This is a genomic window from Pseudothauera rhizosphaerae, assembly GCF_004801305.1.
GTDB lineage: Bacteria > Pseudomonadota > Gammaproteobacteria > Burkholderiales > Rhodocyclaceae > Pseudothauera > Pseudothauera rhizosphaerae.
This window is the reverse complement of the sequence record NZ_SSOD01000020.1, coordinates 55,512-97,805: the sequence shown is the minus strand read 5'-3', so window position 1 is coordinate 97,805 and position 42,294 is coordinate 55,512. Positions and strand designations below refer to the sequence as shown.

Annotated in this window: 35 protein-coding genes (1 of these 35 cut by a window edge); 22 read left to right on the top strand and 13 right to left on the bottom strand. The window is 67.0% G+C overall.

The window, feature by feature from the left end:
* Positions 1-129: 129 nt before the first annotated feature.
* Positions 130-555 carry a hypothetical protein gene (locus tag E6O51_RS19410; protein ID WP_136386678.1) on the bottom strand — a complete coding sequence of 142 codons (426 nt, stop codon included), beginning with the start codon at positions 553-555 and terminating at the stop codon, positions 130-132.
* Positions 556-1,151: 596 nt separating this feature from the next.
* On the opposite strand from E6O51_RS19410, the gene trmB reads away from it, so the two are divergent.
* The 4 genes from trmB (at position 1,152) to E6O51_RS19390 (ending at position 3,421) form a co-directional block, all read left to right on the top strand.
* Positions 1,152-1,871, top strand: coding sequence for a tRNA (guanine(46)-N(7))-methyltransferase TrmB (gene trmB / locus E6O51_RS19405; RefSeq protein ID WP_136386677.1), 720 nt, complete (start codon positions 1,152-1,154; stop codon positions 1,869-1,871).
* The gene (locus E6O51_RS19400; RefSeq protein ID WP_136386676.1) at positions 1,868-2,578 is read left to right on the top strand and encodes a UPF0149 family protein; all 711 of its coding nucleotides are present in this window, start codon (positions 1,868-1,870) and stop codon (positions 2,576-2,578) included. The genes trmB and E6O51_RS19400 overlap by 4 nt, the downstream gene beginning before the upstream one ends.
* Positions 2,575-2,916, top strand: a complete 342-nt coding sequence (locus E6O51_RS19395; RefSeq protein ID WP_136386675.1) for a YkgJ family cysteine cluster protein — start codon at positions 2,575-2,577, stop codon at positions 2,914-2,916. Before E6O51_RS19400 ends, E6O51_RS19395 begins: the two co-directional genes overlap by 4 nt.
* Before the next feature lie 142 nt (positions 2,917-3,058).
* Positions 3,059-3,421 (top strand): YkgJ family cysteine cluster protein, encoded by a 363-nt coding sequence (locus E6O51_RS19390; protein WP_136386674.1) that lies wholly within the window; start codon positions 3,059-3,061, stop codon positions 3,419-3,421.
* A gap of 103 nt (positions 3,422-3,524) precedes the next feature.
* On the opposite strand, the gene E6O51_RS19385 is transcribed toward E6O51_RS19390, so the two are convergent.
* Positions 3,525-4,421, bottom strand: coding sequence for an ATP adenylyltransferase family protein (locus E6O51_RS19385; RefSeq protein ID WP_136386673.1), 897 nt, complete (start codon positions 4,419-4,421; stop codon positions 3,525-3,527).
* A gap of 102 nt (positions 4,422-4,523) precedes the next feature.
* Here E6O51_RS19385 and E6O51_RS19380 point away from each other — a divergent pair, with 102 nt between their 5' ends.
* Positions 4,524-4,757 (top strand): RNA-binding S4 domain-containing protein, encoded by a 234-nt coding sequence (locus E6O51_RS19380; RefSeq protein ID WP_136386672.1) that lies wholly within the window; start codon positions 4,524-4,526, stop codon positions 4,755-4,757.
* A gap of 5 nt (positions 4,758-4,762) precedes the next feature.
* Here the strand turns inward: E6O51_RS19380 and E6O51_RS19375 are convergent, their stop codons facing one another.
* From E6O51_RS19375 to acnA, 4 genes are all read right to left on the bottom strand, one after another.
* On the bottom strand, positions 4,763-6,502 hold the full coding sequence (locus E6O51_RS19375; protein WP_136386671.1) for a potassium channel protein: 1,740 nt from the start codon (positions 6,500-6,502) through the stop codon (positions 4,763-4,765).
* Positions 6,503-6,519: 17 nt separating this feature from the next.
* On the bottom strand, positions 6,520-6,903 hold the full coding sequence (locus E6O51_RS19370; protein WP_136386670.1) for a DUF6394 family protein: 384 nt from the start codon (positions 6,901-6,903) through the stop codon (positions 6,520-6,522).
* Positions 6,904-6,952: 49 nt separating this feature from the next.
* Entirely contained in the window at positions 6,953-7,363 is a 411-nt protein-coding gene (locus E6O51_RS19365) for a YchJ family protein (RefSeq protein WP_136386669.1), read from the bottom strand.
* A gap of 127 nt (positions 7,364-7,490) precedes the next feature.
* Complete coding sequence (gene acnA, locus E6O51_RS19360) at positions 7,491-10,199, bottom strand: aconitate hydratase AcnA (RefSeq protein ID WP_136386668.1); 2,709 nt, start codon at positions 10,197-10,199, stop codon at positions 7,491-7,493.
* A gap of 361 nt (positions 10,200-10,560) precedes the next feature.
* On the opposite strand from acnA, the gene acnB reads away from it, so the two are divergent.
* Both acnB and E6O51_RS19350 read left to right on the top strand, forming a co-directional pair.
* On the top strand, positions 10,561-13,158 hold the full coding sequence (gene acnB, locus E6O51_RS19355) for a bifunctional aconitate hydratase 2/2-methylisocitrate dehydratase (protein WP_136386667.1): 2,598 nt from the start codon (positions 10,561-10,563) through the stop codon (positions 13,156-13,158).
* Between the two features lie 167 nt (positions 13,159-13,325).
* Positions 13,326-14,183: a DUF3014 domain-containing protein gene (locus E6O51_RS19350; RefSeq protein WP_136386666.1), complete on the top strand. Its 858-nt coding sequence runs from the start codon at positions 13,326-13,328 to the stop codon at positions 14,181-14,183.
* A 22-nt stretch (positions 14,184-14,205) separates the two neighbouring features.
* On the opposite strand, the gene E6O51_RS19345 is transcribed toward E6O51_RS19350, so the two are convergent.
* Both E6O51_RS19345 and E6O51_RS19340 read right to left on the bottom strand, forming a co-directional pair.
* On the bottom strand, positions 14,206-15,465 hold the full coding sequence (locus E6O51_RS19345; protein WP_136386665.1) for a putative Na+/H+ antiporter: 1,260 nt from the start codon (positions 15,463-15,465) through the stop codon (positions 14,206-14,208).
* Between the two features lie 244 nt (positions 15,466-15,709).
* The gene (locus E6O51_RS19340) at positions 15,710-18,241 is read right to left on the bottom strand and encodes an EAL domain-containing protein (protein ID WP_136386664.1); all 2,532 of its coding nucleotides are present in this window, start codon (positions 18,239-18,241) and stop codon (positions 15,710-15,712) included.
* Between the two features lie 85 nt (positions 18,242-18,326).
* Here E6O51_RS19340 and E6O51_RS19335 point away from each other — a divergent pair, with 85 nt between their 5' ends.
* Positions 18,327-19,364: a hypothetical protein gene (locus E6O51_RS19335; protein WP_136386663.1), complete on the top strand. Its 1,038-nt coding sequence runs from the start codon at positions 18,327-18,329 to the stop codon at positions 19,362-19,364.
* Here E6O51_RS19335 and E6O51_RS19330 read toward each other — a convergent pair.
* Positions 19,361-20,356, bottom strand: coding sequence for an HpcH/HpaI aldolase/citrate lyase family protein (locus E6O51_RS19330; RefSeq protein ID WP_136386662.1), 996 nt, complete (start codon positions 20,354-20,356; stop codon positions 19,361-19,363). The genes E6O51_RS19335 and E6O51_RS19330 overlap by 4 nt on opposite strands.
* Before the next feature lie 101 nt (positions 20,357-20,457).
* Positions 20,458-21,450, bottom strand: a complete 993-nt coding sequence (locus tag E6O51_RS19325; protein ID WP_136386661.1) for a malate dehydrogenase — start codon at positions 21,448-21,450, stop codon at positions 20,458-20,460.
* Positions 21,451-21,665: 215 nt separating this feature from the next.
* On the opposite strand from E6O51_RS19325, the gene E6O51_RS19320 reads away from it, so the two are divergent.
* From E6O51_RS19320 to lpdA, 10 genes are all read left to right on the top strand, one after another.
* Complete coding sequence (locus E6O51_RS19320; RefSeq protein WP_136386660.1) at positions 21,666-22,394, top strand: GntR family transcriptional regulator; 729 nt, start codon at positions 21,666-21,668, stop codon at positions 22,392-22,394.
* A gap of 109 nt (positions 22,395-22,503) precedes the next feature.
* A complete protein-coding gene (sdhC, locus tag E6O51_RS19315; RefSeq protein ID WP_136386659.1) occupies positions 22,504-22,890 on the top strand; it encodes a succinate dehydrogenase, cytochrome b556 subunit in 387 nt (128 codons plus the stop codon).
* Positions 22,884-23,231, top strand: coding sequence for a succinate dehydrogenase, hydrophobic membrane anchor protein (sdhD, locus tag E6O51_RS19310; RefSeq protein ID WP_136386658.1), 348 nt, complete (start codon positions 22,884-22,886; stop codon positions 23,229-23,231). Before sdhC ends, sdhD begins: the two co-directional genes overlap by 7 nt.
* A 2-nt stretch (positions 23,232-23,233) precedes the next feature.
* Entirely contained in the window at positions 23,234-25,027 is a 1,794-nt protein-coding gene (sdhA, locus tag E6O51_RS19305; RefSeq protein WP_136386657.1) for a succinate dehydrogenase flavoprotein subunit, read from the top strand.
* 19 nt (positions 25,028-25,046) lie between these two features.
* Positions 25,047-25,757, top strand: a complete 711-nt coding sequence (locus E6O51_RS19300; RefSeq protein ID WP_136386656.1) for a succinate dehydrogenase iron-sulfur subunit — start codon at positions 25,047-25,049, stop codon at positions 25,755-25,757.
* Entirely contained in the window at positions 25,754-25,990 is a 237-nt protein-coding gene (locus tag E6O51_RS19295; RefSeq protein ID WP_136386655.1) for an FAD assembly factor SdhE, read from the top strand. The genes E6O51_RS19300 and E6O51_RS19295 overlap by 4 nt, the downstream gene beginning before the upstream one ends.
* A gap of 95 nt (positions 25,991-26,085) precedes the next feature.
* Positions 26,086-27,381 carry a citrate synthase gene (gene gltA, locus E6O51_RS19290; protein ID WP_136386654.1) on the top strand — a complete coding sequence of 432 codons (1,296 nt, stop codon included), beginning with the start codon at positions 26,086-26,088 and terminating at the stop codon, positions 27,379-27,381.
* Between the two features lie 164 nt (positions 27,382-27,545).
* On the top strand, positions 27,546-30,401 hold the full coding sequence (locus E6O51_RS19285) for a 2-oxoglutarate dehydrogenase E1 component (RefSeq protein WP_136386653.1): 2,856 nt from the start codon (positions 27,546-27,548) through the stop codon (positions 30,399-30,401).
* Positions 30,402-30,425: 24 nt separating this feature from the next.
* Positions 30,426-31,628 carry a 2-oxoglutarate dehydrogenase complex dihydrolipoyllysine-residue succinyltransferase gene (odhB, locus tag E6O51_RS19280; protein WP_136386652.1) on the top strand — a complete coding sequence of 401 codons (1,203 nt, stop codon included), beginning with the start codon at positions 30,426-30,428 and terminating at the stop codon, positions 31,626-31,628.
* A gap of 82 nt (positions 31,629-31,710) precedes the next feature.
* Positions 31,711-33,135, top strand: coding sequence for a dihydrolipoyl dehydrogenase (gene lpdA, locus E6O51_RS19275; RefSeq protein WP_136386651.1), 1,425 nt, complete (start codon positions 31,711-31,713; stop codon positions 33,133-33,135).
* Positions 33,136-33,275: 140 nt separating this feature from the next.
* Here the strand turns inward: lpdA and E6O51_RS19270 are convergent, their stop codons facing one another.
* Entirely contained in the window at positions 33,276-35,588 is a 2,313-nt protein-coding gene (locus E6O51_RS19270; RefSeq protein WP_136386650.1) for a DUF3141 domain-containing protein, read from the bottom strand.
* Between the two features lie 145 nt (positions 35,589-35,733).
* Here E6O51_RS19270 and zapE point away from each other — a divergent pair, with 145 nt between their 5' ends.
* Positions 35,734-36,846: a cell division protein ZapE gene (gene zapE, locus E6O51_RS19265; RefSeq protein ID WP_136386649.1), complete on the top strand. Its 1,113-nt coding sequence runs from the start codon at positions 35,734-35,736 to the stop codon at positions 36,844-36,846.
* Here zapE and E6O51_RS19260 read toward each other — a convergent pair whose 3' ends face one another.
* Positions 36,847-37,041, bottom strand: a complete 195-nt coding sequence (locus E6O51_RS19260; RefSeq protein ID WP_136386648.1) for a YjfB family protein — start codon at positions 37,039-37,041, stop codon at positions 36,847-36,849.
* Between the two features lie 85 nt (positions 37,042-37,126).
* On the opposite strand from E6O51_RS19260, the gene E6O51_RS19255 reads away from it, so the two are divergent.
* Positions 37,127-37,945 (top strand): hypothetical protein, encoded by an 819-nt coding sequence (locus E6O51_RS19255; RefSeq protein WP_136386647.1) that lies wholly within the window; start codon positions 37,127-37,129, stop codon positions 37,943-37,945.
* A gap of 5 nt (positions 37,946-37,950) precedes the next feature.
* Here E6O51_RS19255 and E6O51_RS19250 read toward each other — a convergent pair whose 3' ends face one another.
* Positions 37,951-39,582 carry a methyl-accepting chemotaxis protein gene (locus E6O51_RS19250; protein WP_136386646.1) on the bottom strand — a complete coding sequence of 544 codons (1,632 nt, stop codon included), beginning with the start codon at positions 39,580-39,582 and terminating at the stop codon, positions 37,951-37,953.
* A 208-nt stretch (positions 39,583-39,790) separates the two neighbouring features.
* Here E6O51_RS19250 and E6O51_RS19245 point away from each other — a divergent pair, with 208 nt between their 5' ends.
* Both E6O51_RS19245 and E6O51_RS19240 read left to right on the top strand, forming a co-directional pair.
* Complete coding sequence (locus E6O51_RS19245) at positions 39,791-41,758, top strand: ATP-dependent DNA helicase (protein ID WP_136386645.1); 1,968 nt, start codon at positions 39,791-39,793, stop codon at positions 41,756-41,758.
* A 15-nt stretch (positions 41,759-41,773) separates the two neighbouring features.
* Positions 41,774-42,294: the 5' portion of a DUF2238 domain-containing protein gene (locus E6O51_RS19240; protein WP_136386644.1), read on the top strand. The gene runs 94 nt beyond the window's last position; only the first 521 of its 615 coding nucleotides appear in the window; the start codon lies at positions 41,774-41,776; the stop codon falls past the right edge of the window.

Here is a 42,294-nt window from a genome sequence, read left to right as displayed (position 1 = left end):
GCAAAAACGGAGGGCAACAGCCCGAGGACGACCCGATCGGAAGCGAAAAACGCCATCAAAGTCGAAAGCCCGTCACTGATACGCGCTCGAAATCGGTCCGCGGGCATTTGTTCAGCACTTCCTTAGCGCTCACGATTTTGGCGGAGGCGCAAATATGTGTAGGCCCCAACAGAGTGCCCCCAAATGCCAGAAGATATTGACGGAACCGATTGCAGTTGGCTGGGCGAGCTGACCGATACCGAGCGCACCGAACGACAGCAGACTGAAACCAACGAAGAAAGAAATTTTTGGAAAAGGGAATACGAGAAATTGGTTGATTAGTTCGTATGCAACCAGAACCAGACCGACACCAGCGATAAAGGCGACGGTTCTAGCGAGAAACTTGACCCAAGGAATAGGCGAGGAAAAGAGCGAAAGAATACAAGGGGTGCTCTCGAAGTTCATTACCCAGAAGCCAAAATCTACGAACAAAGCAGCCCCAAGAAATGGAACCACCATGAGGACAGCGAGCTTGCTCAAGCTCTCAATATCTTTAGGGGCGAAAGACTCTGACATATTTCGTGTTCCTGTGAGCGCTAACGTGTTGTACATCAAATCTGATGGATATTCCGGGAGGTGCTGTGTAAACCACCACCTATTCCGTTGATATTTGTCAATTAGATCATTGTCTTGCAAGCTATTCCGGTCTGGTGGTCCTACGCTGCTACACCCCAAACCCTGCATCGTGCTGGAGACGCCCGGAACCTTGCGTGGGGGCACGAGTACAGATGCCACTTCGAAACCCTATGGCGTATGAGTTTAGGGGATGTGGGTACGCGAAGGAAGCGTAGGGGGCGCAGTTGATGCTGCGTCCGCTATCGAGTCGTCCTGTTTAGCCGCAGGGGGCAGAGCAGAAATGCGCGCTCCCGCACGTTCAAACCTGCGCGACGGCTCCGGGCGGATGTGGTTTCCCCTTCGGCAAGCTCAGGACGAACGGGTCTGTCGAAGGATGAACGGGCTTGTTCGGAGATTCCCCTGTTCCGGCCGTGTCGGTGGTCCGACCGTTCCCACCGGCGACCAGTCCCTTGGCAGCAAGCCGATCCCCGAAGCAGTGCGGTATCCTTGCCGGTCCTGATCGTCCGGCGGTTCCGTCCGCCCGAGTTTCCGCCCCCGTGAGCTACGCCAATTCCCGCATTCCCTCCAGCGCCCAGCAGGGTGTGCACGAGAACCTCGCCCGCCTCGTGGAGCGCCACCTGCGGGAGCCCTTCCGCAAGCCTTACGCCGATTACAACCGTGCCGCCTTCGAGGCCAGCCTGGCAGGCTGGGACGGTCGCGCACCGCTGATCCTGGATGCGGGCTGCGGGGTGGGGCACAGCACCATTCAGATTGCGCGGGCGTTTCCCGACCACTGGGTGATCGGCGTGGATCAGTCGGCCGACCGCCTCGAACGGCGCAAGCCGTACCCGGATGCGCTGCTGCCGCGGAACATGGTGTTCGTGCGTGCGGACCTGGTGGATTACTGGCGGCTGCTGCACGATGCTGGGCTGCGCCTGGCGCGCCATTACATCCTGTATCCCAATCCCTGGCCCAAGATCGGCCATCTGGCGCGGCGCTGGCATGCCCATCCGGTATTCCCGTGGCTGGCGAAGCTCGGCGGTGTGCTTGAATGTCGCAGCAACTGGCAGGTCTATATTGAAGAATTCGCCCTTGCACTCGGCATGGCGGCCGGCCGGCCGGTGGCTTGGGAGCGCTTCGAGGCCGAGGTGCCGCTGACGCCGTTCGAGCGCAAGTACCGGGATTCCGGCCAGGCGCTCTTCCGCGTGGGGTGCGACCTGGGCGGCGGCGAAGCGGCGGGGCAGGCATCCCATTCAACCAGCGGAGTGCAGCAATGAACCAGGACGAGATCGAAGCCCACATCCTCAGCGACGACGAGTTCGAGGCGCTGGAGGAACTGCTGACCTCCGACGTGGTGCCCGAGGACTGCATGGACCTGGAGATGCTCGACGGCTTCCTCGCCGGTGTCGTCGCCAGCCCGCAGCCCATCGTACCGGCCGGCTGGCTGCCGGCGGTGTGGACCGCGCACGCGGAGGAGGTGTCCTTCGGTTCCGGGCGGCAGATGCAGGAGGCCATCCGCCTGGTGCTGCGCTACCACAACGAGCTGGTGGCGACGATAGGCGCCGAGGAGAGCTGGGAGCCGTTCTGCTTCGCGACCGGGGAGGGCGACACGCTGGCGATCGGCGAGGAATGGATGGCCGGCTTCACCCTGGGCCTGGAGCTGTGGCCGGAAGACTGGGAGGACATCGTGCCGGACGAGGATGCCGCCGCGGTGCATGAGGAAATCGCCCGGCTCGCCGCCACCTGGGGCAGCCCGGCGGCGGCCACGGCCGACGACGAGACCCGTCTGCTGTGGCTGGAGGAGGCGGGCCAGGCGGTGGCGCGCATCCGCGCGCGCTGGGAGGCCGCGGGCCTGGCCGGGCCGCAGCCGGTGCAGGTGGACGTGCCGTCCGCGGCCGCGCCCGGTGGGCCGGGGCGCAACGACCCCTGCCCCTGCGGCAGCGGCAAGAAGTACAAGAAGTGCTGCGGGGCCGATCCGGCGTGAGTGACGCTGGCGGCAGCGATCCGTGCACGCGTTGTGGCTCGTGCTGCGCGGCCTTCCGCGTGGATTTCCATCCGTCCTGTCTTGAAAGCCGCGAGGCGGGCGGGGTGCCGGACGCGCTCACCGTACCGCTCACCACCCAGCTCGTGCGCATGCGCGGCACCGACGCGGCCGCGCCGCGCTGCGTGGCGCTGCGGGGGGAGATCGGCATGGCAGTCGGCTGCAGCATCTACGCCCGGCGTCCGCCGCCGTGCCGCGACTTCGCGCCCTACGCGCCGCTGGGCATCGGCGACGACGGCTGTGCGCGGGCGCGGCGGCGGCACGGGCTGGCGCCGCTGTGAGCCATCCGGCGAGCGGATTCCGGCAAACAACATTCCTGCAAAAGTTGTTTTGATTCAGCCGCTTAATGCCCGTTGCGATGCTTGATTTCGGCTGCCGAACGGCTAGAATCCGCGCGCCGATTTCGACGCTTCAAGACAGGTCTTGGAAACCTTCAACCCCTGCATCGCCTGCGGCATCTGCTGCACGCATTTCCGCATCTCCTTCTACTGGGCCGAGGCCGACGATGCGCCCGGCGGCTTCGTGCCGGCGGAGATGACCGAAAAGCTCACCCACCACATGCGCTGCATGAAGGGCAGCAACGACCTGCCGCGGCGCTGCAGCGCCCTTGCCGGCACGGTGGGCGAGGCGGTGCTGTGCACGATCTACGAGAACCGCCCCACGCCCTGCCGCGAATTCCCGGTGTATTTCGACGACGGCACGCCCAACCCCAAGTGCGACGAGCTGCGTGCCACCATCGGCCTGCCGCCGCTGCCGCCTTTCTTCCCGCTGCCGCGGGCGGCTTGAGTTTCGATCGACAAACCGTTCGCCCTGAGCTTGTCGAAGGGCGTTGCACAGAGCGGGCTTCGACAAGCTCAGCCCGAACGGTGGTCCGGTATTTCGTTGCCGGTTAATAGTCCGCCGGCTCGGCAACCTCGGCCAGCAGCCTGAGCGGCCCGGCGGTGCGGATCAGCTCGATCTGCGCCGGGCGGCGCACGAAGAGCGAACCGGCGAAGCCCAGGGCGTTCACCGAGATGTCCTCCCAGTGTTCCCGCCGGCGCGGCACCAGCAGCATCCAGTCGCGGTCGAGCAGCAGGTTGTAGGGCGGCATGGGATCTGCCGCGGCGGGTACGTCCAGGGCGGCGCACAGGCGGACGAAGGCGGCGTGCAGGCGTTCGCCGGCGGCCTGCGGGCGGTCCCATTCCACTGTATTCAGCCGGACGAAGGCATGGCGGTAGGGCAGTTCCGCCAGCGTGTGCACAGCCGTGTCGCCGGCCTGGGCGGTCAGGCGGGCGGTCTGGGGCGCGAGGGAAGCCTCGCCGGCCGCGGCGGGAATCCACTGCAGGTGCTTGTGGCGCTGGCTGGCGCCGGCCGCCGCGCCGCCGTTGTAGAAGCCCAGCCCGCCGTGGGGCCCCATGACGAAGGCGAGCGCGGCGAAATCGGCTGCGGTCAGCGGTGCGGTCTGGTCTTCGAAGGCGCGGGTGATCACCAGCAGGTGGCGGTCGATGACCGGGAACTTGTTCAGCACCGCCAGATGCGCCTCGCCCAGCGGGCCGACGGTGAGGGCGGGTTCGGGCGGCAGGAAGGGGTTGAAGTCCCCGTCGCGCCGTCCAGCGGCCTGTTCCCGCGCCGCGTGCTTGTGTTCGAGGCTGGAAATCCAGCGCACGCTGAATGGCAGGGCGCCGTTCTCCAGCGTGGCCCGTTCGGTGAGGATGGGCTGCAGTGAGCCGCTTTCCAGGGCGCGGTTGCGGGTCAGTTCGATGCGGGCGAGCAGGCCGCTCGGGGCGGCTGGGGCGGTCTGGGCCATGGCGGCGGGCGGCGTTGTCGGCGACAATTCGGGACGTGGCGGGGCGGCCCGCCGGTTTCCACGGATTCTACGCGCTGCCGGCCGGCAGCGCCGGAGCAGGGCATGCCATCACCGAAGACGCAGCGCTTCGCCGTACGCGGCGATCACATCCAGCTCGACCAGTTGCTGAAGACCCTCGGCCTGGTGGAGTCGGGCGGGGCCGCCCATGCGGCGGTGGAGGCCGGCCAGGTGCGGGTCGATGGCGCGGTGGAGACGCGCAAGCGCGCCAAGCTGCGCCCGGGGCAGCGGGTGAGCTTCGCCGGCGAGACCATCGAGCTGGTGGCGGCGGAGGGCTGAAGGGTTCAGCCCGGCAGGCGCAGCCGCACTTCGTTCTTGCGCCGGCCGCCTAGCCTTTCCCATATCCGGCCGCCGGGCATGTCTTCGCCGGTGAGTACGTAGCCGAGGGCGTGTTCGTTGGACAGGCACAGGTCGAGGTCGCTGCGCGCATCGGGGCGGCCGACCAGCAGCAACTCGTCGCCGGCACGGATCGGCGTGTCGCCCAGCGGCATCACCAGGTGATCGTCATCATCGCGCACGAGGTGGACTACCTCGCACTGCAGGTATTCGGCGCGGTTTTGCGGCGAACGCAGCAGTTCGTCCAGGGTGACGTCCTCGCCGTCCATCAGGCGGCGGTAGAGGGCGGGCGCGCGGGACAGGTTGATGCGCTCGCTCCACACCGTGGGCACCTCCCAGCCGAAGCGGCCGGTGAGGCGCTTGCACAGCCAGGCGCACCATTCCTCGTCGCGCTGCTTCACCTCTTCCAGGAAGGGCACCAGCAGCGGCGTGTTGAGGATGGCCAGGCATTCGTGGGCGATGATCTCGCTCGGCACCATATTGAAATCCGCGTCGAAGGCGTCGAAGAGCGCGCCGTTGCTGTAGTGGTTCTGGCGGATGACGACGAACAGGTTCCGGTTCAGTTCCCGCGCGGTGACGGCGATGGACAGGTTGTCCACGTCCGAACTGGTGCCGGCCACGATGCCGACCGCCTCGCGCACGCCGGCCGCCTCCAGCGCGGCGGCGCCGGTGCCGTCGCCCTGCACCCAGCGGTGGTCGAGGTCTTCGGGCGGATGGCGGTCGATGATGGTGACGGGCACCGACTTGCTGTCCAGCGCCCGTGCCATGACGCGGCCGAAGCGGCCATGCCCGCACAGGATCCACTTGCCGCGGGGCGGCTCGCGGTAGCGTTCCACGGTGGTGCCGGGCAGGCCGGTCAGCCAGGCCAGCAACTGCCAGGCGGTGGGCGACTGCAGGGCGAGGCCCAGGTAGTCGCCGAACTTCTCGAAGGGGTTGATGATGTGCCGCGTGCCGAAGGAGGCCATGTTGGCCGCGGTCTCGGCGGATTCGGCACGGCACAGGGCGGGGGTCCTGGGCGCCAGCAGGCGGGCGGCGATGGCGATGGCCAGGTTGGCGCGGTCGTCGTTGGTGAGGGCGATGACGCCGACGCAGTACGGGCTGGCAAGCCCCGCCAGGCGCAGGGTTTCCGGGTTGGAGGCATCGGCGACGAGGGCCGGCACGTCGGCCGCGTAGCCGTGCAGGTCGATCTCGCCCACCTTGTCCTCGTCCACTTCGAGGACCACGGCGCGGTAGCGCAGGCGGTCCAGGGCGCCGCAGATGAGCCGGCCGGTCTCGCCGTAGCCGCACACCAGGTAGAAGGGGTCGCGCAGGCGTCGCACCGCCCGCGTGAAGCGCTGGGTGAGGATGGCCTGGCGCAGGCTGCGGTCGCCGAGCAGGGCGAACAGGGTGGCCAGCGTGTAGGCCCAGCCGATCACCGACAGGTAGATGCATACCGTCACCCACAGGCGCTGCTGGTTGGAGAACTCGTGGGGGATCTCGCCGAAGCCTATGGTGGTGGCGGTGTAGCTGATGAAGTAGAAGGCATGGAAGAAGCTCAGGTACTGGACCTGGCCGTTCTCGTCCATCCCGGGGGCGAGGGTGAGGCCGAGCACCGATATGGCGAGAATGGTGATCAGCAGGATCAGCGGCGCGCGCAGGCGCCGCATGATGAGCAGGAAGATGCTGTGGTGGCGCGACAGGGGCGTCATGGCGCGCTCGGGGCGGTTCAGCGGCGCTGCATGATGGTTTCGGCGATCAGGATGACCACCGAGATGCCGTTGGCCAGCAGCGCGCCGCCCGAGAGCGAAACCACCTTGGCGGTCATGTCGGGCGTCAGTCCTCCGGCCGACACGTGGGCCGCGTAGCCCCACACCATGGCCGCGGCGATCAACTGCAGGTCCGCCACCAGGCTGGTGGACAGATGCACCGCGCCGATCTGCGTGCGGTCGCCGAACTTGAGCACGGTGGCGATCAGGCTCACCACGATGGCGGCGAAGAGCTCGTAGATGTCGTGGTGGATGGGATCGTCGATGTCGCCGATGAAGAAGCCGAAGTTCAACGTGGCGGCGAGGACGATGAAGAAGCCGAAGATGACTTTTTCGAGATTCACGGCGGCATCCGCTCAGACTATGGTGGAGCGATTATAGGGGGACATGCCGTCAGCCTTCGTGCAGATCGCCGTCCACGTAGTACCAGCGGCCGTCCTCGCGCACGAAGCGGCTGGTTTCGTGCAGCCGGCCGGCACGCCCGCCGACGCGGTAGCGGGCGACGAATTCCACGACGGCATGGTCCGCGTCCATGGCTTCGTGGCGCCGCACCTGCAGGCCTATCCACTTGGCGGCCGGGGTCTCGTCGAGGGCGAGCGCCGGCGGGCGGGTGGAGGCGTGCCAGGTGGCGAGCAGCCAGTCCTCCAGCCCCAGGGCGAAGGCGCTGTAGCGGGAGCGCATCAGCGCCTCGGCGGTGGCGGGCCACTGTGTGCCGGCGTGGGCCGGGCCGCAGCAGTCCGCGTAGCCGCGGCCGGAGCCGCAGGGGCAGGGGAGAGGGGATGAAGGCTTGCGCCTGGCGGACATGGGGGGCCTGCGAGAACGATGAAGGCACGCATCATAACTGTAGGAGCGGGCTTGCCCGCGATGCGGCGGTCATGAGCACCTGGAACCGCCGCATCGCGGCCAAGGCCGCTCCTACACGCCGCCTTTCCTAGGCGAGAATCCCCCGCAGCACGAAGGGCAGGATGCCGCCGTGGCGGTAGTAATCCACCTCGATGGGCGTGTCGATGCGGCACAGCACGGCCACCTCGCGCCGGCTGCCGTCGGCGCCGTGGATCACCAGGGTTAGATCCTGCTGCGGCTGCAGGTCGGTGGAGACGCCCACCACGTCGAAGGTCTCCTCGCCGGTCAGACCCAGGGCCTGCCAACTGTCCTTGCCCTTGAACTGCAACGGCAGCACACCCATGCCGACGAGATTCGAGCGGTGGATGCGCTCGAAGCTCTTCGCCACCACGGCCCTGACCCCCAGCAGCGCCGTGCCCTTGGCCGCCCAGTCGCGGCTGGAACCGGTGCCGTACTCCTCGCCGGCGAACACGATGGTCGGCACGCCGCGCTTCTGCCAGGCCATGGCGGCCTCGTACACCGTGGTCTGCTTGCCGTCCAGCAGCGTGTAGCCGCCTTCCACGCGGGAGCCGTCCTCCTTCGGCGGCAGCATCAGGTTCTTGACCCGCACGTTGGCAAAGGTGCCGCGCACCATCACGTCGTGGTGGCCGCGCCGCGAGCCGTAGGAGTTGAAGTCCTTGCGCTCCACGCCGTGGGACTTCAGCCACTGGCCGGCGGGCGTGGTCTCGGCGAAGGAGCCGGCCGGGGAGATGTGGTCGGTGGTCACCGAATCGCCGAGCAGGAGCAGGGTGCGCGCACCGGCGATGTCGCCGATGGCGCCGGGGCGGGGCGCGAAGTCGTCGAAGAAGGGCGGGCGAGCGATGTAGGTGGATTTGGGCCAGTCGTACACCTGGCCGCCCGGGGCGGAGATGGCGTTCCACAGGTCGTGGTCGCGGGTGAAGTCCGCGTACAAGCGGCGGAAGGTGGCCGGGTCCATGGCATAGGGCATGACCGCGTTGATTTCCTCCGAACTGGGCCAGATGTCGCGCAGGTAGACGTGATGGCCGTCGGCGCCGGTGCCCAGCGGTTCGTCGATCAGGTCCGCGTTCATCCGGCCCGCGATGGCGAAGGCCACTACCAGCGGCGGCGAGGCGAGGAAGTTGGCGCGGATGTTGGGGTGGATGCGCGCCTCGAAGTTGCGGTTGCCGGAGAGCACGGCGGCCGCGACGACCTTGTTGTCGTTGATCGCCTCGTTGAGTTCCGGCGCCAGGTCGCCCGCGTTGCCGATGCAGGTGGTGCAGCCGTAGCCGGCGAGCGCGAAGCCCAGTTTGGCCAGCGGCTCCAGCAGGCCGGCCTTTTCCAGGTAGTCGGTGACCACGCGCGAACCGGGCGCGAGGGAGGTCTTGATGTGCGGCGCCACCACCAAGCCGTGCTCCACCGCCTTCTTCGCCAGCAGGCCGGCGGCGATCAGCACCGCCGGGTTGCTGGTGTTGGTACATGAGGTGATGGCGGCGATCAGCACGTCGCCGTGGCCCAGGGTGACCCCCGGCAGGCCGGTGGGGAAGCGCGTGCCGAGCGCGGCCTCGGGTACGCCGAAGCCGCCGTCCACTTCGGGCGTGCCGAGCAGGCGGTCGAGTTCGTGTTCCATGTCCTGCAGCGTGATGCGGTCCTGCGGGCGCTTCGGTCCGGCCAGGGAAGGCACGATGTCGGTCAGGTCCAGTGTCAGCACGCGGGTGTAGTCGATGTCGCCCGCGCGCGGCACGCCGAACAGGCCCTGGGCGCGGAACCAGGCTTCGAACAGCTCGCATTCCTCTTCGCTGCGGCCGGTGCCGCGCATGTAGGCCACGGTTTTCTCATCGACGGGGAAGAAGCCCATGGTGGCGCCGTACTCGGGGGCCATGTTGGCGATGGTGGCGCGGTCGGGCACGGCGAGGCTGGCCGTGCCCTCGCCGAAGAATTCGACGAACTTGCCCACCACCTTCTCGCGCCGCAGCATCTCGGTGACGGTGAGCACCAGGTCGGTGGCGGTGATGCCCTCGCGCAATGCGCCCCTGAGCTCCACGCCGATCACGTCCGGGGTGAGGAAATACACCGGTTGGCCCAGCATGGCCGCCTCGGCCTCGATGCCGCCCACGCCCCAGCCGACCACGCCCACGCCGTTGATCATGGTGGTGTGGGAGTCGGTGCCCACGAGGGTGTCGGGGTAGTAGAGCGGGCCGTCCGGCGTGTCCTGCCGGCGCACGCCACGGAACAGGTATTCCAGGTTCACCTGGTGCACGATACCGATGCCCGGCGGCACCACCTTGAAGGTGTCGAAGGCCTGCATGCCCCATTTCATGAACTGGTAGCGCTCGCGGTTGCGCTGGAACTCCAGCTCCATGTTCTGCCGCAGCGCGAGCGGGGTGCCGTAGTGATCCACCTGCACCGAGTGGTCCACCACCAGGTCCACCGGCACCAGCGGCTCGATCTTCTTCGGATTCTGGCCTGTGCGCGCGGCCACGTTGCGCATGGCCGCCAGGTCGGCGAGCAGCGGCACGCCGGTGAAGTCCTGCAGCACCACGCGCGCGACCACGAAGGGGATCTCCTCGGTGCGCGGGGCTTCCGGCTGCCAGGCGGCGAGCTGGCGGATGTGGCCCTCGGTGATCTTGCGCCCGTCGCAGTGGCGCAGTACCGCTTCGAGCACGATGCGGATGGACACCGGCAGGCGCGACACCGCCCCCAGGCCGGCCTGTTCGAGCGCGGCGAGTTCGTGGAACAGGCCCTGGCGGCCGGAGGGCGTGGCGAAGGACTGCAGCGAAGCGAAGGTGTTTGCTGGCATGGTCGATCTCCCTGGCAATGGGCGGCGTGCCGCCGGACACAGAAGGTCCGACCCGCGTGCCGCGGACGTGTTCCCGCGTGTTCCATGCACCGTCTGGCCGGGTTTCCGCAGCCGCAGTGCCTAACTCACTTGTAGCCCAGTACCGGGATTCCCGCGACTTTCCGCACGCCGTGGCGTGCTCCGCGGCGCCCGCAGGAAGCTGGTGCACGGCGTGGCGCCGAAGGGTAGAATCCGGCCGGACGCGTTTCGATGCTGCGTTGCACCGCAAGTCTTATAAAAGACATATAATCTGCGCGAGCCGCTTCCGGGTGACCCCCCGGAAATCCCCTAGCCACCGTCACGAACAAGGAAGGAAGTCGCCGTGCTTGAAGCCTACCGTGCCCATGCCGCCGAGCGTGCCGCCCTCGGCATCCCCGCCCTGCCGCTGAACAAGCAGCAGACCATCGACTTGGTCGCCCTGCTGAAGAACCCGCCCGCCGGCGAGGAGGCCTTCCTGGTCGAACTGCTCACCTACCGTGTGCCGGCCGGCGTGGATGACGCCGCCAAGGTCAAGGCCGAGTTCCTGGCCCGCGTCGCCAAGGGCGAGGAAACCTGTGCGCTGGTGTCGCGCGCCAAGGCCACCGAACTGCTGGGCACCATGCTGGGCGGCTTCAACATCAAGCCGCTGATCGACCTGCTGGGCGATTCCGAAGTGGGCAAGATTGCCGCCGAGGGCCTGAAGAAGACCCTGCTGGTGTTCGACTACTTCCACGACGTCAAGGAACTGGCCTCCGCCGGCAACGCCAACGCCAAGGCGGTGCTGCAGTCCTGGGCCGACGCCGAATGGTTCACCAGCCGCCCGGAAGTGCCGGCCTCGCAGAAGCTCACCGTGTTCAAGGTCACCGGCGAAACCAACACCGACGACCTCTCGCCCGCACCGGACGCCTGGTCGCGCCCCGACATCCCGCTACACGCGCTGGCCATGCTGAAGAACCCGCGTCCGGGCATCACCCCGGAAGAGGCGGGCGTGCGCGGGCCGGTCAAGTTCCTCGAAGAGCTCAAGGCCAAGGGCAACCTGGTCGCCTACGTCGGCGACGTGGTCGGCACCGGCTCCTCGCGCAAGTCCGCCACCAACTCGGTACTGTGGTTCACCGGCGAGGACATCCCCTTCGTGCCGAACAAGCGCTTCGGCGGCGTGTGTCTGGGCTCCAAGATCGCCCCGATCTTCTTCAACACCATGGAAGACGCCGGCGCGCTGCCGATCGAGATCGACGCCGGCCAGATGGACATGGGCGACGAGATCGAGCTGAAGGTCGACCAGGCCAGCGGCAAGGTCACCGCGCTGAAGAACGGCGCGGTGATCGCCGAATCGCAGCTCAAGACCCTGGTGATCCTCGACGAAGTGCGCGCCGGCGGCCGTATTCCGCTGATCATCGGCCGCGGCCTCACCGCCAAGGCGCGCGAGGCCCTGGGCCTGCCGCCCTCCACCCTGTTCCGCCTGCCGCAGGCCCCGGTCGATAGCGGCAAGGGCTTCTCCCTGGCGCAGAAGATGGTCGGCCGCGCCTGCGGCCTGCCGGAAGGCCAGGGCATCCGTCCGGGCACCTACTGCGAACCGAAGATGACCACCGTCGGCTCGCAGGACACCACCGGCCCGATGACCCGCGACGAACTCAAGGACCTCGCCTGCTTGGGCTTCTCCGCCGACATGGTGATGCAGTCCTTCTGCCACACCGCCGCCTATCCCAAGCTGGTGGACGTGCGCATGCACCGCGAGCTGCCGAGCTTCATCAGCACCCGCGGCGGCGTGGCGCTGCGTCCGGGCGACGGCGTGATCCACTCCTGGCTCAACCGCCTGCTGCTGCCGGACACCGTCGGCACCGGCGGCGACAGCCACACCCGCTTCCCCATCGGCATCTCCTTCCCGGCGGGCTCCGGCCTGGTGGCTTTCGCCGCCGCCACCGGCGTGATGCCGCTGGACATGCCGGAATCCGTGCTGGTGCGCTTCAAGGGCACGCTGCAGCCGGGCGTGACGCTGCGCGACCTGGTCAATGCCATTCCGCTGTACGCGATCCGCCAGGGCCTGCTGACCGTCGAGAAGAAGGGCAAGAAGAACATCTTCTCCGGCCGCATCCTCGAAATCGAAGGCCTGCCGGACCTGAAGGTGGAACAGGCCTTCGAACTCACCGACGCTTCGGCCGAGCGCTCCGCCGCCGGCTGCACCGTCCATCTGAACAAGGCGCCGATCGTCGAGTACATGAACTCGAACATCACGCTGATGAAGTGGATGATCGCCAACGGCTACCAGGATGCCCGCACCCTCAAGCGCCGCATCAAGGCGATGGAAGAGTGGATCGCCAATGGTGAACTGCTCAAGGGCGACGCCGACGCCGAATACGCCGCGGTGATCGAGATCGACCTGGCCGACATCAAGGAGCCCATCGTCGCCTGCCCGAACGACCCGGACGACGTGAAGCTGCTGTCCGAAGTCGCCGGCGACAAGATCGACGAAGTCTTCATCGGCTCGTGCATGACCAACATCGGCCACTTCCGCGCCGCGGGCAAGGTGCTGGACGGCAAGTCCGACATCCCGACCCGCCTGTGGATCGCCCCGCCGACCAAGATGGACGCGATGATCCTCAACGAGGAAGGCTATTACGGCGTGCTCGGCAAGTCCGGCGCCCGCATGGAGATGCCGGGCTGCTCCCTGTGCATGGGCAACCAGGCGCAGGTCCGCAAGGGCAGCACTGCGATGTCCACCTCCACGCGCAACTTCCCGAACCGCCTGGGCATCGACACCCGTGTCTATCTCGGCTCGGCCGAACTGGCCGCGGTATGTGCGCTGCTGGGCCGGATTCCGACCGTGGCCGAGTATCTGGCCCAGGTCGAGGTGGTGAACCAGAAGGCCGGCGACATCTACCGCTACATGAACTTCGACCAGATCGAAGAGTTCAAGAGCGTGGCCGACACCGTTGAAGTGTGAGGTAGGGAGGCGGAGCGGGGCGCCCATGTAGCGCCGCCGCCCGTCCGGTAGAGACGCCCCTGTCCGGGAAACCGGCAGGGGCGTTTCCCTTTGCGGTTTGCTGGTGCCGGAACGCGGCGGCGCCTGAAGCACTCCTACCCGCGTGCCGAATTGACGAGGAGTACGACATGAGGACGAACGAAGGCGAGCGCAGCGGCAGGAAACTGCTGCCCTACCTGGGTCTGGTGCTGGTGGCGGCCGTGATCGGCGCCGTGGTGGCCTGGCTGTGGCGGCAGGAGACATCCGTGCCGGAGGTGGTCCAGCCGGCGCCGCAACCACCCGCCGTTGCGCCCGCACCCGACCTGCAGCCCGGCATCGGGATGCCCGGCGCCATCCAGCCCGAACGCCACTTTCCGCCGCCGGTCGCCGAGCCGGAAGAGGGGGCCCCGCCGCTGCCGCCGCTGGACGACAGCGATGCCGCCTTCGGCGAGGTCCTGTCCGGGCTGGCGGGCGACAGTGCCGGCCTGCTCATCGTGAATCACCTCGTGCGCCGCATCGTGGTGACGGTGGACAACCTGCCCGGAAACACATTGCCGGTGGCCCGTGCGCCGCTGCGCCAGGCGGAGGGCGCCTTCCGCGTGAGCGGGGCGCCGGACGCGCTGGTCATCGCACCGGACAACGCGGCGCGGTATTCGCCCTACGTGCGGCTTGCCGAGGCCGTCCCCGCCGATCGCCTGGTGGCGCTCTACGCGCGCTTCTATCCGCTGTTCCAGGCGGCCTGGGAGGAACTCGGCTACCCCGGCGGGACGCAGTTCAACGACCGGCTGATGGCGGTGATCGACCAGTTGATCGCCACGCCGGAGGTCCGCGATCCCATCCCCCTGGTCCAGCCCAGGGTGCGCTACCGTTTCGCCGACGAGCGCCTGGAAGCCCTGCCGGCCGGGCAGAAGATCATGATCCGCATGGGTGCCGACAACGCCGTGCGGATCAAGGCCAAGTTGCGCGAGATCCGTGTGCTGCTGGCCGGCGCGGGGCGGCGCGGCTGAGCGCCCGCCCCGCGCTCGCTGCTTACAGCAGCCGGAAAGCCAGGATGGTCACCAGCGTCGGCGGCACTGCGGCGACGAACAGGCCCAGCGGATTGACCGCGCCCTCGTTGAAATGGGGGCGCAGGATGGACATGCCCGCAGGGTTGGGGGCGTTGGCGATCACGGTCAGGCCGCCGCCGGTGACGGCGCCGGAGACCACGGCGTACTTGAATTCGTCGGTGAGTCCATCGACCAGCGAGGCCAGGTAGGTCAGTGCGGCGTTGTCGGTGACCGCGGTCAGCGCGGTGGCGCCGAAGTACACCGTGGTGGCGTTCATGCTTTTCAGCAGTGGTTCCAGCCACCAGGCCTGCTGGCCGCCGAGGATGACCAGGCCGGCGAGGAAGAAGGCCACCATGAGACCCTCCCGCAGGATGAGGCGGGTCTGGTAGGCGGGGTAGGCGGTGGCGACTCCCATGAAGAGCAGGAAGAGGCCCAGGAAGATGGGCGGATGGTGGGCGAAGACCACGATGAGGGCGAGCAGGAAGACGTGGATGGCTATCATCAGCGCAGGCACTTCGCCTTTTTCGCTGTCGGTTTCGCTCTGGGCGAGCCCCGTGAGTTCGGCGCGGAAGAGCAGCGTGGCGGCACCGGCGTTGATGATGGTCGCCACGGCGGCCTTCCAGCCGAAGTGGGAGAGCATGTGCAGGCTCGACCAATCCCAGGTGGCGGCCACCATCAGTACCGGCGGCGCAGCGAAGTTGGTGAGTGTGCCGCCGATGGAGACGTTGACGAACAGGGCGCCGATGGTCACGTACATCAACTGGCGCGAGATGCCCTTGCTGTAGTAGCGCTCGCGCAACATCATGGCCGCCAGCGTCATGGCCGCCGGTTCCGTGATGAAGGAACCCAGCAGCGGCACCACGGCCATGATGGTGAAGTAGGTGGCGATGGGTTCGGCCAGCGGGATGGAGCGGGCCACCATGCGCACGACGGCCGTGGTGAACTGCAGCACCGGCTTGCTGGCCGCGACCACCATGATGGCGAAGACGAACAGCGGCTCGGTGTAGTTGCGCGTATCCATGTATTCCACCGCCGCGTCCTTGCCCGCCACGAAGCCCATGAACAGGATCAGGACGATGGCCCAGAAGCCGAACACGGCTTCCACTTCGCCCAGCAGGTGCCACAGGCCGGCGTGCGCCGGGCGGGTGTGGGCGAGGTGTTCGAAGAACTTGGTCGAGAAGGTATGCAGTACAGCGATCGCGAACAGGGTCGCGCCGATGATCTGGATCGTCGTCGGATTCATGCGTGTTTACCGGGCGGGTTGACGGGGGGTGCTGCGGAGGCGAGCCGGGGAGGCTGGGGGCATGGGACGGTCGTTGCGGCGGGTTGGCATGGGCATATCCATTCGCCGTGCGGCGGCCCGACCGGCACGAAAACCTGCCCGCCCGCGCCAGTGCGGACGGACACCCGCGTGGAAGCTTACCGAAATGTAACGAAACCTCAAAGACGCAGCGCCGCAAAAAAACCGTAAAAACACGCGTCGGGCGTTACAGCGGAAACTGGGCGGCCTCCACCGGCCGACAGAAATGGTAGCCCTGCGCCAGGTCGCAGCCGTGGCGGGCGAGGATGTCCAGTTGGGCCGCGGATTCCACCCCTTCGGCGACGACGCGCAGGCCCAGGCTGTGGGCGAGCTTGACGATGGCGTCGGCGATGGCCGCGTCTTCCGGGTTGCGCTCGATGTCGCGGATGAACAGGCGGTCGATCTTCAACTCGTCGATGGGGAAGCGCTTCAGGTAGGCGAGCGAGGAGTAGCCGGTGCCGAAATCGTCCAGCGCCAGCCGCACGCCCAGCCGGCGCAATCTTTCGAGCACGTCGATGCCGCGGCTGCTGTTTTCCATCAGCATGCTTTCGGTCAGCTCCAGGGTCAGCAGGCCCGCGGGCATGGCGGTCTCGTGCACGACCCTGGCCACCAGGTCCGCCAGGTTGTCGTCGCGGAACTGGCGCGCGGAAATGTTCACCAGCATGCGCAGGTTGGCGTGGCCGAGTTCGCGCCAGCGGCGATGCTGCAGACAGGCGGTGCGCAATACCCATTCGCCGATCGGCACGATCAGGCCGGTTTCCTCGGCCAGCGGGATGAAATCGGCCGGCGACACCAGTCCCAGCTCCGGGTGGCGCCAGCGCAGCAGCGCCTCGGCGGCCACGGTGCGGCCGCCGGCGATCTCGACCAGGGGCTGGAAGTGCAGGACCAGTTCGTCACGCTCCAGCGCGCGGTGCAGTGCGCTTTCCAGCGCCAGGTGTTCCAGCGAGCGGGCGTTCATCGCCGGCTGGTAGAGCTGGAAGGCGTTGCGTCCTTCGGCCTTGGCGCGGTACATGGCGGTGTCGGCGTTCTTGATCAGCGTCGTGGCCTCCCTCCCGTCGTCGGGGAAGATGCTGATGCCGACGCTGGTGGTTACCGTGAGTTCGTGCTCGCCGATCTGTACCGGCCGGCGCAGGGCCTCGATGATGCGGGTGGCGGTGTGGGCGGCGTCGTCCGGGTCGGCGATGTCGCTCAGCACGGCGACGAACTCGTCGCCGCCCATGCGCGCCACCGTGTCGTCCTCGCGCAGGCAGGAGCACAGGCGGCGCGCGATTTCCACCAGCAGGTGGTCGCCCACCTCGTGGCCCAGGCTGTCGTTGATGCGCTTGAAGCGGTCCAGGTCGATGAACAGCAGCCCGGTGCGGTTGCGGTTGCGGTGGGCGTGCGCCAGGGCGACCTGCAGGCGGTCTTCGAGCAGGCGGCGGTTGGGCAGCCCGGTGAGCGGGTCGAAGTAGGCGAGGTGGCGGATGTGGGCCTCGTTTTCCTTCAACTGGCTGATGTCGCTGAACACCGCCGCGTAATTGGTCAGCCGCCCGTCGCGGTCGCGGATGGCGGTGATGGTGAGCAGTTCCGGGTACAGCTCGCCGCTCTTGCGGCGGTTCCAGATTTCGCCCTGCCACTGGCCTTCGGCGCTCAGGCGTTCCCACATCCCCTGGTAGAAGGCCTTGTCCTGGCGGCCGGAATTGAGCAGGGAAGGGTTGCGCCCCAGCACCTCCCCGGGCATGTAGCCGGTGAGGCGGGTGAAGGCGGGGTTCACCGAGACGATGCGGGCGTTCTCGTCGGTGACCAGGATGCCTTCGAGCGAGCTTTCGATGACCTTTTCGGCCAGGTGCAGGTTGCGCTGGGAGGCGTTGAGTGCGAGGTCGCGTTCGCGCAGAGCGTGCTGCAGCTCATGCACATAGACCAGTTCCATGCCCGACAGGATGTCCTTGAAGCTGACCAGGTCGGCCAGGGCGCCGTCCTCGCGCCTCACGCCGATGTGGCGGATGCGGTGATCGGCGAGCAGGCAGCGCACGTGGTACAGGCTGGCATCCTCGCTGACGGTCATCAGCGGACGGGTGGACAGTTCGCCCACCGGACGGTTGCCGGCACGGTCGGCCACCAGCCGGGTGAGGTCGCGCTCGGTGAGGATGCCGAATTCGCCGTCCGCGTAGGCGACCACCACGGCGTCCTGCGCGCTGTTGCGCATGTGGTGCGCGGCTTCCGACAGCGGCATGGTTTCCGGCAGCAGTTGCAGACCGCCCTTGATGACCGAGTCGAGCTTGCGCAGCTTCAGGTAATGCTCGATACCCTGATTGAGCACCACGTCGGTCTGGGTGACGATGCCACAGCGCTGGCCGTCCTCGTCCACCACGAGATAGTGGCGGACGTGTTCGTCGCGGAAGCGGATCGCCAGTTCCTGCAGGCTGAGGTTGCGTGCGACGGTGCGTACCGGCGTACTCATGACCTCGCGGATGGGGCGATTGAAGCTGTCGGGATCGTCGAAATCGACGCCGAGCGCATCGCGCTCGGTCCAGATGCCGACCGTGCGGTCCCCGTCGACCACCAGGATGGAACTGACGTGGGCCACACTCATGCGCCGCGCGGCCTCGCACAGCGGCAGATCCGGCCCGCACTCGAGGATGCCGGCACGCGCGATCTGGCCGACCGGCACCTCGGAGGAAATCAGCGCACTGAGAACGGTCTGTTCTGCGGGGTCGGCGTCGGAGGCTCTGTCATCCATCGTGTGTGGGCGGGCGAACGGTTGCTGGCGGCGGCCACCCGGGGCGGGTTGTCTGATACATGACTTCCCGCGCCGGCTGGGCGAAATGCGCGTCACACATTATCACTGCATGCCGAGTCCTGCCACCGGTCGGGACAAGGACAATGACGGCCTGCGGCCGAATAAATTAACGGCGAATATCCGGAAGCGGGATGCAAAACGCAATCCGGGTGGAGTAAGCTGCACCCGAATCCACTGTTCCGACGAGGAGTGCAGGATGAAATGGAGTGATTTCCCCTATCATCAGGGCCGGTTTGCGGAGCCGTTGTTCGTACCGTATGCGGAGCTTTCCGGCTCATGGCTGAACGCCTGGGTGCAGCCGTTCGAAACCTGGCAGCAGTTCGTCGACAGCCAGTGGCAACTCTGGCTGGACACGCTTGCCCATCTGCCCAGTCCGTGGCTGCCGGCACTCGCTGCCGGGCGCGACGTCCAGCCGCCGGCCATCGATTTCTTCCTGCCCTGGCTGCCCGCCGTGCAGGCCGCCGCCGAACCGGCGGTGGAGCGCCAGCCCAAGCCGGCACCCGCTGCGGCACCCGTAAAGGCTGCGCCGCAAAAGTCGCCTGCACCGAAGCGGGCTGCGGCTTCGCAGAAGCCGGCCAAGCCTGTAGCGAAACCGGCCAAGCCGGCGGTAAAGCCGGCTGCGAGCAGTGCCGCAACGACGGCGGCCAAGGTCGCAGCCCCTGCCAAACCCGCCAAGCCTGCGCCTGCGGTCAAGCCCGCGGCACCCCTCAAGCCTGCGACACCCGCCAAGTCTGTGGCCGCCGCCAAGCCTGCGACGCCGGCCAAGTCCAGGACGCCGGCCAAACCCGCCGTACCGGCAAAGCCCGCCGCATCCGCCAAGCCCAAGGCGCCGGCCAAGGCGAAAGCGCCCGTCAAGGCCCCCATCGAGATTGCGGCACAGGTGCAGGCTGCCGCATCCGCCAGCAAGGCTGCCGCAGCGGCCAAGCCCGTGAAACCGGCCAAGCCTGCGGCTTCTGCCAAGCCCGCGGCACCGGCCAAGGCCGCTGCTCCCGTCAAGACCACGGCGCCGGCCGGCGCGAAACCGCCCGCCAAACCGCCTGCCAAGCGGTCCGGCAGCGCCTAGCCGGCGAAGAAGCGCCGCGACGCGTCGGCCGGCAAGGCCATGCCGGTCTGGCGCGCGCGCTCGAGGAGTTCCCAGTAATAGCGGTAGGAGGCACGGTCGTGCAGCCTGCCGCCGTGCTGGATCGGGCCCCAGTGGGCGTCCTGGGCTGCGGCGAGGATGGCTGCCGCTTCCTCCACTTCGGAGAAGTCCGGCTGCATCGCCTCGACGATGGGGCGGATCTGGTTCGGGTGGATGCTCCACATGCGCAGGTAGCCGAACTCGCGGCGGGCGCGTTCGGCGTCGCGGCGGATGGTGTCCACGTCCTTCAGTTCGGTGGTGACGTTGTGCGAGGGCACCACGCCGTTGGCAAGCGCGGCGGCGGCGATCTCGGTTTTGGCGCGGACGATCAGCGGGTGCTCGAACTGGCCGGGACTCTTCATCGCGGAGCCGGGAATCGCGCCGTGGTGGCCCGAGACGAAATCCATCAGGCCGAAGTCCAGCGACTCCACGCCGTCAAGCGCGGCAATCGCCCACACTTCGCGCAGTGCCCCGTGGGTTTCGATCAGCACATGGACCGGCAGCGGCCTGGCCAGGCCGGCCGCCTGTTCGGCACGGCGCAATGCGGCGATCTGCGCGGCCGTATCGGCCGCCGAGCGGACCTTGGGCAGGGTGATGAAGGCCAGCCGCTTGCCTGCGCCGCGCACCAGGATGTCCAGATCGGCCTGCCAGTGGGGATGAGTGATGTCGTGGATGCGGGCGCCGACGCGACCGTGGCGGTTCTCCGCCGAATCGACCACGCCGGCCACCATGCGCGCGTGTTCCGCTTCCGCACCGGCACGGGCGCCGTCCTCGCAGTCACAGGTGATGTCGAACACCGGGCCGAGTTCGTTCTGCAGCGCGAGCGCTTTCAGCATCAACTTTTCCGAGCCGGCGTAGTGGTCAACGGCGGGCAGGGCGGGGAAGGGCTTTTCACCTGCGAACAGCACGTCGCGAGGGTGGGGGGCGTGGGACATCGTTTGCCTTCGAGCGTGGTCGGTGGCGGCGAAGGATAGCACCGTGAACGAAAAAGGCGCACGGCCGCAGCCGTGCGCCTTTCATTGCGGGGGCGGGAGGATCAGGCCAGCAGATCCTTGACGCCTTCGCGCTCTTCCTGCAGTTCGGCCAGGGTGATGTTGATGCGTTCCTGCGAGAAGGCATCGATTTCCAGGCCCTGGACGATCTTGTATTCGCCGTTCTCGGTGGTGACCGGGAAGCCGAAGATGATGCCTTCTGGGATGCCGTAGGAACCGTCCGACGGGATGCCCATGGTGACCCATTCGCCCTTGGAGCCGAGCACCCAGTCGCGCACGTGGTCGATGGCGGCGTTGGCGGCGGAAGCGGCAGACGACAGGCCGCGCGCTTCGATGATGGCGGCGCCGCGCTTGCCGACGGTGGGCAGGAACACGTCCTTGTTCCAGGCTTCGTCGTTGATCAGCGCCTTGACCTTGTCGCCGTTGGAGGTGACGTAGCGGTAGTCGGCGTACATGGTGGGGGAGTGGTTGCCCCACACCACCAGGCTTTTCAGGCTGGCGACGTCGCGGCCGGTCTTGGCGGCCAGTTGCGACAGGGCACGGTTGTGGTCCAGGCGCAGCATGCCGGTGAAGTTCTTGGCCTTGACGCGGCCGTACTTCACCGCCACTTCCTTGGCGATGTAGGCGTTGGTGTTGCAGGGGTTGCCCACCACCAGCACCTTGATGTCCGGATCGGCGTACTGGCCGATGGCCGCGCCCTGGACGGTGAAGATCTTGGCGTTTTCGGTCAGCAGGTCCTTGCGTTCCATGCCGGGGCCGCGCGGACGTGCGCCGACCAGCAGGGCGATGTTGGCGTCTTTGAAGGCGACGTTGGGGTCGTCGGTGGCGACCACGCCGGCCAGCAGCGGGAAGGCGCAGTCTTCCAGTTCCATGATGACGCCCTTGACCGCCTTCTGGGCCTGGGGCAGGTCGAGCAGTTGCAGGATGACGGGCTGGTCCTTGCCCAGCAGTTCACCAGCGGCGATGCGGAACAGCAGGCTGTAGCCGATCTGGCCGGCTGCGCCGGTCACGGCAACGCGGACGGGGGCTTTGCTCATGTGATGACTCCCTCAATTCAAGACGGTCTGGATGGGTTCGGTCGTGCGCCCTGTGCTGCGTGCCTGGGGACGGAAATCCGGCGGGGCGACGCTCAGAACTCGGGGCGGGAGGATGGTAGAAGCAAGTCGGAATGCTGTCAATTCATGTCTTTTGTCTTATATAAGACATTAGAGTAACCATAGACGACTAAAAATTTTTGTGCTGAAATACGCGGATGACCCAGGAATCGCCCACCTTCAGCCCGCTCTATCGTCAGATCAAGACCCTGATCCTTCAGGCGCTTGAAGCGGGGGAATGGCGCCCCGGCCAGGCGATTCCCAGCGAGCAGGAACTCGCGGCACGCTTCAGTGTATCCCAGGGTACCGTGCGCAAGGCCATCGACGAGATGGCCGCCGAGAATCTCCTGATCCGCAAGCAGGGCAAGGGCACCTTCGTCGCCTCGCACAACGATCCGCGCTCCTTCTTCCGCTTTCTGCGCCTGGTGCCGATGGATGGCGACATCTCCCACCCCCAGAGCATCCCGCTCGATTGCTGGAAAGCCAAGGCGGGGCAGGAAGCCTCGCGCATGCTCGGCATCGAGCTGGGTGCGCCGATCATCATCCTCCGCCGACTGCTGCGTTTTGCCATGAAGCCGGTGGTGATCGACGAGATCTATCTGCCGGGCGAAATCTTCCAGGGCTTGTCGATGGAGACGCTCCAGGACTGGAACGGTTCGCTCTACAGCCTGTTCGAAACCCGTTTCGGCCTGCGCATGATCCGCGCGCAGGAACGTATCCGCGCGGTGGGCGCAGACCGCTCCACCGCCGAGGCACTGAAGGTGGCCGAGGGGACGCCGCTGCTGTCCGTGGAGCGCGTCACCTATACCTATGGAGACAAACCGGTGGAATGGCGCCGCGGGCTGTACTTGACCGCGGAGCATTTCTACCTGAACGAGCTGAACTGAGTCGAAAGCCTTGCCGGCGGGCGGTCTCGACGGATCGGCCGAGATATAATCCGGTCCTTTTTGGGAGTCGCGGCGGGAATTTCCGCCGCACATGTAGAGGGGAAACTTCATGTCAGAAGTGACTGTGCGCAAACCGAGGCCGAAGCATCTGGCCGTTCACGAGATCCGGCTGCCACTGCCGGGGATCGTGTCGATTCTTCACCGGGTCAGTGGAGCGGGGCTATTCCTGCTGCTGCCTTTCCTGCTGTACCTGCTGGATCGCAGCCTTTCGCAGGAAGGCTTTGCCACCTTCGAGGCCATCGTCGGCCATCCGCTCGCCAAGCTGATCCTCATCGGTCTGCTGTGGGCCTTCCTGCACCACTTCTGTGCCGGCATCCGCTTCCTCGCGCTGGACCTCCACAAGGGCCTGGAGCTGCAGGCCGCGCGCAGCACGTCGCGCATCGTTCTGATCGTGAGCATCGTGCTCACCGTGATTATCGGGGTGGCACTGTGGTGAATCGCAAAATCGTCGGCGCCCACTACGGGCTGAAGGACTGGATCGCGCAGCGCGCGACCGCCGTTTACATGGCGCTCTACACGGTCGTGTTCGCGATCTGTGCGCTGACCCTGCCGGAGCTGTCCCATGAAGCCTGGTCGGGTCTTTTCGCGAACGGTCCGTTCAAGTTCCTCTCCTTCCTCTTCTTCCTGTCTGTGTTCTATCACGCCTGGATCGGCGTGCGCGACATCTGGATGGACTACGTCAAACCGGATGGCCTGCGCCTCGCCCTGCACCTCGTCACCCTTTTCCTGCTCATCGGCTACGCCGGCTGGGCTGCCCAGATTCTGTGGAGGCTGTAAGCGTGAACGTCGCGAAGCGTACCTTTGATGCGGTCATCGTCGGCGCCGGTGGCGCCGGCCTGCGCGCCGCGCTGCAACTTTCCGAAGCCGGCCTCAAGACCGCCGTGCTGACCAAGGTCTTCCCCACCCGCTCCCACACCGTGGCGGCGCAGGGCGGGGTGGCGGCCTCCCTGGGCAACACCACCGAGGACAACTGGCACTGGCACATGTACGACACCGTGAAGGGGTCGGACTGGCTGGGCGACCAGGATTCCATCGAGTTCATGGTGAAGAAGGCCAACGAAGTGGTGGTCGAACTCGAACACTACGGCATGCCCTTCGACCGTACCGACAACGGCAAGATCTACCAGCGCCCGTTCGGCGGCCACTCCATGAACTACGGCCAGGCGCCGGTGATGCGTTCCTGTGCCGCTGCCGACCGTACCGGCCACGCCATGCTGCACGCGCTCTACCAGCGCAACGTGCGCGCCAACACCCAGTTCTTCGTCGAATGGAACGCGCTGGACCTGATCCGCAACAGCGCCGGCGACGTGCTCGGCGTGACCGCGATCGAGATGGAAACCGGCGAGGTCTCCATCTTCCACGCCAAGGCGACCATCTTCGCCACCGGCGGCGCGGGCCGCATCTTCTACAGCTCCACCAACGCCTTCATCAACACCGGCGACGGCCTGGGCATGGCGGCGCGCGCCGGCATCCCGCTGGAAGACATGGAGTTCTGGCAGTTCCACCCCACCGGCGTGGCCGGCGCGGGCGTGCTGATCACCGAAGGCGTGCGCGGCGAAGGCGGCATCCTGCGCAACAGCAGCGGCGAGCGCTTCATGGAGCGCTACGCGCCCAACCTGAAGGACCTCGCCTCCCGCGACGTCGTGTCCCGCTCCATGGTCACGGAAATCAACGAAGGCCGTGGCTGCGGTGCCGACAAGGACCACGTGCTGCTCGACATCACCCACCTGTCGCCCGAGACCATCATGAAGCGCCTGCCCGGCATTCGTGAGATCTCCATCCAGTTCGCCGGTGTGGACCCGATCAAGGCGCCGATCCCGGTGGTGCCGACCGCCCACTACCAGATGGGCGGCATCCCGACCAACTATAAGGGCCAGGTCATCGCACCGAAGGACGGCAATCCGAACACCCCGGTGGTCGGTTTCTACGCCGCCGGCGAGTGTGCCTGCGCCTCGGTGCACGGTGCCAACCGCCTGGGCACCAACTCGCTGCTGGACCTGCTGGTGTTCGGCAAGTCCGCGGGCGAAAGCGTGGTCGAGGACTTCAAGTCCGGCAATCTGACGCTGAAGCCGCTGCCGGACGACGCCGCCGACGCTTCGCTGGCCCGCATCGCCCGCCTGGAAAGCCAGAAGAGCGGCACCGACGTGCATGAAGTTCGCCTGACCATGCAGCGCACCATGCAGAAGCACGCCGGCGTGTTCCGCTTCAAGGACCTGCTGTCCGAAGGCGTCACCCGCATCCTGGAAGTGGCCGAACAGTCGCTGCATACCGAGATCGCCGACAAGTCCAAGGTGTGGAACACCGCGCGCACCGAAGCGCTCGAACTCGACAACCTGATCGAAGTTGCCAAGGCGACCATGGTGTCGGCCGAGGCCCGCAAGGAATCCCGCGGCGCCCACGTGCGCGACGACGCGCCGGACACCGCCGAGCATCCTAATGGCCGCGACGACCAGAACTGGCTCAAGCACACCCTGTGGTACCGCGACGGCAATCGCCTCGACTACAAGCCGGTGAACCTGAAGCCCCTGTCCGACGACGTGGAACCCATCGCGCTCGCCAAGCGCACCTACTGAGCGCGGGAGAACAGATCAAATGACCAAGCGTACCGTTCAATTCAAGATCTACCGCTACGATCCGGACAAGGACGAAAAGCCTTACCTGCAGGACATCTCCGTCGAACTGGAACAGTCCGACAAGAAGCTGCTCGACGCCCTGGTGCGGCTCAAGGCCAAGGACGACACCCTGTCCTTCCGCCGTTCCTGCCGCGAAGGCGTGTGCGGTTCGGACGCCATGAACATCAACGGCAAGAACGGCCTGGCCTGCCTGACCGACGTGGACAGCCTGCCGCAGCCCATCGTGCTGCGTCCGCTGCCGGGGCTGCCGGTCATCCGCGACCTGATCGTGGACATGACCCAGTTCTTCAAGCAGTACCACTCGATCAAGCCCTACCTGGTCAATAACGACCCGCCGCCGGAGCGCGAGCGCCTGCAGACCCCGGACGACCGCGAGGAGCTCAACGGCCTCTACGAGTGCATCCTGTGCGCCTGCTGCTCGACCTCCTGCCCGTCGTTCTGGTGGAACCCGGACAAGTTCGTCGGTCCGGCGGGTCTGCTGGCGGCCTACCGCTTCATCGCCGACACGCGCGACCAGGCGACCAACGAGCGCCTCGACAACCTCGAGGACCCGTACCGCCTGTTCCGCTGCCACACCATCATGAACTGCGTCGACGTCTGTCCGAAGGGTCTCAACCCGACCCGCGCCATCGGCAAGATCAAGGACGCCATGGTGCGGCGGGCGGTATGACCCTCAACCGGGGGCGCGTGCGCTGGCAGTGCAGGCGGGCTCTGCTGGAGCTCGACCTGGTGTTCACGCGCTTCCTGGAGCGGCATTTCGATCGTCTCACCGACGATCAACTGGCGGATCTGGAAGACCTGCTGCGCTGCGACGACTACGACCTGTGGGCCATGGTCAACGGCAGCAAGGCATGTGAGACGGAGCGCTGGAAGCAAGTGATCGACCTGCTGCGCGAACGCTGACGCGGCAGGCGGTCATCGACAGGGAGTCGGGCTTGCGGGCGCTTGTGCCGCAAGCACTCAAAGTTAAACGGGCAAGAAAGAGAGAGACGATACTTATGAGTACTGAACGCACCGCAACCCTCAGTGTGGACGGCAAGACCGTCGATTTCCCGGTCATGACCGGCACCCACGGCCAGGACGTCATCGACATCCGCACCCTGGGCGGCAAGACCGGCCTGTTCACCTACGATTCCGGCTTCCTGTCGACCGCGAGCTGCAAGTCGAAGATCACCTTCATCGACGGCGACAAGGGCGAGCTGCTGTACCGCGGCTACCCGATCGAGCAACTGGCCGAAAAGTGCAACTTCCTGGAAGTGGCCTACCTGCTGAAGAATGGCGAACTGCCGAATGCCACGCAGAAGGTGGATTTCGAGAACACCATCAAGAACCACACCATGGTGCACGACCAGCTCACCCGCTTCTACAACGGCTTCCGCCGCGATGCCCACCCGATGGCCATCATGGTGGGCGTGGTCGGTGCGTTGTCCGCCTTCTACCACGAGGCGATGGACTTCTCCGACACCGAGCACCGCAACATCTCGATCAACCGCCTGATCGCCAAGCTGCCCACCATCGTCGCGATGGCCTACAAGTACAACAGTGGCCAGCCGTTCATGTATCCCCGCAACGATCTGGACTACACCGCCAACTTCATGCACATGATGTTCGGCACCCCGTGCGAGGAATACAAGCCGAACCCGGTGCTGGTGCACGCGCTCGACGTGATCTTCACCCTGCACGCCGACCACGAGCAGAACGCCTCCACCTCCACGGTGCGCCTGGCCGGCTCCTCCGGCGCCAACCCCTTCGCCTGCATCTCGGCCGGCATCGCCTGCCTGTGGGGCCCGGCGCACGGCGGCGCGAACGAAGCGTGTCTGAACATGCTGGAAGAAATCGGCGACGTGTCCCGCGTCGGCGAATACATCAAGCGCGCCAAGGACAAGAACGACAGCTTCAAGCTGATGGGTTTCGGCCACCGCGTGTACAAGAACTTCGACCCGCGCGCCAAGCTGATGGGCAAGGTCTGCGCCGACGTGCTGGGCGAACTGGGCCTGGAGAACGACCGCCTGTTCAAGCTCGCCAAGGAACTCGAGAAGATCGCGCTGGAAGACGAGTACTTCGTCGAAAAGAAGCTCTACCCCAACGTGGACTTCTACTCCGGCATCGTGCAGAAGGCCCTGGGCATCCCGACCTCCATGTTCACCTGCATCTTCGCGCTGGCGCGCACGGTGGGCTGGATCACCCAGTGGGAAGAAATGATCACCGATCCGGAATACAAGATCGGCCGGCCGCGCCAGCTCTACATCGGCGCGGCGCGGCGCGACGTTCCGGCTCTCGCGCAGCGTACGTAAGAGACGAGACGATGGAGAGGGAAGGGGGATACTCCCGGCGCTAACCGTCGTACTGCGGGATGGCCGTGCGCGCACGGCCATCCCGTTTTCACATCGGTCGGGATGCCAGGGTCCGCCCAGGAAACCTCAGGCAGGGAAACAAAACACAACGGGTGGCTTTCATCATGATGAAGCAACATTTTTCCACTTCGCATCTGTTCGGTGCCAACGCGCCGTTCATCGAAGAGCTGTACGAGAATTACCTGGCCGACCCGGCCTCCGTGCCGGAAAACTGGCGCGTCTACTTCGACCAGTTGCAGGCCCAGGCCGGTGCGGCGGTGCGCGACGTGGCGCACGGCCCGGTCATCGCGGCCTTCGAACAGATGGCCAAGCGCGGTCCGGTGCGCACCGTGGTCGCCGAAGGCGGTGACGACAAGCGCCAGGTCAGCACGCTGCAACTGATCAACGCCTACCGTTTCCTCGGCAACCGCTGGGCCAACCTGGACCCCCTCAAGCGTACCGAGCGCCCGCAGATCGCCGAACTGGAGCCGTCCTACTACGGCTTCACCGAAGCCGACCTCAACAAGCAGTTCAACGTCGGCTCCTTCCACGGCTTCTCCACCGAACACGCCACTCTGCGCGAGATCCTCGAGGCGCTGCGCCAGACCTATTGCGGCTCGATCGGCTCGGAGTACATGTACATCTCCGACATCCAGCAGAAGCGCTGGATCCAGAGCCGGCTGGAAAGCGTGCGCGGCACGCCGAAGTTCTCCACCGAACTGAAGAAGCGCATCCTCGAACGCACCACCGCGGCCGAGACGCTGGAGCGTTATCTCCACACCAAGTACGTCGGCCAGAAGCGTTTCTCGCTCGAAGGCGGCGAATCGGCCATCGTGGCGATGGACGAGATCATCCGCGTCGGCGGCAGCCTGGGCGTGGCCGAGACGGTGATCGGCATGGCCCACCGCGGCCGCCTCAACGTGCTGGTCAATACCCTGGGCAAGTCGCCCAAGATGCTGTTCTCCGAGTTCGAGGGCAAGGCCGCGGCCGACCTGTCGGCCGGTGACGTCAAGTACCACATGGGCTTCTCCAGCGACGTCATGACCCCGGGCGGCCCCATGCACCTGACCCTGGCCTTCAACCCCTCCCACCTGGAAATCATCAACCCGGTGGTCGAAGGCTCGGTGTATGCCCGCCAGGTGCGCCGCAGCGACACCGCCAAGGGCCAGGTGCTGCCGGTGCTGATCCACGGCGACGCGGCCGTGGCCGGCCAGGGCGTGAACCAGGAGATGCTCAACTTCTCCCAGACCCGCGGCTACGGCACGGGCGGCACGGTGCACATCGTCATCAACAACCAGATCGGCTTCACCACCTCGGACCCGCGCGACTACCGCTCGTCCCTGTACTGCACCGACATCTTCAAGATGGTCGAGGCGCCGATCTTCCACGTGAACGGCGACGATCCCGAAGCCGTGGCCTTCGTCACCGCGCTGGCGGTGGAATTCCGCCAGGAATTCAAGAAGGACGTGGTGGTGGACATCATCTGCTTCCGCAAGCTCGGCCACAACGAGCAGGACGAGCCGATGGTGACCCAGCCGCTGATGTACCGCACCATCCAGAAGCACCCCGGCACCCGCAAGCTGTACGCCGACCGCCTGGTCACCGAAGGCACGCTCGCCGCCGACGAACCCGAGAAGATGATCGCCGAGTACCGCGAGCATCTGGACAAGGGCGAACTGCTGTACAACCCGGTGCTGTCCGGCCACAACCGCCAGTTCGCGGTGGACTGGACGCCCTTCCTGAACCAGCCCTACACCGACGACGCGGACACCGCGATTCCGGTGCAGGAGATCAAGCGCCTGGCCGGGCGCCTGACCGACGTTCCGGAAGGCTTCGCGCTGCATTCGCGGGTCAAGAAGATCATCGACGACCGCTCGGCCATGGGCAAGGGCGAACTACCCCTCGACTGGGGCATGGGCGAGAACCTCGCCTACGCTTCGCTGCTGGCCCAGGGCTACGGCGTGCGCCTCTCCGGCGAGGACGTGGGCCGCGGCACCTTCTTCCACCGCCACGCCGTGCTGCACGACCAGAAGCGCGAGCGCTGGGACGAAGGCATCTACAAGCCGCTGGACCACATCCAGGACGGCCAGGCGCGCTTCCAGTGCTTCGATTCCGTGCTCTCCGAAGAGGGCGTGCTGGGCTTCGAATACGGCTACGCGACCACCGAACCGAACGAACTGGTGGTGTGGGAAGCGCAGTTCGGCGACTTCGTGAACGGCGCCCAGGTCGTGCTCGACCAGTTCATCTCCTCGGGCGAGGCCAAGTGGGGGCGGCTGACCGGCCTGACCATCATGCTGCCGCACGGCTATGAAGGGCAGGGGCCGGAGCACTCCTCCGCGCGCCTGGAGCGCTTCATGAACAACGCGGCGGAGAACAACTGGCAGGTCTGCGTGCCGACCACGCCCAGCCAGATCTTCCACCTGCTGCGCCGCCAGTTGATCCGCAAGATCAGGAAGCCGCTGGTCATCATCACGCCCAAGTCGCTGCTGCGCCACAAGGAGGCGATCTCCTCGATCGATGAACTGGCGCACGGCGGGTTCCGCACCGTGATCGGCGAAACCGAGAAGCTGGACCCGAAGAAGGTCAAGCGCGTGGTGCTGTGCCAGGGCAAGCTCTACTACGAGCTGCTGGCCCATCGCCGCGAGCAGGGCATCAAGGACACCGCGCTGGTGCGCATCGAGCAGCTCTATCCCTTCCCGGTCGAGGAGTTCGCCAAGGCGATCAACGAATTCCCCAACGCCAAGGAAGTGGTGTGGGCCCAGGAAGAGCCGCGCAACCAGGGGGCGTGGTACTGGCTCGCTTCGCGCCAGCACCTGGTCAATGTGCTCGGTGCCAAGCGCAAGCTGCTGCTGGTCAGCCGTCCGGCCGCCGCGTCGCCCGCCGTGGGCTACTACGCCAAGCACAACGCGCAGCAGAAGGCGGTCATCGAAAACGCCTTCGGCCCGATCAAGGACGCCACCCCGCAGGCCCCCAATCAATAAAGAAGCACACCGGGAGAGAATTTCATGCTGATCGAAGTCAAGGTACCGCAGTTGTCCGAGTCCGTTTCCGAAGCCACGCTGGTGTCGTGGCACAAGAAGGAGGGCGAGGCCGTTTCTCGTGACGAGAACCTGATCGACATCGAGACCGACAAGGTCGTGCTCGAAACCCCCGCGCCGGCCGACGGCGTGCTGGTCAAGATCATCAAGGCGGACGGCGAAACCGTCGCCTCGGGCGAACTGATCGCCCAGATCGACACCGAAGCCAAGGCTGCCGCCGGCGCCGCCAAGCCGGCCGCGCCGGTGCAGGCGGTGACCCCGCCGCCGGCTTCCGCGCCGGCTCCCGCCGCGTCCGCGGCCGCCGCCGGTGCCGCCAGCCCGGCCGCGCGCAAGATCCTGGAAGAGAAGGGCGTGTCCGCCGCCGACGTGGCCGGCACCGGCCGCGGTGGCCGCGTGACCAAGGAAGACGCGGTGGCCGCCGGCGCCAGGCCGGCTGCCGCCGCCGCTCCGGCGGTGGTGATCGCCGGCGAGCGTCCGGAAGAGCGCGTGCCGATGACCCGCCTGCGCGCCCGCATCGCCGAACGCCTGATCCAGTCCAAGAACGAAAACGCCATCCTCACCACCTTCAACGAGGTGAACATGGCGCCGGTGATGGCGCTGCGCAAGCAGTACGGCGAGAAGTTCGAGAAGGCCCACGGCGTGCGTCTGGGCTTCATGGGCTTCTTCGTCAAGGCCGCCGTGGCCGCGCTGAAGAAGTACCCGATCCTGAACGCCTCGGTGGACGGCACCGACATCGTCTATCACGGCTACATCGACATCGGCATCGCGGTCGGTTCGCCGCGCGGCCTGGTGGTGCCCATCCTGCGCGACGCCGACCAGATGTCGATCGCCGACATCGAGAAGAAGATCGCCGAATTCGGCCAGAAGGCCAAGGACGGCAAGCTGTCGCTGGAAGAACTGTCCGGCGGCACCTTCTCCATCTCCAACGGCGGCGTGTTCGGCTCCATGCTGTCCACCCCGATCATCAACCCGCCGCAGTCGGCCATCCTCGGCATCCACGCCACCAAGGACCGTCCGGTGGTCGAGAACGGCCAGATCGTGATCCGTCCGATCAACTACCTGGCCATGTCCTACGACCACCGCATCATCGACGGCCGCGAAGCGGTGCTCGGCCTGGTGACCATGAAGGAAGCGCTGGAAGATCCGGCCCGTCTGATCCTCGACGTCTAACGCACGCTGTTCGGGGCGCATTCCGCCGGGAGCCTCGGCTCCCAGCGTGCGTGCGCCCCGTTTTTCCGCAAGGGAGTTCACCATGTCCAAGGAATTCGACGTTCTCGTCATCGGCGGCGGCCCCGGCGGCTATGTTGCCGCCATCCGCGCCGCGCAGCTCGGCTTCAAGACCGCCTGCGCCGAATCCAACCCCTATGCCGATCCCAAGGGCGAACCGCGCCTGGGCGGCACCTGCCTCAACGTGGGCTGCATCCCCTCCAAGGCCCTGCTGCACACCTCGCACCTGTTCGAGGAAGCGGGCCACGGCTTTGCCGACCAGGGCATCAGCGTCGGCACGCCCAAGATCGACGTGGGCAAGATGCTGGCGCGCAAGTCCGGCATCGTCGACCAGCTCACCGGCGGCATCAAGGGCCTGTTCAAGAAGAACAAGGTGACTTTCCTCCCCGGCCACGGCAGCTTCGTCAAGCAGGCGGCGGGCGGCTGGGAAGTGAAGGTCGGCGCGGAGACCGTGGTCGCCAAGAACGTCATCGTCGCCACCGGCTCCAAAGCCCGCCATCTGCCGGGCATTCCGGTCGATAACAAGATCATCGTCGACAACGTCGGTGCGCTCGATTTCGACGCCGTGCCGAAGAAGCTCGCCGTCATCGGTGCGGGCGTGATCGGTCTGGAGCTGGGTTCCGTGTGGCGCCGTCTGGGTGCCGAAGTCACCGTGCTCGAAGCGCTGCCCGATTTTCTCGCCGCCGCCGACCAGGACGTGGCCAAGGAAGCCCTCAAGCTGCTGACCAAGCAGGGCCTGAAGATCAACCTGGGCGTCCAGATCGGCGAGGTCAAGACCGCCAAGAAGGGCGTGACCATCGCCTACACCGACAAGAGCGGCGCCGCGCAGAAGCTGGAGGCCGACCGCCTCATCGTCTCCGTGGGCCGCGTGCCCAACACCGATGGGCTGAACGCCGGAGCCGTGGGCCTGAAGCTCAACGAGCGCGGCATGATCGAAGTGGACGGCCACTGCCGCACCAACCTGCCCGGCGTGTGGGCGGTGGGCGACGTGGTGCGCGGCCCCATGCTGGCCCACAAGGCCATGGAAGAAGCGGTGGCGGTGGCCGAGACCATCGCCGGCCAGGCCGGCCACATCAACTTCGACACCATCCCCTACGTGATCTACACCAGCCCGGAAATCGCCTGGGTGGGCAAGACCGAGCAGCAACTGAAGGCCGAAGGCGTGGCCTACAAGGCGGGCAAGATTCCGTTCGCCTTCAATGGCCGCGCACTGGGCATCGGAGCGACCGACGGCTTCGTGAAGATCCTCGCCGACGCCGCCACCGACCGCGTGCTGGGCGTGCATATCATCGGCGCGGGCGCGTCCGACCTGGTGGCAGAAGGTGTGGTGGCGATCGAGTTCTCCGCCGCGGCGGAAGACTTGGCGCGCATTTGCCACGCGCACCCGACCCTGTCGGAAGTGCTGCACGAGGCCGCGCTGGCCACCGACAAGCGTCCGCTGCACGCCTGATCCTGGCGTCTTGCTCCCTCCCGGGCTGGGGTGGGGATGGGTTCAGTACCGCGCTGGGCGGAAACCCATCCCCCTCCTAACCTCCCCCTTGAAAGGGGAGGAATGTTCTTTGCCCCCACCCGTAGTCCCCCTGAGCATCATCATGCGCGCTTGCGACGCACTCGGCTGCGGGGCGCCGGATCGGGCACGATGTCATCCAGCTCCGGTCTCCTCACCAGCTTCGCCGGTGCCGGCGGCAGGCCGAACTGGGCCGCGATGCGGTCGTAGCGTCCGCGGAAGTTCTCGTCCAGGCTGCCGCGGGCGCAGGCCAGAGAATAGGCGATGTCCAGCGCCCGCTGGCGCAGCGCGGCGCTCGGCAGCAGTTCGTCGAGGCCGGCCAGGGTGCGTTCTTCGTCCATCAGGAAGAGCAGGGCCTGGCGCTTGAGGGTGTGCTTGAGGTCGGCGAAGGTGCCGGCCGAGGCCAGGCCGGCATCCTGCAGTTCCTGGCGCAGCAGGTTGAAGGGGCGCTCGTCGAAGCCGAGCATGTCCGGCTTGGTGTAGAACACGGTGCGGACCAGGCCGTCGAGCACCGTGCCCTGCTCGAAATCCGTCGCCAGCGCCTTGCGCTGCAGGTTGCGGAATTCGTCTTCCATCCAGCTATGGGCCTGCTCGCGGCGGCGCGCGATGCCGCCGCTGTTGCCCAGACCCACCAGGGCGCGCACCAGCGGCGCCTCGTAGACGGTGGTGAAGACAAACTCCTGCAGCCGGTCGCGCACGTCGCGGTAGCTGTCGAGTGCGAGCTCGATGCCCTGCGAGACCTTGGTTTCCAGCGCCACGAAGGGGTTGTCCCCGGCGGCCGGCACGCGCTTGTGGCGCACCAGGCCGGCAAAGGAGCCCAGCGGCCACAGCAGCGGATTGGCGTCGGAGAACCACAGCCGTTCGAAACGAGCCGGGTTGAGGTTGCGCAGGGTTTCGGCGAGGAATTCGTTGCTCCCCGCCAGCTTCAGCCAGGGTGAGAGGAAGGTGTCGTACAGCCCCTGGTTGATCTCGGAGACGCGCCGCACCACCTCGAAGGCGCGCTCGTCCTCGCGGCCGTCGTCCAGCGCCAGGATGTCGGGGATGTCGCGGGGCTCGAAGCGCACCAGATAGCGCCCCTGGACGAACTCGCGGCCCGGCATCTCCGGGTGGGTGTCCTCGATCACCGCCTCGTAGAGGCCGGGCGGCAGGATGTCGATGAGTTCCAGCGTGCCGAGCAGCTTGCCGGTTTCCTTGCGCGCCACCGCACCGGACACGAAGATGCCCAAGTGGCCGATCTTCTCGTGCAGGCAGTACACGATGGTCTGCTCGTTGAGGCGGATGTCCTCCACGTCGTCGTAGAGGTCGGGAATCCAGTTCAGCGCCTGCTGGGGCGGGGTGATGTTGTCGCCCCAGGACGCGAACACGACGATGGGCGAGCGGATGTTGCGCAGGTCGATGCGGGTCTTGCCGCTGCTGGAGACGATCTCGCCGGCCGTCAGGCGGTTGCCGACGAAGAGGTTCTGCGTGATCCACTCCATCTCCGCCTTGTTGAGCAGGAAATGGCCGCCCCACCAGCGCTCGAAATCGAGGAAACGCTCCCGTTCGTCATCGACGTTGGCGAAGAGGTTGTAGGACTTGCTCCAGAAGGTATTGGCCGGGTTGAGCAGTTCGAAGTTGTTGACCAGATAGGCGCCGTCGAAGCGGCCGTTGCCCAGGTCGCCCACCAGCGAAGCCAGCCAGGTGCCGCCCAGCAGGCCGCCCGAGTAGCGCATCGGATTCCGGCCGCGCACGCCGGCCCAGTACGAAATCGGCGAGCCGGCCAGCAGGATGGGGCCCACCGCCTGTGGCACGGCCGCGGCCAGCATCATCAGCGCCCAGCCGCCCTGGCAGTTGCCGATCACCAGGGGCTGGGGCGCAGCGGGATGGAGTTCGTTTACGCGCGTGAGGAAGGCGTATTCCGCCTTGCCCACCGACTCGATGGTCTGCCCCGGCACCGGCGTGGGGAAGAACATCACGAAGTAGCAGGGATGGCCCTGGCGCAGGGCGATGCCGATGCCGCTGTCGATCTTGAAGCCGCCGATGCCCGGCCCGTGCCCGGCGCGCGGATCGATGACCACGAAGGGGCGCCGGGTGGGGTCGGTGGCCGGGCAGTCCGCCGACGGATGGATGCGGGCCAGGGCGTAGTTGGCCGGATCGGGCAGTTCGCGCCCGTCCATGATGATCTCGTAGTCGAAGGCCAGCACCGGCGGCTTGCCGGAGCGGCTGTGCTCCAGGTACTGGTTGCCGCGCTCGCGCAGCACGTCGGCGACCAGCACCTGGCGCTGCCAGCGGTCGTAAAGGTATTCGGCGGCGGCGGAAAAGCCCCTGGACTGGGCGCGGAGCGTCTGCTGCGTGCCTGCCAGCACGGTGGACAGCGTGGTCAGCGCCGGGGCGGCGGGAGAAAGGACTGGATGCACGGCTCACCTCCGTAAGTGCATGCTGCACTGCAGCGTAGCGTCTGCGGCTATGGGCTGCAAGCACTGATGCACGGCGGAAACGGCCGGTACTTGCACTACAATCCTGCCTTCCATCCGAGCCCTGCGGCACTAGTCACCCATAGCCATGCCCTACCGCACCCTTAAAGTTTCCGAACACGGCGTGCTGGATGCCTACGAGGCCCAGTTGCGCGCCCGCGGTTTCAAGTCCGACCCGGCGCAGCGCGCCGCCGTGCAGCGCCTGCAGCAGCTCTACGCCGAGCTGCTGGGCTTCAAGGTGGCGCGCGGCAGCACGCTGCGGCGGGTGTTCTCGCGCCCGCAGATGCCGCGCAGCGTGTATTTCTGGGGCGGAGTGGGGCGCGGCAAGAGCTTCCTGATGGACTGCTTCTTCGACGCCGTGCCCTACAAGCGCAAGCGCCGGGTGCATTTCCACGCCTTCATGCAGGAAGTGCAGAACGACCTCAAGGACCACAATCACGAGCCCGACCCCCTGCAGAAGGTGGCCGACCGCATCGCGCGCCAGACCCGGCTGCTGTGCTTCGACGAGTTCCACGTCTCGGACATCGCCGATGCGATGATCCTCGGGCGCCTGCTGGATGCGCTGTTCGCGCGCGGGGTGATCTTCGTCATGACTTCCAACTACCCGCCGGACGGCCTCTACCCCAACGGTCTGATGCGGGTGAACTTCCTGCCCACCATCGAGATGATCAAGCGCCGCTTCGACGTCGTCGAGGTCGACCACGGCACCGACTACCGCCTGCGTACGCTGGAGAAGATCGAGATCTACCTGGTGCCCGCGGACGAGGCCGCGACGCGCAAGATGGGCGAGGATTTCCGTCGCCTTGCCGCCAGCGAGGGCGAGACGGGGGAACTCGAAGTGCTGGAACGCAAGCTGCCGGTGGTGCGCAGGGCGCCCGGCGTAGTGTGGTTCGATTTCGCCACCCTATGCGGCGGGCCGCGCTCCCAGAACGACTACCTGGAGATCGCGCGCGAACACCACACCCTGCTGCTCTCCGGCGTGCCGAGGATGAACGCGGGACAGGCTTCCGAGGCGCGCCGCTTTACCTGGCTGATCGACGTGCTGTACGACCACCGGGTCAAGCTCGTCATGAGCGCCGAGGTGGAGGCGCCGGAACTCTATACTGAGGGGCACAACGCGCACGAGTTCGTGCGCACGGTGAGCCGGCTGATCGAGATGCGCACCCGGGACTACCTCGCCGAGGCGCACCGGGTGGAGTGATCAGGCCCTGACGTCGATGTTCTGCCCCAGGTTCGGCGGATTGCTGGCCGCGGGCTGGGGCAGGGCGGCGATCAGTTGGGCGGCGTGCTGAGCCTGCAGGTTGATGGCCTTCTTCAACACCAGCACGCCGACCGCGTCGCCGGTGCGGGCCTGGCTCAGGCTGGTGGCGAGACTGGCAACGGCGGTGACATCCATGGCGATACTCCGATTCTGTGCGGCGCAAATGTGTGACCGGCGTCATTCTAACCCGGCCCGGGCGGTCGGCGGCATCCTGCGGCGTATGTTGTGCGCGCTGGCGCTGTTCCTGCCGCTTGCCGCGGCCGCGGAACCCGCGCTGGAGATCATCCCGTTGCGCCACCGGCCGGCCGAACAGGTGCTGCCGGTGCTGCGCCCGCTGCTGGCGCCGGGCGGCAGCCTGTCCGGCTTCAACGACAAGCTTTTCGTGCGCACGAATGCGGCCAATCTGGCCGAGCTGCGCGCGGCGCTCGCCGGCATCGACGTGCCGGCCGCGAGGCTGCTGATCTCGGTGCGCCAGTCCGCAGACGAATACAGCGGCCGTTCCCAGGCTGAAGCCCACGGCCGCATCGGCCGCGGCAGGGTACAGATCGAGCAGGAGTCCTCCGGCCGGCACCATCACATCGGCACCGGCGTGGTGGTGGAACTCGGCGGACGCGAGCGCGCGGCGAGTTCCTCCGCCGAGCAGCAGGTGCAGACCGTGGACGGCGGGCAGGCCTTCATCCGGGCCGGCGTCTCCCTGCCGGTTCCGCTGCGCCGCGTGTGGCGGCGGCCCGACGGCGCGGCGCTCTCCGAAACGGTGATCTGGCGCGATCTCGGCACCGGTTTCAATGCCTCGCCGCGGGTGATGGGCGGCCGCGTCAGCATCGAGATCAGTCCCTTCGACGAACGTCCGCTGGCGCCGGACGGCACGGCCGAAATCCGCCACCTGAGCACGACCGTGGAAGGCGCGCTGGGCGAATGGATTCCCCTCGGCGCCAGCACCCTGCAGGCGGCGGACGGGGAACGGGGGCTGTTGTCTCGGGGCGAGCAGACCTCGTCGGGCAGCAACGAGGTCTGGCTCAAGGTCGAACGCCTGGATTGAAACGTTCAGCGCGCGAGCTGGAAGCGACCCACGCTGTGCTCCAGCGAAGCGGCGAGTTGCTGCAGGTCGTCGGCCCGTCCCAGGGAATCGCGCGTGGCGGCGTGGTTCTGCTCGCTCATCTGGGCGATGCGTTCGATGCTCTGGGCGATGTCCGTGCTCGCCGAACGCTGTTCGCGCAGCGCGGCGTTGATGGAGGCCACCGCGTCGCGCACCCGGTCGGAGCCCGATTCCAGCGCAGCTACCGCCTCCCGCGCCACGCCCGCGCTGTCCGCACCGCGCTCGGCCAGATCGCGGCCGTCCTCCATGCTGCGCACCGCCTCGTGGGTGCTGGCCTGCACGCGCTGGATCATGCCCGTGATCTCGTGGGTGGATTGCGCCGTGCGCTCGGCGAGCTTGCGCACCTCGTCGGCCACCACGGCGAAGCCGCGACCCTGCTCGCCGGCGCGGGCGGCCTCTATGGCCGCGTTGAGCGCGAGCAGGTTGGTCTGCTCGGCCACTTCCTGGATCACCTTGACGATGTTCGAGATGCCGTCCGCGCTCGCCCCCAGGTCAGCCATCACCTGGGTCGAGGCGGACATGCGTTCGGCGATCTGGCCGATGATGCCCACGGCGTCGTTGATCACCTTGACTCCGTTGTGTACCTGCCCGGCGGCTTCTTCGGTGAGCCGGTCGGCGTCGTCGGCATGCTCGGATACCTGGGAAATGCTCACCGTCATCTCCTCGACGGCGGCGGCGATGGAACTGCCCGCTTCGCTCTGCTGCATGGAGGCGTCCGCGATTTGCGCCTCGTTGTGGCGCAGCACCGAAATCGATTCCGAAACCTGGCCCGCGAGTTGGCGGATGTCGGCGATGGTCGTCGCCAGTCCTTCCTGCATGCCACTCATGGCTCCCAGCAGGCTGTCGCGGTCGCCTCGGCGCACTTCGACGGATTCGTCCAGCCGCCCGTCGGCGATGCGTCGCGCCACCTCGGCGGCGTAGGACGGTTCGCCGCCGAGCTGGCGGAAGAGGTCGCGGATCACGTACAGGGACACGCCCACGCAGGCTGCCAGGGCCGCCAGCGCCATCACCACGGCGATCAGGTTGGCGCGCTCCAGGCCCGCCACCACCTCACCCTTGACCTCGCCGGAGGTGCTTTCCAGGTGGGCGATCTGATCCAGCAACTGGGTACGCATCTCCCGCCACGCCGGGGTTTCCTTGTCGATCAGGACGAGCCGGGCGCCTTGGGTGTCGCCGGCCCGCACGCGTTCGATCACGTCCGTCTGCAACGGCCCCCAACGGCGGTGGATGTCGTCGATGGTGGCCACGCTCGCCGCACCGCCCTTGAGAATATCGGTACGCGTTTTCACCCGCCCGATCACCGCGTCGAACTCGCTTTGGGCGCGATCGAAGTTCTTGTACGCCTGCGGATTCTGCGGGTCGAGCAGGATGTTGCGTAGCGCTTGGCCCATCTGCAGTCCCTGGGCGTAGGCTTTGGTCACGTCGCGCTCCGTGGCCAGTTCCGTGTCGATGAAATCCAGCAGTTGTTGCTGGCTGGACCGGGTTTCCCACAGGGAGCCGGCCAGAGCGGCGATGAACAGGCCGCAGGTAATCGCGACGAGGAAGAGCAATTGGGTGCGAACGGATGAACGGGCTTTCATGCGTGGTCTTTCCGGGATCGTGTTGTTGTCATCATGGGCGGCTGTCGGTGCGCACCATGTTTCCCCAAGCGCGGCGGCTCTGGGTGATATATCGGCGTATCGGAACTTACCTTGATGGCCATTTGATGCGCAGCCGTCACCCCGGACGTCCGACGCGCGGGCTGGCGGTGGTAGGATTGCGGCTCCGCCGTCATCCTGTTCATGCCGTATGAGTGCTGTCGACCAGGCCTTTACGCCGGATGGCCCTCTGGCAAAGACCATCCCGGCATTCAGTGCGCGCCCGCAACAGATCGAGATGGCGCGCCTGATCGAGCAGGCGTTGCATGAGCACCGCGTGCTGGTGGCCGAGGCCGGCACCGGTACCGGCAAGACTTTCGCCTACCTGGTGCCGGCGCTGCTGTCGGGCGGCAAGGTGATCATCTCCACCGGCACCAAGACCCTGCAGGACCAGCTCTTCAACCGCGACCTGCCGGTGGTGCGCGCTGCGCTCAAGGTGCCGGTGAGCATCGCTTTGCTCAAGGGGCGGGCCAACTACGTCTGTCCCTACCATCTGGCGCGCAACGCCAAGGACGGCCGCTTCCAGAGCCCGCAGGACGCCGCCGACCTGCGCGCCATCGCCCGCTTCGCACAGACGACGCAAAGCGGTGACAAGGCCGAATGCAGCGCGGTGCGCGAAGACTCGCCGGCCTGGATGGCGGCGACCTCGACGCGGGACAACTGCCTCGGCCAGGACTGCCCGGACGTCAAGGGCTGCTTCGTCCTCGCCGCCCGGCGCACGGCTATGGACGCCGACGTGGTGGTGGTCAACCACCATCTCTTCTTCGCCGACGTGATGCTGCGCGACGAGGGCGCGGGCGAGCTGCTGCCGGCCTGCAACGCGGTGATCTTTGACGAGGCCCACCAGTTGCCCGAGACCGCCAGCCTGTTCTTCGGCGAGAACGTATCCACCGGCCAAGTGCTGGACCTGGCGCGGGACATCCGTTCCGAAACGCTTGCCGCCGCGCCCGACTGCCGCGATCTGATCGACGCCAGCCGCACCCTGGAGAAGGCCGCCCGCGACCTGCGCCTGGCCTTCGGCGTCGAGCCGGCGCGCCTGCCCGCCGCGCAGGCGGAAGCCTTGCCGGAATTCGGCGCCAGGGCGCAGGGCCTGGCCGCCGAAATCGAACGGCTCGAAGCCGTGCTGGAAACCCAGGCCGAACGCTCCGAAGGCCTGGCCGCCTGCCTGCGCCGCAGCCAGGAGACGGGCGAGCGCCTGCGCCGCTGGCGCCAGCCGGAGGATGCCGAGCTGATCCGCTGGGTGGAGGTGTTCTCCCAGTCCGCGGCGCTCAACGCCACGCCGCTGCACATCTCCACGGTGTTCCGCCGCCAGCTCGAAGGCCATCTGCGGGCCTGGATCTTCACCTCGGCCACCCTCGCGGTGGGGCAGGACTTCGGCCACTACTGCGGCGAGCTGGGGCTCACGGCGCTGGAGCCGCCGCCCCTGACCGCGGTGTGGGGCAGCCCCTTCGACTACGGCGAGCAGGCGCTGCTCTACGCCCCGGCGGGCATGCCGGACCCCAACGCGCCGGGCTACATCGAGGCCGTGGCGAAGAAGGCCCTGCCGTTGATCCGCGCCGCGCGCGGGCGCGCCTTCGTGCTGTGCACCTCCCTGCGCGCCATGCGCCGCGTCCATGAATTGATCGCCGACGGCCTCGCCGCGGCGGGCGACGACCTGCCCCTGCTGCTGCAGGGGGAGGGCTCCCGCACCGAGCTGCTGGAACGCTTCCGCCGCCTGGGCAATGCGGTGCTGGTGGCCAGCCAGAGCTTCTGGGAAGGAGTGGACGTGCCGGGCGACGCGCTCTCGCTGGTGGTCATCGACAAGCTGCCCTTCGCGCCGCCGGACGACCCGGTGCTGGCCGCGCGCGTGGAATACCTGCAGAAGAGCGGGCGCAACCCCTTCATGCACTACCAGTTGCCGCGCACCGTGATCAACATGAAGCAGGGCGCCGGGCGCCTGATCCGCAGCGAACAGGACCGCGGCGTGCTGTGCATCTGCGACCCGCGCATGATAGACAAGCCCTACGGCAAGGTGGTGTGGCGCAGCCTGCCGCCCATGCGCCGCACCCGGGAGGAGGCGGATGCGGTGGCCTTCCTGGAACAGTTGCCGCCGCCGGCCGTGCGCCAGGGCAACGGCTGAACAAAGGACCCCCAGGTGAAGACGCGCCTCGCTCTGCTCCTCGTGGTGATCACCGCCCTGATCGCCTCCGGCATCTCGCCCTACGACCGCGAAGTGTGGCTGGGCGAGGTGATGCCGGTGCTGATCGCCCTGCCCATCCTCCTCCTCACCGCCCGGCGCTTCCCGCTGACGCCGCTCACCTGCTGGCTGATCGCCCTGTTCGCGCTGATCCTGATCGGCGGCGGCGCCTACACCTACTCGCGGGTGCCGGTGGGCCTGCAGTTGCAGGATGTTCTTGGCCTCGCGCGCAACCCCTACGACCGCATCGGCCACGTGTTCCAGGGCGTCACGCCGGCCATCCTCGGGCGCGAACTGCTGCTGCGCACCTCGCCACTGCGGCCGGGCAAGTGGCTGTTCGCACTGCTGGTGCTGGCCTGCCTGGGCATCAGCGCGGCCTACGAACTGGTGGAATGGGCCGCGGCGGTGTTCTGGGGCGACGGTTCGGTGGAATTCCTGGGCACCCAGGGCGATCCGTGGGACGCCCAGTGGGACATGTT

Bases quoted from the DNA above. Each gene is read 5' to 3' on its own strand.
- acnA (WP_136386668.1), bottom strand. From the start codon at position 10,199: ATGCCAGCAAACACCTTCGCTTCGCTGCAGTCCTTCGCCACGCCCTCC.
- lpdA (WP_136386651.1), top strand. From the start codon at position 31,711: ATGTCCAAGGAATTCGACGTTCTCGTCATCGGCGGCGGCCCCGGCGGC.
- E6O51_RS19400 (WP_136386676.1), top strand. From the start codon at position 1,868: ATGAACCAGGACGAGATCGAAGCCCACATCCTCAGCGACGACGAGTTC.
- E6O51_RS19300 (WP_136386656.1), top strand. From the start codon at position 25,047: ATGACCAAGCGTACCGTTCAATTCAAGATCTACCGCTACGATCCGGAC.
- E6O51_RS19260 (WP_136386648.1), bottom strand. From the start codon at position 37,041: ATGGATGTCACCGCCGTTGCCAGTCTCGCCACCAGCCTGAGCCAGGCC.
- E6O51_RS19245 (WP_136386645.1), top strand. From the start codon at position 39,791: ATGAGTGCTGTCGACCAGGCCTTTACGCCGGATGGCCCTCTGGCAAAG.
- E6O51_RS19345 (WP_136386665.1), bottom strand. From the start codon at position 15,465: ATGAATCCGACGACGATCCAGATCATCGGCGCGACCCTGTTCGCGATC.
- E6O51_RS19365 (WP_136386669.1), bottom strand. From the start codon at position 7,363: ATGTCCGCCAGGCGCAAGCCTTCATCCCCTCTCCCCTGCCCCTGCGGC.
- zapE (WP_136386649.1), top strand. From the start codon at position 35,734: ATGCCCTACCGCACCCTTAAAGTTTCCGAACACGGCGTGCTGGATGCC.
- E6O51_RS19285 (WP_136386653.1), top strand. From the start codon at position 27,546: ATGATGAAGCAACATTTTTCCACTTCGCATCTGTTCGGTGCCAACGCG.
- E6O51_RS19255 (WP_136386647.1), top strand. From the start codon at position 37,127: ATGTTGTGCGCGCTGGCGCTGTTCCTGCCGCTTGCCGCGGCCGCGGAA.
- E6O51_RS19250 (WP_136386646.1), bottom strand. From the start codon at position 39,582: ATGAAAGCCCGTTCATCCGTTCGCACCCAATTGCTCTTCCTCGTCGCG.
- odhB (WP_136386652.1), top strand. From the start codon at position 30,426: ATGCTGATCGAAGTCAAGGTACCGCAGTTGTCCGAGTCCGTTTCCGAA.
- E6O51_RS19380 (WP_136386672.1), top strand. From the start codon at position 4,524: ATGCCATCACCGAAGACGCAGCGCTTCGCCGTACGCGGCGATCACATC.
- E6O51_RS19340 (WP_136386664.1), bottom strand. From the start codon at position 18,241: ATGGATGACAGAGCCTCCGACGCCGACCCCGCAGAACAGACCGTTCTC.
- E6O51_RS19325 (WP_136386661.1), bottom strand. From the start codon at position 21,450: ATGAGCAAAGCCCCCGTCCGCGTTGCCGTGACCGGCGCAGCCGGCCAG.
- gltA (WP_136386654.1), top strand. From the start codon at position 26,086: ATGAGTACTGAACGCACCGCAACCCTCAGTGTGGACGGCAAGACCGTC.
- E6O51_RS19350 (WP_136386666.1), top strand. From the start codon at position 13,326: ATGAGGACGAACGAAGGCGAGCGCAGCGGCAGGAAACTGCTGCCCTAC.
- E6O51_RS19410 (WP_136386678.1), bottom strand. From the start codon at position 555: ATGTCAGAGTCTTTCGCCCCTAAAGATATTGAGAGCTTGAGCAAGCTC.
- E6O51_RS19320 (WP_136386660.1), top strand. From the start codon at position 21,666: ATGACCCAGGAATCGCCCACCTTCAGCCCGCTCTATCGTCAGATCAAG.
- E6O51_RS19295 (WP_136386655.1), top strand. From the start codon at position 25,754: ATGACCCTCAACCGGGGGCGCGTGCGCTGGCAGTGCAGGCGGGCTCTG.
- E6O51_RS19375 (WP_136386671.1), bottom strand. From the start codon at position 6,502: ATGACGCCCCTGTCGCGCCACCACAGCATCTTCCTGCTCATCATGCGG.
- E6O51_RS19385 (WP_136386673.1), bottom strand. From the start codon at position 4,421: ATGGCCCAGACCGCCCCAGCCGCCCCGAGCGGCCTGCTCGCCCGCATC.
- E6O51_RS19330 (WP_136386662.1), bottom strand. From the start codon at position 20,356: ATGTCCCACGCCCCCCACCCTCGCGACGTGCTGTTCGCAGGTGAAAAG.
- sdhC (WP_136386659.1), top strand. From the start codon at position 22,504: ATGTCAGAAGTGACTGTGCGCAAACCGAGGCCGAAGCATCTGGCCGTT.
- E6O51_RS19335 (WP_136386663.1), top strand. From the start codon at position 18,327: ATGCGCGTCACACATTATCACTGCATGCCGAGTCCTGCCACCGGTCGG.